Source organism: Collinsella aerofaciens (assembly GCF_028209395.1).
Classification (GTDB): Bacteria; Actinomycetota; Coriobacteriia; order Coriobacteriales; family Coriobacteriaceae; genus Collinsella; species Collinsella aerofaciens_AZ.
In genome coordinates, this window is sequence record NZ_JAQLDQ010000016.1 from 1 (window position 1) to 48,464 (window position 48,464).

A 48,464-nucleotide genomic window follows, 5' to 3' on the forward strand; every position below is an offset into this window, starting at 1 on the left:
TGTCCATCCTCGCAGTATCCGGTTCTCAAGGTGCACGCCTGGCGGCTGATCCGGTCCGACCGGGCCGCGCGGCAAGGAGATATATTGCCAGACCGGAGGGGCGCCGGGGGCGGGAATCGCGCACTCCATATTTTGTTCACAAATGAATAGGTTCCTCAGTCGCATCACTGAGGTTAAAACTGAAGCATTGGCTTCTGATATTGGCGATGACCAGCTGGTTTATAGGTGTTAAGGCATCGGTCATCTCTGGAGCGCCACTTTACTCCAAAAGCATCAGCTATTTCTTTCCCGTCGGTAAAAGGCAGGTTTTGTTCGCCAAGCGTTCTTATATATAGAGAAGTTCGGGTTCGAACCCGTGGCGCGGCAACAAAAAAGCGACCAGCCGGAGCCGATCGCTTTCTATTCTATGCTGGATCATCCAGAGGGCGCTTCCGAACTCATTTTCTCGCTGCCATTCATGCTTTCGAAGCATCGTTCGACCTCCACAGCCTCATGTTTTGAGGATCTGCCGTGTTTATCACTGTTATTAATGAGTGTGTGGAAGTGATCCTCATACAGATACGTGCGATCCGCCAGAGAACTGAGAAGCATCTCTCTGCAGCCCTCGTTGCCTATCCTCGCATCTCTCAGGTCTTCCGGAAATTCACAAGCAGTCTTAGAGTCAGTTTGTTTCCGTTTTCAGAGACTTGTTTGAGAGTTTTTAAAGACAGTTCAAAACAATAAGTGAGACACCATAAAGCAGAGCAAGATGTGCCGGATAGAAAATGTAGAAGAAATATTTGAGCTTCAGCCCTCGCTTACCATTATAAAGATTGATAAGCAGCAACGAAACGACCGCGGCAGCAACATCAGGATTAAGTACATTAGCTGCAGCAAGCTCGAATCCGCCGCCAACTATATGGCATGACGAAAGGAGCACTGCACATACTGCAGCAAAGAACATCTTGACCTTGCTGTCGTGGAATAAATAGAATGCAGCCACAAGCATAATGCCATACACACCGCCATCTAGTTTAGTGTATTCAGCTGCCAGTGCTGTCAAAACAATCAGAGCAGTTTCTGCGATGTATCTTTTCCGTTTTGAAAGACTTTGTATCTTTTCCAGAACAATCAAAAAGACCAAGGAAAGCAGGAGCTCACACATAACATTTTGTTGCCGAAGGTCAAATAGTTGCCCGGTTTGGACGAAATCGTATATGGGCTCCGCAATGATTGCGAAGACAAGCATATTTCGCAGGTACTTCTTTAAGTCATGAGTATGCAAAAATCCCTCAACTATCAAAAAGCAAAATAAGGGAAATGCAATTCTGCCAAGAACATGAAGCATATCCGAAGCCTCGCTTAGAATCGCCCACTGTTCGTCTGATATCTGACTGTACGATGCGTGAGTCATGATTCCATTGGTCAGGACGATCCTGCTTACATGATCGAGAACCATCGAAATGGCTGCTATTATCTTTAATGTGCTGCCGCTAATTCCGTATCTATTTGTTTTCATTTCGTATTCCTTACTTTGGGTGGGCCGTCAGGGGTTCAGCCTGCTCCGCAGGCGGCCGCTGCGGCGCTTCGCGCCTTGCGCGCTGCGCTGGCAAACGCTCACGCGTTTACTCAGCTCCGCGCCCTTTCGGGTTCGAACCCGCGTCGCGGCAACAAAAAAGCGGCCGGCATCCGCCAGTCGCTTTTCCATTCTATGGTGGGCCGTCAGGGGTTCGAACCCTGGACCTTGGGATTAAAAGTCCCCTGCTCTGCCAGCTGAGCTAACGGCCCGCGGGTGGCATTGTACCACGGTCTGGGACTATTCCCAACTCCATTGGCCGTTCTGGAAAATCACAACTTCACGTCCATCAGGCGTAATGCCCGTAATATCGATGTCGTCCGTGCCAATCATAAAATCGACGTGCGTGCTCGAGACGTTAACGCCATGCTCCAGGAGCTCTTCCTTGGACATGTCATACCCACCCTCGATGCATTCGGGGAAACCGACACCTAGCGCGAGATGGCAGCTAGCGTTCTCGTCATAGAGCGTATCGTAGAACAGTACGCCACTTTCGCGGATCGGCGTGTTCTTGGAGATGAGCGCGACCTCTCCCAGGTGAGCAGCGCCCTCGTCAGTATCGATGATGCTTGCGAGCGTTGCCTTGCCCACACGGGCATCGTAGTCCACTACGCGGCCGCCCTCGAACTTAATCCAAAAATCGTCGACCTTATTGCCATGGTGGATGAGCGGCATGGCCGAGTACACGATACCGTCGGCGCGCATGCGATCGGGCGAAGTGAAGACTTCCTCGGTGGGAATGTTGGGGAAGAAGGGGTGCCCTTCGGGCGTCTTGCCCTTGCCGCCGGCCCACTCGTGACCTTTCGTCATGCCAATCGTCAGATCGGTTCCATTTGCCGCGGCGTAATGCAGGTAGTCGAAACGATTGTCGTTCAGAAAACGCAGGTTCTTTTCGAATGCGGCGTCATGGAGTTCCCAGTCGCTCTCTGGGTCCTGGCCATCGGCGCGCGCGGTGTGCAGAATCGCATTCCACAGCTTATAGATTGCAACCTCATCGGCGTCTCCCGGGAACACCTCGTGCGCCCAAGCCACGACCGGAGCGCCGGCGATGCACCACGGATTGATGTTGTAATCCAGTCCACGGCGGAAAACTTTGCATTGCGTATTCCTCGCCTTGGATGCCGCGGCCGGCTTGGCTGGATCGATGCCCTTGAGGGCCGCAGGATCCGCCCCCTCGATAAAGACAAAGCAGGCACCATCCTGGGCCAGGGAATCCAGCTGCATGCGCTTCCACTCGGGCGTCTGCTCAAAATAGCTTTTATCGACATGCTCGTACGTGAGCCTCGTCACGGCATCATCGGCCCAAATGACCGTCACGTGGCCAGCGCCGGCGGCATAAGCCTCCGCGACCACCACGCGGGCAAAAGGCGCGCACTCGACCGGAGACTGAACGACAACCTCCTGGCCGGGCTTGACGTTTACGCCCTTGCGGACAACCAGACGCGCATAGTTTTTAATCTTGGGCTCCAGGGCCTTCATGCCCTCCAGAGCTTCTTCGACCGTCAGGGCAGCTCGAATCATGTGCCACTCCATCTATCTATAGAACAGTAAAAAGCGCGCCGCAAAAACGACGCGCCTTATATCTTAGCGATAAGTATGCATGCAAACGCTATTTCTTCTTGGAGTCCTTTTTGTCCTCCTCGGCAGCCGCGCGCTCAATAAGAGCGTTGAGCTTGTTCTCGGACATGCCCTCGGCCTGCGTGCGGTACATGTTGCGCAGGGGACGAATACGAACGAAGTCGTAGATAAAGTCACCCAAAATGACGACGTAGGACAAAACGATGCCGACCATCTGGACAGGGCTGGACACCATGCCAGCGGGAGCGAAGTAGAGCGAAGCCCAAATTGCCACGACGAGTACCATGCCGATAGTAAGCACGGCCCACCAGATACGACGGCGCTTGGTGTAGTCCTCATCCTGCTTGAGAAGGATATTCGACACCGTGTAGATGCGGTCCTCCTTGGCGCGCTGCTTAGCCTTGCGGGCGCGCTTCTCCTCTTTAGAGAGGCCCTCGAGGTTCTCGCCCTTCTCGAGCTCTTTGCGGCGTGCCTTAGACGAAGCCGGCACGACGCGGACAGAGCTCGCTGCCTGACGGGCAGGCTTAGCAGATGCGGCGGACTTGCGCGCAACCCCGGTAACCTCGTGGGATTGCGTGCGCTTGTTCGTGGCGCTACGGGTACTCACTTATGCGTTCTCCTTCATGCTTGTGAACTGGGAGCCCGTGATGATCTGGAAGGCCTCGCGATAGCGCTCGGACGTGCCATCGATGACCTCGGCGGGCAGGTGCGGGGTCTCCCCCGTCATATCCCAGTTGGCCTTGAGCCAATTGCGGACGAATTGTTTGTCGTAGCTGGGCTGGATCTTGCCCTCCTCGTAGCTGGCAGCAGGCCAGAAACGGCTGGAATCGGGCGTGAGGCACTCGTCGATTAGCGTGACCTTGCCATCGATGACACCAAACTCGAACTTGGTGTCGGCAATGATGATGCCACGGGTCGCGGCGTACTCGGCAGCGGCCTTGTAGATCTTGAGGGAAAGGTCACGAATCTGCGTGGCGATATCCTCGCCCACGATCTCGCAGCAACGCTCGAACGAGATGTTCTCGTCGTGGTCACCAATCTCGGCCTTCGTGGACGGCGTGAACAGCGGCTCGGGAAGCTTGGAAGCCTCGGTCAGGCCCTCAGGCAGCTGGATGCCGCAGACGGTGCCGTTCTCGTCGTAGGTCTTCTTGCCCGAACCGGTCAGATAGCCGCGGACGATGCACTCGATAGGAATCGTCTGGGCCTTCTTGACCAGCATGGCGCGGCCTGCGAGGTAGTCACGATACTCAGCAAACTCCTCGGGGAAATCCGCCGGGTCGATGGAAACGAGATGGTTGGGGACGATGTCGGCAAACTTATCGAACCAGAATGCCGAGATGCGATTGAGCACCTCTCCCTTAAACGGAATCTCGTCGGGAAGAATGAAGTCGAACGCAGAAATGCGGTCGGTGGCGACCATCAGCAGGTTTTCACCGGCATCGTAAATATCACGAACCTTGCCACGGGAATCCGGACGACGCTCCATCGTTGTCACGTGAGTCACTCCTTACCTAAATACGACAGAAATGCGGGTTCTTTCCCGCATGTTTTCGCAAACTCGGAGCGGCAGGGACGCGGCCCCTCCTTCACCGAATAGCGAAAAGCTAGTGCTCCATTGTAGTAGATGCCGCGTCTGCCGTGTGCTCGCGGGGCAGATGAATTGTAAAAGTCGTACCCTTTCCAAGCTCCGACTCCACGGATATGTAGCCATGGTGACGCTCGACGATCTGCTTGGTCACGGCGAGGCCAACGCCCAGGCCGCCAGCTTCGCGGGCGCGGCTGGCATCGGCGCGCCAAAAACGGCCGAAGATGCGCGACAGATCGTCCTTGGCAATACCGATGCCGGTATCAGAAACGGCAATGCTGACGTGCTTGCGGTCACTGAGCACCGACACAACGACCCAACCGCCCTCGGGGGTGTAGCGCATGGCGTTGCTCATGAGGTTGATAACACATTGCGTGATCATGTCGGGATCGGCCTCGACGACATCGTCGTGACCCTGGGTCTCGTCCGCAAAACGCAGGCGCAGATCGCGGTCGACAAACAGGCGCTCCTGGGCATTGACGATGGAACGCACGAAAGGAACCATGTCCACCGGCTCAAGGTTGAGCGGAGCCGTGCTGTTTTCCATGCGCGATAGATCGAGCATCTGCTGCACCAGACGAGCCAGGCGACGCGTCTCGGAAGCAACGGTCTCCAAATGCTCATCGTCGGTGGGATACACGCCATCCTGCATGGCCTCGACCGTTGCGAGCATGGCCATAAGCGGCGTACGAAGCTCGTGTGCAACGTCTGAGGTCAGGCGCTTCTCGTGTTTCATATCCTTCTCGAGCGAAGTGGCCATCTCATCGAAGGTCTCACCCAGCTGATCGATCTCGTCATCACCGCGCAGTCCCGTGCGAGCCGACAGGTCGCCGTCACGGATTTGCTTTGCGGTACTGGTAATACGATGAATCGGCTTGGTGAGCATGCGCGACACGAGCGATCCGATAACGACCGAAATGCAGATTGCAACAACTGCGGCGAGGGCCATGGCGTTAAAGGTCTTCTCCCTAAACGCAGAGTCCGCCTTGGTGAGCAGAGCGTCGGAGCCGATGGCCCACAGCTTTACCTGTCCGACATGTTCGCCGGAAGACGTTACAATCTCGACGTTAGCAACGCTATCGGAGTCGGTTGGAGCAGACGAGACCGGGCTATGCGATGCTTTTTTACCGCTCGAGCTGCTCGACGCCGATTCGCTCTCGCGCACATCGGCGGTCGCGCTTGCCGAAGGCCATGAGTCGTCATAGACGACAACGCCCTTCTTGTTGACGACCTGCATACTCAGGTCGTCGGATACCAAACTCGATGTCGCGACCGTGCGCAGCTCGCCCGCAGTCCAGTTGCCGTTTTCCTCATACGACGTCGCAAGCTTTTCGGCAGCAGAATTGGCGATCTCGACGATATTGGAGCGCGTGTAATCCGAAAAGACCGTGCCCCACACAACAGAGACCACGCCCACCAGCACCAATACCGTCATGAGCGATGTCAGAGCAAAAGCAAGTGCCATGCGCGAGGGATAGCTCATCGTTGGCCGTGAATCGGAACGAGGCGTGTTCCAACTAGCCTTGGAACCCGCCTCGCTCTCCTGCTTGTGCTTTTGTCCGATTTCAAAGCGCGCAGGTGTCATATGTGATTTCCCTATTTCTCGTCCGACTTATCGGTCTTGGCCGGAGCCTCGAAGCGATAGCCGACACCGTGGACGGTGTAGAGCCACTTGGGCTTCTTGGGATCATCGCCCAGCTTGGCGCGAAGGTTCTTCACGTGGCTATCGATGGTGCGCTCATAGCCCTCAAAGTCGTAGCCGAGCACCTTCTCGACCAGCTCCATGCGGTTGTAGACGCGACCGGGGTGACGGGCAAGCGTGGTGAGCAGCTTAAACTCGGAAGCCGTCAGGTCGACTTCCTTGCCCTCGACCAAAATCTTGTGGCCCGAGATATCGATGACCAGATCGCCGAAGTCGAGTACCTCGACGGCTGGCTCGTCGGCCTGATGGGCACGGCGGAACAAGGCGCGTACGCGCGCGACAAGCTCGCGCGGCGAGAACGGCTTAATCAGATAGTCGTCGGCGCCGAGCTCAAGACCGATAATACGGTCCTCGATCTCGCCCTTGGCAGTCAGCATGATGATGGGGACATCCGAGGTATCGCGAATGGTGCGGCAAACGCGCTCGCCGGGGATCTTGGGGAGCATAAGGTCGAGCACGACCAGGTTAAACTGATGCTTCTCGAACTCCTCGATCGCGGACTGGCCGTCACCGACACCCACAACCCAGTAGCCTTCGCGCTCGAGATAGGCAGCGACGGCGTCACGGATTGCCTTCTCATCCTCGACCAGCAGAATCTTTTTTGCATCTGAAGCCATAACACGGCCCCCCTGTCTCAATCAGCTAAGAACAAGCCCATTTTAACGCACCTGAGCCCGCCGGATGCCACTATGACGCGGCAGCTCGGCGGGCGGTACTCACAATTACAACGCGTTTATTCCCCTGTTGGCGCCTTTTTAACCCCTCTAAGCTTAAAGAGAGAATAGGCGTGCGGTGACCGTCTCGGGTATACCCTGGCTGTTGCGCACCGTGGCGTACGTAAGGAATGAGTCCGATTTTCCCGCCGTAGCTGGATAATCGCCATATTCCAAAGCGCGGTCGGGCGACAACAGCGAGCCATAGGTCTTGGCAGAGGTGTCGATGAGAAAATGCGATGCCTGTACCTTAACGAGATATTTATTCTTCTTGCCGGCAGCACATGCGAGCGGCTCGCGGGACAGAAAGAGGTATGGCCCTCCCTCATTACCGATATACGTGCCCATGTTGCCCAGGCTGCCCACGCCACTATAGGTCGCCTCGATAGAAAACACGAAGGTATCGCCCATATATACGGCCTCGAAAGGCGAGACTGACGAGGGAAGGACTAGCTGGGCACGTTTGGTGTTGTTGCCGTCGGTCAGATCGATTGCCGTTATGCCGTAGTAGACGCCCTCGTCGTTGCGGACACGCGGCGAGATGGTCAAAATGCCGTCGCTCGCACGCGGGGCCGATGCAAAGCGGCCCGTCGATTTCCAAATTGTCTCGGCCTTGGATTCATCAAGCGAGCGACGATAGCAAAACGAATCACTACTCGTTTTATTGCCGCCTGCCGAAGGCATTTTATACCAGATGACTGATGACCCGAACGCCGTGAACAGTGGCGGATCATAGTCCTTGCCACCCCGATCGAGCTCAACCACGTCGCCAGAGAGCGAAGCGCCCGACAGATTTTGAGCGTAGAGCTTCCACGATGAATTGGCAAAGTTCATCTCAACCCACGCAAACACGCCATCGCCGGCGCGGACATCGTAAAACGAATACCCCGCACCTTCGATAGGATCCTCGATGAGCGTCGTGAGCGAGCCGTCGCCCAAGTTGAGCACGCCAAGCGTGTTGGCATGCAGCGCAGACGCCGGGGCCATCATCGCCGCGGCGTAATCGCCGTCGCAGTAGTACAGCAGCGTACCCAAGGGCAATGTCCATGTCGCCATGGGCTCAAGATCGATATCGACGGCCTCATACTCATCCGTAATCGAGACGATCTTTGAGTCGTCTTTGATAACCTGTGGCTCGCCGGCAGCATCGTCGCTGGTACCCGTTTTCTTTGAGCATCCGGCAAGCACCGTGGCAGCGCCCGCGGCAGCCCCTCCGAGCACAAAGCCGCGGCGCGATATTCCGTTCTTGACGTGGTCGGCGATACTCATTAGGCGATCTCGGCGCGAGCGGCCTCGATAGCGCGCGTGAGCTGATCGGCGCAAGAAGTCTTTTTCATACCGCAGGTATTACCAGCGAGAACCTCGATGACGCGATCGGCAGGAGCACCCTCGACCAGCTTAGAGATAGCCTTGAGATTGCCGTTGCAGCCACCGGTAAACTCGACGCCCACCACCTTGTTGCCGTCATCGGACAGGTCAAGGTGGATATTGCGAGTGCATACGCCCTGAGGCTTGTAATCAAAACTAATCATTGCGTTCCCCTCTCGTAAAGCAATTTCAGACGTCTATTATCCCCGTCCGAACCGATAAAGTATCGCGGGCACCGATTCAACATTCCCCAATGCGCAAACCGGCGGTAGCAATACTAGCAATCTGCTTCCCGAGCGTGGACTTTTCGTTTCTCTTGATACATGTTGTGGTCAGCGATGTGGTAAATCTCGGTCAGTGTATAATCGGGCGCCTCTGCCGTCGCGACGCCAAACGACGCACTGACTGTCAGCACCTCATCGCTCGCAGCAGCAAGGCTGAGGCGAAGATCTTGCACTACTTCACATGCGGATTCGCGATCGGTGTGAGGGCAAATCAGCAAGAACTCGTCGCCACCAATGCGCATAGGCACAAATTTCTCGCCCGCCGCCCGCCTCAATACAGACGCCGTACGCCGTAGCAGCTCATCGCCCATTTCGTGACCGTAGAGATCGTTGGTACGCTTGAGGAAATTGCAGTCCATCATGATCACACTCACGGGCAGGGACTCGTTCACCAGGTCGTCGCCAAGGGACTCAAGGTAATTTCTATTGCGAAGTCCCGTCAGCTTGTCCTGGAAAGAAAGCTCCTCGGCGCGCTTTGTCATCGAGATGTTATGCGTTGCCACGACGACCGATTCCAGTCGACCCCGCTCATCGCGGCGCTGTGGAACAACCTGCAGCGAATACCACGTACCTCGGCAGTCTCGTACCTCGGCATCCAAGTACGGCACGCCCTCCATACGATCCCGAAGCGTCTTTATATCTAAGAGCTCCATGACCGCCTCGCGACTTTCGGGACTCACAATGTCTCGGCAAACCGTTGCAAAAAAGTCATATGCCTCGGAGTGCTCGGCAAATATCTTCGCCACCGATGGCGACATGTTAATCCCCTCGATCTCAAGCGTGTCGAGATGCAACAGGAGGGTCGACTCATACGTGGTACTGATGGCATTGATGATGCCGAGCTGCTTGTCCTTTTCGGCCAAATTGCGACGATCGGCGACGATACGCACCAACAGCACTACAACCAAAAACACCAGGAACGCCAGTACGCCGGCAGTGATAAATGAAATCCTGCCCGACATGACCTCAGATTTGGGATAGAGCGCAAACAGGCGATAGTCCTTATACGCCGCACGCACGGCATACCAGGTACTTCCCCGATATTCGACACGTGATAAGCCTTCGTCTTTCCAATCAATTCCGCTATCGGCAAGAAGCCGGGCGAGAGCTATATCGACGGTCGAATCGTTTGAAGAAACGATTTGTGCATCGCGCATCACGAACACCGTTGGGCTCTGATGGAATGTGTTGTTCACGAGCACGTCGGCGATCGTATACGAATAATCATCGGTGGGCTCGGGCGCAAGCGATCGATACCCCAGTGCTACGCCATCACCGTACGGAACAACACTCACGGCAAAGTCAACATCTCGACGCTCTACGACCGTCGAGTAGGACACCTTGGAGCCTCGGTACATCGATGCGACCGACGAACAGGCAAGCTCCTCTCGCCACAGCATCAGCGGATCGCGACCGTCGATATCGTAATGAGCGGTCATATGGCTGTCGGCGTCCATGACCAACATTCCCGAAAGGTGCTCGGTATGGACGTACTCCTCGACGAGGTCATCGTTGACTTCAACGTGATCAGGTGGCAAGAACGTCGCAAACGACTCGAGCGCGGCATCCAAATTGTTCGTCGCCTCGGTTTTTCTTCCCTGTTCATATCGGTCATATTTTTCGCAGGCGTTTTTTAAAAACACCATGGTTTCCTGGCCAAACCCAAGCGTTTTATCGAGACAGCGATGCGTGCCGACCACATACAGCAGACCCAACAAAGCAGCGCTGGCCACAACGCAGATAGCCGCGGTGACTAATGCCTTTCGGCGTAAGCGGCGCTCATCATTTGTCATGATTCCGCTCCTTGCCCGTCCGTCGTCGCCCCCGCCTTGTACTTGCCCACAATGCGCTCAGTCGTGCCATCTCGATCCATCTCGAACAGCACGGTATTGAGGTTTTTGACGTACTCCCCCTCATAGCCGTCCTTAAACGCAACGCCCAGGTCAACCGTCATAACATTGTCGGCGAACACACGATACAGGCCGGGATACTGAGCGCCAAGGCAATCAAGCGACCGAGCGTCCGCCATCCAACAGTCAACATACCCCTTGACGAGGGCGGCTTTGCAAAGTTCGGCAGAGCCATATGATTTGATGTTCACGTCCGGCGAGATTTCCAGATCGCCTGCAAGCAATCGGCGTTCACTCACCGAACCGGCAATCACCGCAACAGTCTTGCTGCCATCGAGATACGCCAAGGACTTGATACCACTCGTTTTCTTGGCGGCAACCGAAACCGTCACGGTTAGATACGGCTCGGTCCAGTAATAATCGTCTTCGCGATAACAGGGCGAATAGTCGCACCACAGACAATCGATATCGCCGTTTTTAAGCAGGCGATCGCGGTCATTCCAAAATATGTCGATGAATTGCGGCCTGAGCCCCGCACGTTTGCAAGCCTCGCGTGCGATATCGATATCGATACCAGCGTAGTCGCCCGTGGTATCGATATACACATAGGGATCGTTATCCGTAACGCCAATTTTGAGTTCCGAGAGATCTTTATCGGATTCACTCGATGGGGTAGAACTGCTTCGAACGGCATACGTCAGGGCGACCGCACAAACGGCAACAAGGAGTATGAGCACGGACGAGACGATAGCGCCTCGTTTGATACGTCTGGGCACACGACTCTTTTCATCGAAACAGCAGATAAGGTTCATTTTATTACCAGGGGGCCAGTGCGGCAGTGAAAAAAAGCGCCTTGCCCAAAACGGGCAAGGCGCCAATGGCTGAAATGCATCCGCAGGCGGTCGAATTAGGTCAACCCTACTCGAAGCTCAGCTGCTCCCGAATGCACCCCCGACCGCTGCCTCGTTCAGGCCGTTGGCGCCGACCGCGTATCTGGCGGTTTCCGGCGCGCCGCACTGCACGCGACACACGGGCTGAAGTCTTTAACGTAAAAGCCCCGTAGGTAAAACGAGTTACCAACGGGGCTTGGACTGAAAGGTCGCGCTTAAACGAGAGGGGCGCCCTAACGCTCGAGACGTTTGCGCATAAGCGCGAAGGCAATCAGCGAAGCGCCGGCAACGGCCATAATAAAGGCGACAGCAAGGGCCTGGTCGCCCGTGTTGGCGAGCGTACCCTTAGTAGTCTTAGCAGACTTTTTGGTTACCTTGGTCGTCGTCTGCTGACCGGGCTGGGACGGCGTCGCGGGCCGCGCGGGCTGAGTCGGCTCCCCCTTGGCCTCCTCGCCCGTCACCACGTACGTCGAGAAGTGGCTCGTGCGGAAGCAGAGGTAGTCGCCCTCGGTCCACGTATCCATAGCCTGAGTAGAACCATCCTCGGCAACGTAGAGCACCTTGAGATTGGTGAGCGCCTTCATGGCAGCAGTCATCTTGACACGGACGATGAAGGACATGCCTTCGTAGTCCTCGATAACCTCGCCGTCCTTGAGAAGCTTGATATCGAGCTTATCGGCAACCTTGGTACTCCCCTGCTCAAGGCCGGAAATTGTAGCATTGGCGGCGTCGGTAAGATTTTTCGGCTCCTCGACCACAAGAGAGATGCTGTTGTTCTGGGCAATGCCGGCAGCGGCATTGTTCTCGGCGCTTACGCTAACGTCCGTTCCGTCGCTACCTGCAACGCCCGCAATGGTCCTCGCCGCCACAGTAACGGTACAGGTCATTGTTTTGTCACCACAGGCAGCGGTGATCGTGGCGGTACCGGCCTTAAGCGGCGTCACGACGCCGTCTTTGACCGTAGCGATCGACGAGTCGCTGGAGGTCCAGCTCACCGTTGTATCGTCTGCATCTGCAGGAGTCACCGTTGCGGAGAGCTTTGCGGAGGCGTCGCCTACGGTAAAGGAAAGGTTCGTCTTGTTGAGCTCAACCTTCTGGGCGGGATTGGTCACGCTCACCGAAACGGTCTGGGAGAGCGACCCCGCGGTGATGGCGAATGAACCGGAACCAGTCTTGAGGGCAGTGACGGTGTAGGAGCCATCGCCGTTGTCGACAACCTTAAATGCCTTCGAGGCACCCGTGTCATCCAGAGCGAGCTTGGTCTCGTCGACCTCACCTGCTAGGGCTCCGGCAAGAGAGGCTTTTACGGTACCTTCTTCACTCTTCGCAAGGTTGAGGGAGGACTGATCGACTGTAAGACTCGTTGCGGGATTAGAGACGGTCACCGCGCAATCCTGAGAATAGGCGCCATCTTCGGTCGAAGCAGTGATGGTTGCGGTGCCCTTGGAAACAGACGTCACTTTGCCGGTTTGATCGACCGTAGCGACGCTCTCGTTACTGGACTTCCAGACAACCGTCTGGTCAGCCTCCGCGGGAACGACCGTTGCCTTAAGCTGCTCGGTTGCAGCGCCCACAAGCGTGACCTTCTGCTTATCGAGTGTGATACCTGTTGCAGGTTGAATAACCGTCACCTTGCACGTGGCGCTATACTCGCCGTCCTCAGTGGTAACGGTGATCGTGGCAGCGCCGGCCTTGACCGGGGTCACGACGCCGTCCGCAACCGTAGCGACCTCCGGGTCACTCGAAGACCAGGACACATTCTTATTCGTTGCATTGTTGGGCTCAACCGTTGCGGTCAACGTCGAGGGCTCACCGCCCACAGCAAGCTTAAGATTCGACGCGCTGAGACTGACGCTCGAGACCCTTACGACCGGAGTGGTTACCGTAATTGCATCCGTGGTTGCAGAGACTCCATCAACCGTTGCCGTGATAGTAGCATTACCGTCACCGACAGCGGTAACAAGACCGTTGCCATCGACGGTAAGGACGCTCTCGTTGGAAGAGGACCAAACAACCTGGCTGGCCTTGTCATCAGGGGAGACCTTTGCCTTCAGCTGCTGAGTCGTGCCTTTATCCATGGAGGTTGAGTAGCTGTCCGCAATGGAAACCGCAGTCTTTGCAGGTTCCTCGCCAGGCTTAACGACATGAACGGTCATCGTGTCACAGAGACGACCACCCAAGTACATTGAAACCGTTGCATCGCCGTAACTATGAGGCACTAAATACCCCAAGTAACTGCCACCATTAAACATCGGTCCTTTTACCTCGAGGACATCGGGATTATCTGAAGTGAAAGAATACTTTGCACCGGCATAGGAGTCCATCAATTCCTCAGCGCTTTTGCTCAGCACGCCCTTTGGATATTCAAACCCCCTGTCACATTCCAGCCAAAGCCAATCTTTGGATATACTATCTGAACTGACCTCACAGGGAAATGTATAATCGCTCGACACAAACTTAGCCTTCGAAAGGCTCACTTCCGCAGGGTCGACAACCTCTATCTCAAAGGGATGGTCATTGCCAAGGCCATCACGAGCATGAGCCTTAACGGTGCCAGGCTTTATTGCCTTAAACGAGTTTTCACCATCGATAAGCTCAACAACATCGCTGCTTTCTAGAGAATAGGTTACAGAGCTAACGAGCGAATCCCAATGTGCACGCTGGCATGCCTTCAGTGCTTCATTTGGGGAAACGTTGAGAATGGCAGACAGATAAGAGCTGTCCCCAACCAGCATCTTTTGTTTTTTGTTCCCACGCTCATTGAATCCAGGCTCCTGATTCTCGGTTACAACATCACATAGCTTCTTCATCTCGGTCTCGCCGTTGCAATAGTCGACAAGAACCTTGGCCTCTTTTGCATCTTTCGCCAACGCCTCGAGTTGCAAAGAAGCGCTTAGCTCAGAAGTTCCATATGAATAATAATTCGAATTCACCCTTGCCTGAACTTTGGAATCCTTTGAGGGATCTTCCTTTATTTCAAAATATGTAGCCGCACGGGTCTCGTCCTTGGGGCGAACGTAAACTGTCCCCTCTAGCAATGCATAGTGCGTGTTCCCGCATTTTTGCGGACAATCATCCGTGTAACCCAGCGTTGCAGTCGTTGTCGTCGCACCGGATTGGTCATAGGATACGAAACTCACCTTAATTGGATTGACATTAGCCACGCTCTTAATCTTAAGAGAACCGTTTAAACTCTCGTCAGCCCTGCTCTTCATGGTTATAGTCGTTGTGCCGACTTTGGTGGGACTAATTGTCAACACCCAATCACGTGATTTATAGCTCACTTTAGCGATATCCTCATCAGACGATGTGATATCGATATCACTGGGGTCAATGGGCGCCCATTCGTGATTTTTATTAAAAAAGGAAAGCCTTCCTTTCACCGTCTGTCCAACAGCGACATCAAATTCTGACCACACATCGCCTGTAGACGAATCGTATGGGAGAAACGATGCACCCATGGAACCATCCTGCGACTCCAGCATGACAGCATCCGCATGCGGGGCGGCCACCGTCAGCCCAAACGTTGCCGCCGTTAAAGCAACGCAGATGCCTGCGGCTATCCTCCAAAACCCTTTTCTCATTCCCCTAAGTCCAATCTCTCGTGAAAAAACGCAGCATTCTCCCACACCTTAAAATTGGCTTAAGGATACCCCCCCCCCAACGAGCACTTGCAAGCTAATGTTTGCCAGAAGGGGCAAATTAACGGCAAGCGACATTTCTGCAATATACCATCATCCGCTGAAGTGTGACTTTCCCGACGCTCCCACGCAAAAGCCCCGTTGATAAACGCGTTACCAACGGGGCTCGGGCTGAAAGGCCGAGCTTCAACGGAGGCCGAAAGTAAACTGATCGGTTTGACTTCGTCCCCAATCGATCAGTTAGAACTCGAGCTGCTCCAGGCGATCGAAGACCGTGTCGATGCGGGTGAGGAAGTCCCACGGATCAAAGATCTCGTCGAGCTTCTCCTGGCTGACGGTGCAGCGCGGATCAGCCTCGAGACGCTCCTTAAAGGTGGGACCGGAGACGCAATCCTGCACCTCGTGCCAGGTAGCCATGGCGTTTTCCTGCACGATCGCATAGGCATCTTCGCGGGTGATGCCCGTATCGACGAGGGCCAGCAGGACCTTGGAGGAGAAGATGAGACCGCGAGTCTTGTTGAGGTTGGCCATCATGCGAGCCGGATACAGCTGCAGGCCGTCGATAACGCGAATGAGACACTGGAACATGTGGTCGAGTGCGATAAAGCTATCGGCCTGGGCGACGCGCTCGGCAGAGGAGTGCGAAATGTCTCGCTCGTGCCACAGGGCGACATTGTCGAAGGCGACCTGGGCATTGGACTTCACGATGCGCGACAGGCCACAGACCTTCTCCATGGTGATCGGGTTGCGCTTGTGCGGCATGGCGGAGCTGCCCTTTTGACCCTTGCGGAACGGCTCCTCGGCCTCAAGCGTATCGGTCTTCTGCAGATTGCGGACCTCGGTAGCGATGCGCTCGCAGGTGGCCGCCGTGGTGGCGAGGACGCCGGCGAGGTAGGCGTGATGGTCGCGGGAGATGACCTGCGTGGACAACGGGTCGTGGACCAGACCCAGGTGCTCGCAGACATATTCCTCGACAAACGGCTCGATGGAGCTGTACGTGCCGACAGCGCCCGAGATGGCACCGAAGGCAACGTTCTTGCGGGCGTCCTCAAGACGATCCAGATCGCGCTTGAGCTCCCAGGCCCAAGAGCCAAACTTCATGCCGAAGGTCATCGGCTCGGCGTGGATGCCATGGGTGCGGCCAGCGCAAAGCGTGTTGCGCTCCTCGAAGGCGCGGCGCTTGCAGATCTCGCCGAGCTTCTTGACGTCCTCGATGATCAGATCGCAGGCCTGGGTGAGCTGGTAGCACAGAGCCGTATCGCCCAGATCGGAGCTGGTCATGCCATAGTGAACCCAGCGGCTGGGCTTGGGGTCGCCCTCGGGAACATCGGCGTCGATGTACTCCTTCATGTTGGTCAGGAAGGCAATAACGTCGTGGCGCGTGACTTCCTCGATCTCGTCGACCTTTGCCTTCTCAAAGTTGGCGTGGTCGCGGATCCACTGGGCTTCGTCTTTAGAAATGCCGATCTTGCCGAGCTCCGCCTGGGCCTCGCAGGCCAGGACCTCGATCTCCTGCCAAATGGCGTACTTGTTCTCGAGGGAGAAGATGTGTCCCATCTCCGGGCGGGTATAGCGATCGATCATAGCGGCTCCTTTTTGGTTATTGGCACGTTGGTCGTAACCCAACCATTGTACCGTGCGCAGGTGCAAGTATGGGCAGCAGGCATGAACCTAACATTTTGGAATTGGAGCGGGCAACGGGACGTCCGCGTATTTGCTTCGCAAATCCGCACCGGCTGCGGTCGATCTCCTCGGATTCACGGAGACGATGGGGAAGACTTTGTTGAATTGGCCGTCCCAAGGTCTCCCGCGCTCGATGAAGCGGGCAACGGGACGTCCGCGTATTTGCTTCGCAAATCCGCACCGGCTGCGGTCGCCTATCGGCGACCTTGCCTGCTCGCTATAAACGCTTCGCGTTTATTTAACGCTCGCACCCTGTCGGGTTCGAGTCCCGGCGCTTTATTGAAAAAGGCACAGTAACGAAACGTTACCGTGCCTGAAATTCGAATGGAGCGGGCAACGGGACTCGAACCCGCGAGTGTCAGCTTGGGAAGCTGATGCCTTACCACTTGGCGATGCCCGCTTGTGTGTTGGCTAGTATAACGCGGTTGTCTTGTTCGATACAAGGGTGGCGATGCTTGTTTTAGCTGTGGAGATTCGTTTGAAAATCGCATCAATTGTGGAGATGAGGACCTTTGGCCTCCTGTTCTCCTTATCTTCTACCTGCGCTTTTGCCTGATTGTTGTATTTGAGCTCAATTTGTCAGGAATTGGGCAAGCTTTTGGTCAGGCTCCGGTACTTACCCGCATGAACCTCGGGGGTAGCCTCATCCTACGCGTCGCAACCTCCCCATGCGGCGCACGAGGGATAAGGAGCAGCCATGTCCAACGCACCCACGCACTCTGTCCACAGCGCAATCGCAACAGGTCCGCTGCTCCTGCTCCTCTTCCTGCTGTTCGGCTGCCTGGCACCGGGAGCCGCATTTGCCGTCGATGGCTACGACCAGCTCGGCTTCCGTACTATTAGCGATGATTGTGGGCCCTTCTTCATCGGCAAGTATGAAGCTCAAGACGCCTCGATTGCCTACTGCATGAACCAGGAACGCCCCGGGCCCACCAAGCCGGGCGGTCCATGGCTCAACTTTGATCAAGGCTGGGTGTGGCTCGACGACGAGTTCGCGGCAATCGTTTGTCACGGATATCCTACCGCCACGTCGTTTGGCGGTTACCATCTTTCACCCGATCGCGCCCGCGCCGCCACCCAGCTTGCCGTATGGATGCTCAACGGCACTACCCATGTCGACGGCACCTACTCCTACACGACCGCTCAGGGCAAAACCAAGAGTGGGCACTTTACCGCCGACAATGAAGTCGTGGCGGCTGCGCGGTGGCTCCACGACAACGCAAAATCAGGAAGCATCAAAGCCGCTCCGCACCGCGCGCGGCGCTATTTAGGAACCGTATCGGGCGGCAGCAAACGTCAAGACATGCTCTATGTACTGCCGGCGGTCTCTGTTTCCTTCCAAAAGCAGTCTGCGAACACCGTTATTACCAGCGGAAACAATACTTATCAGTTTGACGGGGCAACATTCGATGTTTTTGAGAGCGCCAGCGGCGCGCGTGTCGGCACCGTCCAGATGGACAGCAACGGTCGAGCGCAGGCAACACTCCTACCCAACACGGCATACTACCTAGTTGAAATGAAGGCGCCGGCCGGCTATGTCCCCCGCCCCGATCGCGTTGCCTTTACCACGGGGAATGATGGCGGGCAGGTCGCCATCGATGAACAACCCGGCGCCATCACCCTGCATGTCGTAAAACTCGACGCCGCAACGAATGCAGGCCCCCAAGTTGGGGCTTCGCTCGCAGGAGCAGAATTCGTGTGCGTATCGCAATCAACCCCTGGATGGACACAAACTCTCAGGACCGATGAAAGCGGTCGAGCTACCCTCACCGATGTCCCCCTGGGAACCTTTACCATCTATGAATCGAAGGCGCCCGAGGGCTATTTGCCCTCCGGTGACAGTTGGTCTTACACCGTTGGAGCCGACCAACTCGGCGATTCAGGCGTGGTCGAGATCGAATCTCGCGTTTCCGATATCCCCATTGCGTTTGACCTTGAGATTTCAAAATTCAAGGACTACGGCAATAGCGATCAATCCGGCCTGGAGCAGCCGGCAGGAGATGTTGTCTTTGAGGTTGTCAGTAACAGCTCTCAGCAGGTTGTTGGCACACTGACCACAAACATCTATGGCTTTGCCTCCACCAAAGATCAGCCCGAAGCATGGTTTGGCGCAGGCAAGCGACCCGCCGGTGTCCACGGAGCCATCCCATACGACCGCGCCGGCTACACCGTTCGTGAGGTTCCGGAAACCGTCCCAGAGGGTTTTAAACGTGCAGGGGAATGGACCGTCGAGGCCAATCAGATTTCCGACGGCGCCGAGCTTCAATATATCGTGGACAACCACGCTCTGTCGACGCATCTCCAGATTGTAAAACGCGATGCCCAAACAGGCGCCTCTGTTCCCCTAGCCGGATTCACCTTCCAACTCCTCGACAGCAATCACAAACCTGTCTCACAAACATGCTGGTATCCAGCATATAACGTAATGGACACCTTTACGACTGACGCGACCGGCACCGTCACACTGCCCGAATCGCTCATGCCGGGCACCTATTATGTACGCGAAACCTCGGCCAAAGAGCCCTATCTTGTCGGCGGAGAGATCGAGGTAAACATACCCGCCAATATAAACCTAACGCCCGTTGCAATCGTCTCGTATTATAACCACGCCGCGACCGGAAACATCAGGATCGTTAAAACCGATGCCGTAGACGGCAGCAGCCTCGCGGGCGCCACCTTTGAGATCCGTGCCTCAGGTGATATCGTGCGCCCCGACGGTAGCATTGCCGCGCTCGACGGTGAGACTGTCGCTACCGTCACGACGGATGAAACTGGAGAAGCACGCGCGGACGACCTCCCGCTGGGATCTGGCACCGCACGCTACGAGGTTGTCGAGACTCAAGCGCCGACCGGCTTCTTACTCGACCGGACGCACCATATCGTCGACCTTACCTATGCCGACCAGAAAACACCCGTTGTGGAAGCACGGCTTAACGTATCCGACGATTACACCAAGGTTGATATCTCCAAGGTCGATGCAAGCGGAGAGCAGGAAGTGAAAGGCGCACAGCTCACCTTATATGGTCCCGATAAAACCGAAATAGACTCCTGGACCTCATCCGACAAGCCGCACCGCATCGAACATCTTGCACCCGGCACCTACTCGTTGCGCGAAATGATATCTCCGCGGACCTATGACCTTGCCGAGGAGATAACGTTTGAAATAAAGGACACGGGAGAAGTCCAATCCGTCTCGATGAAGGATGCGCCCATCGAGATCAAAGGACAGGTCGACAAGCGTCAGGAGCTTGTCCAACCTATCGAAAAGGGCCTGTTGGCCAACGGCGATGGTAAAAATCGCGCCGCGACGCAAACCAATAGTGATGGGCTTTTCTCCTATACCATCGATGCTCGAAACGATTCCGCTACTTGGGTTGATGAGTTTACGATTACCGATAATCTTGAGTGCGCCAAAGACGGCACGGCGAGATTCGTCTCAATCGAAATCCCCGTCGCCATCGGCGACCTCAACGGTCTGTGCAACGTGTGGTATCGCACAACGCCGTTGGACTCGACAGAAGCCGATGAGCCGGCAAACGCGACGCTTGACGATGGGCACGAAAATCCTTGGCTTGAGTCCGACGAAGTAAAAGAGAGCCTTGGTGAGGACTGTCGCCTCGTCGATTACGACGGCTGGCACCTCTGGAAGGCGGATGTCTCGACCACGGAATCCGCCACACTCGAGGCGAAAGAACTCGACCTTGCATCCAATACCGTCGTGACGGGCATTCGCATTGAATACGGTGCGGTAGCCGCCGACTTTACGACTCGAAGCGATACGGATTCTTGGACCCGTGATGATCTCAAAGATGAGCACGACGACCTTGACGATGCCAAAGCAATCCTTGGCACAGATGCTCGGGGCGCAGTCGTGCACATGCAGGCAACGTCGGCTTACACACCCCAAACTGCACTCACCAACAGCGCACGCGTCGATCTTTGCCGCAACGGCGGCGGCGATAAACTTGAGTCACATGACGAGGACAGTGTCATTCAACGCTGTACCCTACCGCAGGACCTACCGGCAACAGGATCAGCTCCCATCGCCGCTTGCATCACCGCGCTCCTGACCTCGGGTGCCGCAGCCCTATGGTTCGCTCGCCTTAGGTCAATCCCAAAGAAGCGCTAGAGCGATGAAAAAGCGGGCGAGCCAGTCCCCCGGCTCGCCCGCTTTCAATCATTTAAATCGCCGCATCTACTCTGCAGACGAAGATCCACCATCAACGATTGCTTGCTCGGACTCAGGAATCCCATCGGCACCCGTGCTCTGTTCTTGCTCCACCTCTTCGCTGATTGCGGAGGCGGGGGTCGAGCCCTTCGCGCCCACGATGTAGGCAGCTCCAAACCCTAACGCAATGGCAATCAAGGTCAAAATCACGTAGACAGGCCAATGGCGCTTAATATACGAAAACACGTTGACTCCTTAGAGCTCCGTCTACGAACGGCGGATAACCTCGGTCACGACCTCGGATACCGTGGCAATGTTCGTCGGGTTGACATTGTGGGGCAGGTCGTCCTCGGTACGAGCGCAAGCCAGACGCGTGCCGTCCACGCCGGCGATGGTGAGGGCTCGGCGGCTCGCCTCGAGGGCGGCGTAGGCATCGGTCTTGGCATAGGGCATCTCGAGCGCGCCACAATCGACATGGAACGACTTGCACACCTTGCTGACCAGGTTCATGATGCGGCGATCGCCCTTGAGCAGCTGCTGTTCGCCCTCAACCGTCACCACCGAAAGCCTACCGGCGCCGACGGATTCAAGATTGATGAAGAAGACGCCGCGGAGCTTATCGCGATGCGAAGCCAAGAAGGCCTTCATACCGGCGCCATCACAATCCGAGGCGCCCGTTGCCACAAACCAGATATCGTGACCGAGCAGCTCATCGTCGCCCATAGAGGCGACAGCCGAGAGCATATCTTCGGAAGAAGCGCCGTCGGAAGACGTAGCGCCGCCCTTCCAGCCATCGTTATCGTCCTCGAAATTATCCCACGAACCGATGCCGCGACCGGACTTCTTGGCATCGTAATCGTCTTCGACGCCCAGCCAATCACTCATGCTGTCCTGTTCGTTTTTCTTTTTACGACCGAACAGGCCGCCCAGGCCGCGCTTGCGAGACTTGGGCGCCGCCGGGGCGGGAGCCGAAATGGTCTCGATCGGCTGAGCGCCCGACGCAACGGGCCTAGGAGGCGCAACGGGTGCCGATGTTGGTTCGGGACCCTGAGCGGTAGCAAAGGGGTCGTTGACCTGTGCGGAGGGGTCGGGAAGGTCGAACAGCGACGTGCGAGACGCAACGTTTGCCTGCTTCATCGACGGCAGCGACGGATCGGGGACCGAAGCCAGCGGAGACGAGGAAGGTGCAGGCGACGGAGCCGACGCCGGATCGGGAACATTCACCTGCGGACGCGGTGATGCCTGGGAGGAAATCTGGGCCATAAGGGAATCGACCGTTTCGTCCTGGGTGGGAGCAACATCGGCAACCGTGGCACCGGAACCACTCGGGGTCGGCATGGTGAAAATCTGCGTGGAGTAAGGCCTCGACTCATCTGTCTCGGGAGCCTCGGAAACCGCAGGCACTTCCTCCTGCTCGACCTCGGTCGAATCACCTTGATCGGCTGCCGCGTATTGCTCTTCGTCACAGTTGACCTCGACGGGCTCGTGCCCGGCGGCATCTTGGATTTCGGCAGCATCAATAGGCTCGTCATCGTCTGCCGCGTCGCCCTGCTCATCGGAAACAGGAAGGGGCTCGGCAATCGCGGTGCCTTGCTTTTCAAACGTTATCGTGGAATCGAACTGCGCGGCATCAAACGACATGGTGCTATCGACGTGCTGCTGAGCCTCAAAGGACGTTGTAGCTTCGGCGACGTCGACAGGCACGGACTGCATAGCCTCGTTCTGCTCGAACTCTTGCGCCGCGCGCTCACGTGCCGCCTCGGCTGCCTGCTGCTGAGCGATAGCCTCCTGCTCGGCAGCCTCGCGTGCGGCAACGCGCTTCCCCTCGAAATCGTCGACAAATTTCCTGCCCTTTGCAAGCGCACCCTTAAAGAAGTTGGAAGCGCTGGCGCCAATCGAAGAGAACGCGGATGCAATATCGGCATGGGGCGTTGCCGCGGGAATCTCGGCCGAGAAATCAGTATCGCTCTCGTAAGACACGCGCCTCGGCTGTTCAGCGTAATCGTCGTCAGGCTCGTCCCTAACGTCTTGCGCCGGCGCGGCGGGAGCCAAAATGTCCAGTCCTGCCGCGGGATCGATCGCGGACACCGCCTCGGGCTCGGCAACGGCAGCGGCAACCGCGGCAGACTCATCATCCACGGCGACAACGGGCGCAGATGCAGTCACGACGGGGGCAGGCTCGGGCTCAAACGTCGGCTCCTCGCCTTCCTCGTAATCGAGCGTGCAGGACTCGGGAAGCATTCCGAGCGCACGGATGGCATCCGAACCAAAGCGGATGTTGCCGGCGGCATTGCGATAGAGCCTGGGCTCGGGCTCGGCCGCGACAGGCTCCTCCGCCGGCTCGGCAGTGGGAACCTCGTCATTGAACTCTTCGGCCTGGACAGCCTGATTCTGATCCTCGGGCACGATGGCGCCAATCAGCGTCTCGTCGGCAGACGCACCCTCAAAGCCCTCGATCTGCTCGTCGAAAGCCTCGCCCTGTTCGGGCTCGGTCTGAGCGTCGGGAGCAATCGGCTGACCGAACTCGTCCTCGGCGTAGGTAGGCTCTTCATACTCGATGGTGTTGCCGTAGTCGTTTTGCTGTTGGGCCGCGGCATACTCCGCTGCTGCGCGCGCCATCTCCTCGGCACGACGCTTCTGCTCCCCAAAATAGGTATCGAACGGAACATCGTCGGGAAACTCGTTTTCGCCCTGGAAGGGAGCAACGTTGTCCATAACGCCGAGCATAGCGGCGACAGAAGACTTGTTGCACACTGCGCCGGACGTATAGGGAAGCACAAAACGGTTAGAAATGATGTTTGCCGCGTTGGCGAGCGCAACGAGGGAAGCGAGGATCGCGACAATCCACAGCAGAACCTTGAGCGCGCCGGGGAGCGGCAGGATACGCAAGATGGCAACGGCAGCAGGGGCAACCGTGGCAACGGGCAACAGCTTGGCGATGAGCGCACGATACGAAGCATAGGGCTCGCGGGCGAGCAGCTCAGCACGGGGAGAGTCGTAGTGTGCGACAACGACCACCGGGCGGTTGCGCGGAGACGCGAGCGGGCCCGAGGCCTTGTGGTAGGCGATGACATTTTGGCTCACGCCCGTCTTGCCCAGGCGCGAAACCACGGGGTGGCCCGTGCGCTCGAGCACGTAAAGAACGGCGCCGACAATGGCCAGCAAGGTGCCGACCAAGCCGATGCCGCCACCGATGCCCATCAGCAGGGCGCCGGCAAACGCAAGAATACCGGTAACGGCAAATGCCAACCTGCTGGGCGCCGGGGCATTGAACTCCTGAACCTCGGGATCAAAGCCGTGGTTGCGGAAGATCTGAGCGATATCCTCGGCAGCCAAGCGCTCTTCTTCGCTGCATGCCGGCGTGATGCCGGTGTTCTGCAGCAGGTGGTTAATATAGTTCTGGGTGTTCGCCATGTGCGCTCCACATCCATAATCCGACAAATAGGCCCAATGCATGCACATTAGAACCGTATATAGTCGAAAGTATACCCCGAGCGAGCGCAAACGACCGAATTCGGGCCATCTTAACGCCCCGAGCGGACAAGGATATAGCCTAATCTCCATATCGGACTAAAATCATGGCAGCAAACCACCTTCTCATGCGAGGACTCTATGACGGCAAGCGACGCGACCGCGACAATTAAAAAGGGGAATTCGGAGCCCAGTTTCGATAAAACGGCTCAGCGCATCCTCAATCTTTTCTTTGTGCTCAACAGCTCCCCCGAACCGCTGACGACCGAGCAGATCGTCTTGGATTCTGACCTGGGATATGGCTCGGGCAATATCGACTCGGATAAGCGCAAGTTTCGGCGCGATCGTGACAAACTGCTCGAACGCGGCATCTTAATCAAGGAGGTTCGCCCCGCCGGCGCGCAGGAGACCGAGGAAAGCTCATGGACAATCGACCGCGAGCACACGTTTGCGGCAGGCGGCCTCATCACCGCAGACGACGCCGATATCCTGCTCAACGCTATCGACCAGACAATAGCGGCCGGCTCATCCACTTTTGCCGCGCCGCTTGCCGATATTCGTTCCAAGATTGCCTACCTCACCGGCAGGACGACGGCGGACGAAGCACCGATCCGCCGCTCTCCCACCGTCGATGCGGTATGGAGCGCCTTTGCCGAGCGATGCGCGCTGCGATTTTTATATCAGAACGGACGCGGTGAGCAGAAAGAGCGTACCGTCTGCGTCTACGGCATGTTCGAGCGCGAGGGCGTTGCGTACTTCTGCGGCCTCGACAATGCCACCGACGACATCAGGACATTCCGCTGCGACCGTATCGTTCGCGCTTGGCGTCCTTCGAAGGCCTACGCCATCCCTGCAGACTTCAATCTCAACGACTACCTGTTCTTTGAATTCGATTTTGCCGACCGCCCGCCCGTTGCGGCTACGTTCTCGTTCGCCCCGCAGACGCAGATCGATATGATCAACGGCCTCACGCGCGGGCGAGGTGAGCTCGCACACACCGATTCGGGATGGACTTGGACCGTTGACGTGCGCGATCTTGAAGCCGGCGCCTCATTTTGCATGGCCCACGCCATGGACGGCATGAGGCCCATGGCCCCCAAATCGCTCAAGCAGGCGTGGAACCACCTCATTGAAAGGACGGTGCACGAGCATGCCCGTGCGTAAACTCACCAGCGAGCAGAGGCTCTCGCGCGCCATCGACATCATGGAGGCCCTCTACGCCGCCGGCGAGAGCGGCATGACACGAACCGAGATTTGCAGTCGCTTTGACATCACGGGGGCGTCGCTCGACGAGATTCTCGAGATCGTCTCGACGCTCGCGGACCGAGAATCGGGTGCGCGTATCATCTGCGAATGCCACGGCGAGCGCGTGGTCCTCACCGGTGACGCCGGGCGTGTACTACCGCTGCGCCTGAGTGCCGCCGAGGGCGCTGTGCTCAACCACGAACTTGAATCGTTGGGGATCGAGCCCCAGGCGGCGGCTCGAATTCGACATGCTCTTCTACCCGAAGAGCTCGGCTATAACCAGCACGTCTTTGACACCGTCAACCACGGGTCGCACTGGCAGCAGCTGAGCTGCGCCATTCAGGACGGCGTTCGCTGTCGCATCTCGTATCGCTCGATGGACGACGCGCGGCCACGCGAGCGTCTGGTCGACCCCTTGCGCATTACAGCAAACGGCGACCAAACATATCTGATTGCCTGGGACATCGCGGTCGATGAGCAGCGCACCTATCGCATGGATAAAATCGAGGGACTCGCGTTGACGGAAGACTCCGTCGTGCCTCACGCACCGGACGTTGCATCCCTCCACGATTCCCTTGCCCGGACGCAGCGTAGCGCAAAGCTCTTGATGCCATTCGATATGGCGGAGCATCTGGACTGGGCCGGCATCACCCTAATCGAACGCAGCGGGACAGACATGGCAACGGTAACCGTACATTACGGCTCCGAGCGTTGGCTACTGAGCCAGATAATCGCAGCGGGCGGAGCCATCCGCATCTTGGATGACCCCACCCTGTCAAAGCGTCTGTGCGATATGGCAAAAACCCTCGTCTGTCCGCTTTAGCGCCGCCGCTCGTGGCGTGCACGCCACAGCTGTAGATAGTGCCCGATCTGCGCCGATTCGATGCGCTGGTAGGAGCTCGTGGGCAGCGACGTTAAGAACTTCTTGCCATAGCCCTTCGTCACCAGGCGAGGATCCGCCAAGATCAGCACGCCGCTATCGGTCGACGAGCGAATCAAACGCCCCGCGGCCTGCTTAACCTCGAGCACCGCCTCGGGCAGCGAATAGCGCGCCCATGCGCGGTCTTCGCGCAGGTTGCGCTCGCACGAGAGCGGGTCCGTGGGGCTCGAGAACGGCAACTTGGGAATGATGACGCAGCGCAGCGTCTCGCCGCTGGCATCAAACCCCTCCCAGAAGGCCTTGAGAGCGAAGAGCGACGAGGTCGGTTCGTTGATAAACCGGTCGCGTAGGCGACGAGGAGATGAGTTGCGCTGCTGGCAGTTGAGCTCCAAACCCGCACGGGCCATCTTGGGCTCAACGCGGGCGTATAGGTCCTCCATGTCGCGCCGATTGGTGAACAACGTGAGCACCGATCCGCCCATGGCAAGATGGGCGTCGACCAGTACGCGCTCGAGCGCCGTAAGATAGCTCTCACGATCGCGCGGATCGGGGATATCGCCCGCAACGACTACAGCCATGTTCGAATCGAAGTCGTAGCTCGAATCCAAGTGCAGCGATGACGACGTTGAAGCACCGATGCGATCAAGGCCGACCGCATGGTTAAAGTGCTCAAAGCTTTTGGACACCGTCATGGTCGCCGAGGCAAAGATAGCCGTGTGAACCTCGGGCAGCCACTCGGTTGCCAAGGCCTCGCCAATGTCGATGCGCTCTGCGGTCATTGACTCTCCGCCGGCACGCAGCCTGCGATTGACCTGCAGCGAATACACGTAGTGTTCATCGGTACCATCAATGATGAGTTTTAGGTTCTCGGCCAGCTCGTGCAGGCGGCGCGAGATATCACCCAGGTCGACAACAACCTCTGGCTTGTCGGCGGCGACGGCTTGCACCAGCGCGTCGACGCTCTTGTCAGCTTGTTCCAATGCGTCGATGCCAGTGTAGGCCGACTGTAAGAAATCATGCCAGTCGTCAGATTCGCGCAGCTCGGGGCCAATCCATAGATTGGCATTGTCATAGCCCCCACGGACACGGCGACCGAGCTCGCGAACGCCATCGAACACGCCGGCAATCGCCATGCTCGCGCGCGCAACCGTCGACGTCGCCTTGGCAGTAAGGCCCAGATAGAGCGTAGAGCCCTCGGAGGTTGCCAAATCACGGGAAACCTGGCTTAGCGCGCCGGTGCTCGAGCCACCCAGACGCTCAAACAGAACGCGTGATTCGTCCGCCGACACCACACGCGCCCACTGACGGCGCGCCTCGCGCTCGATGGAATGGGCCTCGTCGATTACCCAATGACGAATCGGCGGCAAAATCCTGCCCTCGGCCGCGACGTTGCGGAACAGCAGGGAATGGTTGGTGACCACCACATCGGCATGCGCCGCACGACGGCGAGCGCCGTGGACCAAACATTTATCAGGGAAAAACGGGCAGAGGCGACGAGCACACTCGCGCGAGGCCGTCGTAAAGTCGGGACGGTTGACGCTGCGCCACCGAATGCCGAGCGAGTCGAGGTCGCCATCGGTTGATTGGCAGACGTACGCCATAATGACCGCGACCGCCGTGAGCGTGTCTGCCGGATCGCGCTTGGTGGTAATCTCGACCTGGCCGCGGCTCATGCGCTCAAGCTTGCGCAGGCACGGATAGTGGTCATACCCCTTGAGAGCGCAAAATGACAGACCACCGTCCAGTTGCTCGGCAAGTTTTGGCAGCTCATGGTACATGAGCTGGTCGGCAAGATTGTTCGATTTGGTCGCAATACCAACCGTGATGTTGTTACGGCGTGCTGCCTCGGCAAAAGGCACCAGATAGGCCATCGATTTGCCGACGCCTGTGCCTGCCTCAATTACTCGATGAGTGCCCGTGACCAGCGCATCGCGGACCTCGAGCGCCATCGCGATCTGCTCATCACGCGGCTCGTAGGTGGGATACATGCGATTGACCAGGCCACCTGGTGCATAGTCTGCCTCGATCTCCTCACGACTCGGCATCTTGAGAACCGGCAGCTCATCGGCGTCCACCCGATCGTCGGCGCGATCGGCCTTGAGAACGTCAGCACGAGCGGCGCTGAGAGAGAAGATAGAACCAGGGTTCTGCCCTGCCAAGAATGAGAAGATAGGACGATAGGACCAAGGCACGTCCGGATGCATGTCGGCTAGGCGCGCCATGAGGCCCTGGGGCAAGTCGGTGAGCGCCACGAGCAACACGCGCCATACGCCACACAGGGCGTCGACGTCGGCATTGGCACGGTGTGATACCGAGTCGCAGCCAAACAGATCGGCCATAAAAGACAGCTTGTGCGAGGCCAGGCGCGGAAGCGCGATGCGCGACAGCGCCAGCGAATCGATCCAAATATCGCTCACGTTGACGCCGCCTTTGACAGACTCGATAAACGAGCGGTCGAACGTGGCGTTGTGTGCGATCACCGGGCAGCCACCGACAAAATCGGCGAGAGCGGCGACGGCCTCAACCGCCGACGGGGCATCTGCCACATCGGCATTTGTAATGCTCGTGAGCTCGGTAATCTCGGCGGGAATCAGCTGTTTGGGATGCACGAAGGTATCGAAGCGGTCGATGACCTCGCGGCCCGAAAGACGGGCCGCCGAGATCTCGATCAGCTCGTTGTCCTGCACCGAAAGACCCGTGGTCTCGGTATCGAGGACAATCACATCTTCCTCGATAAGGCCGAAGGACTGCGTTTTGGCGCGGTCGGCAAGCGTGGCATAGGAGTCGATGACAAACTGCGGCGTTCCTGACGAAACCGCGTCCTCGATTAGCATGCAATGCCCGCTCGACGAAGGCCCATACGGATCAGGCTGTCACAGACCTGCGGGAACGTCATGTCGTCGGTGTGGCGGATCTCATCCGGATACAGCGACGTATCGGTCATGCCGGGAATGGTATTGGTCTCGAGGATAACGGGGCCGTCCTCGCTCACAATAAAGTCGCTGCGCGAGATACCCAGGCAACCGAGGGCCTTGTGAGCGGCACAGGCAAGTTCCTGAGCGCGAGCGTAATTCTCGGGTGAAATCTGCGCCGGAATGCGATGGATATCCGTAGGGTCGACATACTTCACGTCCAGATCGTAGAACTCGCAGTCCTCGGGCTTACGAATCTCGACAATCGGCAGGGCGCGTACGTCATCTTCGCCGTATACGCCGACGGTGATCTCGGTACCCTCGATGCACTTCTCGACCAGCACTTTGTCGCCGTACTCAAACGCCTTGGCGATTGCCGCGGGCAGCTCGGAGGGCTCATGGACCAGGGAAATGCCATAGCTGGAACCGTTGACGGCCGGCTTCACAAAGCAGCGTTCGCCACAAACCTCAACGATATGATCGATATCGACTTCATCGCCCACCTCGAGCGCAAGGCCGGGGGCAATAGGAATGCCCGCCTTGGCGTATAGGAGCTTAGAGACCTCCTTGTCGGCACCGCAGGCGCTGGCAAGTACGCCCGAGGCCGTGTAGGGGATACCCAGGGTCTCCATGGCACCCTGCATGGCGCCATCCTCACCGCCGGCGCCGTGCATGGCGATAAATGCCACATCGAATCCGCCGGTCGCCATGGTTACCATAAAGTCATCAGCGGCCGTGTCAAGCAGCTCCACCGAGGTGTAGCCGGCTTCTTTCAGTGCCACCACAACGTTCTTTCCCGAATCGAGCGAGATCTCGCGCTCGGCGGAATGACCGCCCGCCAAGACCGCTACGTGCATGTTCTCTAGGCTTTTACCCGGCATGGGCAGACTCCTCCTCTATAATTTCTGCAGCTGATACCATATTGTAGCGATACCCTCTACGTTTCCCCAAAATCGAAAGGCTTCCATGAATCCCAGGACTAAATCTCAGGACATTCGCGACTTGAGCCAAAACGATATTCGCGAGCTCGTGGCCGAACTTGGCCAGCCCGCCTTCCGCGCGAAGCAGCTCATCGAATGGGTCTTTGAGAAGAACGTTTGTTCGTTTGACGATATGACCAACCTTCCCAAGGCTTTCCGTGAGCAGCTTAAAGAGGCTTTTGCCTTTGATACGCCGACTGAAATCATCAAGCAGGTTTCCAAAGATGGCTCGCGCAAGTATCTGCTCGAGTACCACGATGGCATTTCCGTCGAGACTGTCGGCATGCCCCGCCGTAACAAACTTTCCGTCTGCGTTTCCACCCAGGCAGGCTGCGGCATGGGCTGTGCCTTTTGCGCTACCGGTCTCAACGGCCTCAAGCGCTCTCTGACCGCTCAAGAGATCGTCGACCAGGTGCTTCATGTATCCAACGACTTTGGCGAGCGTGCCACAAGCGTTGTCTTCATGGGCCAGGGCGAGCCGTTTGCCAACTACGACGAGGTTCTCAAGGCACTGCGTATCCTCAACGACCCCGATGGCATCGGTATCGGCGCTCGTCACCTCACCGTCTCTACCAGCGGCGTTATTCCCGGTATTCGCAAATTTGCCGATATCCCCGAGCAGTTCACGCTTGCCGTTTCCCTGCATTCCGCCATCCAGTCGACGCGCAATAAGCTCATGCCCGGTGTTAAGAAATACACGCTGCTTCGCCTTCACGAAGCGCTTCAGCTCTACACCGAGAAGACTGGCCGCCGCCCGACCTATGAGTATGCCATGATCGAAGGCGTCAACGATACGAATCCCGAGATGCAGGCGCTCTGCGACTTCTGCGAGGGAACGCTGTGCCACGTTAATCTAATTCAGCTTAACGACATCGAGGGCAGCCCGCTCAAGCCGTCGCCGATTCATAAGGTTGAGGATCTTCAGCGTCGTCTTGAGTCCCGTGGCATCGAGACCACGATTCGTAACTCCCGTGGTAACGATATTGACGCCGCTTGCGGACAGCTGAAGCAGCGCTTTAAAGTTCAGAAAAACGCATAGGGGAGTCGCACCCCAAAACGTTTCATGTGAAACATCGAACGACCCCGGTTGCAGGATATGCAACCGGGGTCGTTTCATTTATTGACCTTAATTTTGAATCAGCTGCTACTGGTCCCATTTTTACGGCCAAAATAAGGGGTCCTTGTCTCGTGAATCAGACAAGGACCCATCAAAATATGCTAAGTAATTGTTAGGTACCTAATAGCCTACATTTTCCCATTGGTTACTAACCCAACCTTGATTAATCTTAGGATTTTTCGTTACCTGAGCAGTTCGCATGGCAACATCTTCTGTCATAACATCCATTTTCTTCTTGGATGTATCAACGATATCTTGCGCGCCACGAAGCAAACGGCCTCGAAGTTCATCGTCTGTCGCGATCTTATAACCAGCAAAGGCACCAGCCGCGACAGTCGTCGCCAATGCAATCGCAGTAAAAATCTTATTCCTCATCTTGGCCTCCTTGATCAAACTGAATCATTTCACCAAGAATACGAGAGAGCTCTTCCTCGTCTTTAAACTCAATCTCAATCTTATTCTTTCCACGCGAGCTCTTCACACGCACGTTGGTATTAAATACCTGACGAAGTACACGCGCAGCCTTTTTAAAAGACTGAGGCGTTGCAGGCCGCGGCGTCTTAGGTGTCTCTCCGGCAGAAAACAATGGAGCAAGATTTTCTGTCGCTCTCACGGAAAGGCCCTCCGCAACAACCTTCTCTGCAAGTCGAATTCGAGCATCCTCATAGGGAACTGCAAGAATCGCACGTGCGTGACCAGCAGTAAGTTTACCCTCAAAAATCATCTGCTGAACTACTTCGGGGAGATCGAGAAGGCGCAGCGAGTTTGTAATTGCAGAGCGTGACTTGCTTACGGCCTTCGACAATGCCTCCTGGGTCATACCGCTAGCATCGATGAGCTGGCGATAGCCCTTAGCCTCTTCGACGGGATTCAGATCAGAACGCTGAAGGTTTTCGATAAGAGCAAGAGCCAGCATCTCTTCATCATTAACATCTTTAATGATGACAGGCAGTTCCTCAAGACCAGCAAGCTTTGACGCCTGGTAACGACGCTCACCAGCGATGATCTCATAACCGTTTCCATGCTTGCGAACCAAGAGCGGCTGCAAAACGCCATGTTCTTGGATTGACTCGCTCAACTCGCGAAGTTCAGTTTCATTAAAGTGAATTCGCGGTTGATTAGGGTTGGGAACGATATCCTCAATAGGTAGCTTTGTTTCAGATGCGGCATTTGAAGCAGATGCAGCAGAACCACCGGTCTCATACTCAGCCTCTGAGACCAAAGCATTGAGTCCGCGTCCCAATCCACCACGTTTCTTTGCACTAGGCACGCTTGATCACCTCTTTTGCAAGGTTCATATACGCTTTTGCACCCTTGTTTTGAGGTGCATAGGTAATTATCGGTTCTCCAAAAGACGGAGCTTCAGAGATTTTAACCGTACGGGGAATCAGCGTCTTAAACGCCTTATCACCAAAGTACGATTGAACTTCCTCAACAACCTGATTCGACAAAGAAGTACGTGAGTCATACATGGTCATAAGCACGCCATAGGTGTCTAAGCCCTTGTTCAGACGTGATTTGACCATCTTCATTGACTCAAGCAGCTTCGTAACGCCCTCGAGTGCGTAATACTCGCACTGGATTGGAATCAAAACGCTATCTGCTGCGGTCAGGGCATTGATAGTAAGCAGGCCGAGCGAAGGAGGACAGTCAATGAAAATAAAATCGAACTCGTCCTGAATCGGCTCAAGCAAATCTTTGAGGCGGGTTTCACGAGCAATTGCGCTTACAAGCTCAATTTCGGCACCTGCAAGCTGAATCGTAGCTGGAATTACGAATACCTTTTTGCAATTTGTATCAAGAACAAGCGATTCTGCCGGCACATCATTCAACAATGCATCATAGATGCAGTGATCAAGGTCTTCTTTTTCAATTCCAAATCCACTGGTACTGTTTCCTTGCGGATCAAAATCGACAATCAGTGTCTTACGACCCTGCTCACCCAGTGCTGCTGCAAGGTTTACAGCCGTCGTTGACTTACCGACGCCGCCTTTTTGATTGATGATTGCAATGATACGCGTGTCTTTTGCGCTCTTAGAACGCTTAACGTCGCGAAATCCCACGGTCCCTCCTGGTGTGTATTAAAGCTGTCAAACGGAGGATGTTTCACGTGAAACATTCCGATTCGATATCAACCGCCATGTTTCACGTGAAACACTGCAAGTTGTAGTATCCATTATGTTTCACGTGAAACATCTAGGCAAGCGGATTCTTCTTTGCCATGCCATTTGCACGAGGCAATGAAACGGATGCTGGATGACTCTTCTTAAGAACAATGAACTCCCTGTGGCCCAAGCCCTCAGGCAAATCGATTGCGTCATTAAGAAGCAAAGTGAAGCCGCAAATCTTAGCTGCCGACGTACCGGAAACTAGCTCCTCATCCGAAGGATTACCCTTGGTGATAACAAATAGACCTCCATCCTTGAGGAACGGAGCCGCATACTCAACAAGAATCGGTAGAGGGGCAAGTGCGCGGGCGGTTACGACAGAAAACTGCTTCTTATGGCTTCGAGCATATTCTTCAAGGCGATCATGAATCGCATGAGCATGTTTCAACCCAAGAGCATGAACAAAAGAATTGACGGCGTCAACCTTCTTACCAACAGAGTCAATATAAGTAGTTTTACGATGCGTGGCTATGGTTAACGGAATACCAGGGAAGCCCGCACCTGTACCCATATCGAGCAAAGCTCCCTCAGGAGCCTTATTGATATAGGGGAGCAAAACAAGTGAGTCGAGGATATGAAGTACCGCAGCATCTTCTACGTTAAGAATACGGGTGAGATTAGTTGTCTTATTTGTTTCCAGAACCAAATCCAAATGCTGAATACATTTCCTCAGCTCAACATCAGATACGCTCAAGGAATACTCTTTGCAATAGGAAGATAGACGAGTCAACATCTCGTCAGCTTGCTGATCAGTAAGTACTAACAACGAAAGCTCCTTTCTGACAAAAATCAGTGTATCGAGAACTTTTGACAAAAAAAGGGGACGTGGAAACCACGTCCCCTTAGCATAAGCTCGAGTAGATTATCGAGCAACAATCACCACATGGCGATCGGGGTCAGAACCCTCAGAATGAGTATCGACGGCGTCATTGCCACGAAGTGCAATGTGAACCAGTCGGCGCTCGTAGGCATTCATGGGCGGAAGCGAAACACTCTTATGAGTGCGGATGGCACGCTCGGCTGCAGACTGAGCCATGGAGGCAACCTTGTCCTGACGGCGGCTCTTGTATCCCTCGACGTCCACTACAACCGGATACCTAAAGCCAAGCTTGCGGCTCACTAGCAAAGAGAACATAACCTGAAGGGCATCAAGGGTGCGACCATGACGGCCAATGAGAACAGCAAGGTCAAGAGCCGTTACATCCAGAATCAGCTCACCCTCGTCGCCCTCATACTCATCGATAGGAGAGTTGGCGGCATCGAAGTGCGAAAGGATGGAACGCAGGATGGAAATCGCGACATCGGCAATGGTGTCGAGCTCCTCGTCGGTCAGCTCTTCACCGGCCTTGTAGCGCTGTGCAATCTCGGGATAATCGCCCGCGACCTGCGGGGCAACCTCCTCAAGCATATCCTCGATGATCTCTTCAGACATAACGTACTCCAAAAGTTAGGTACCTAAATAAGATTGATATCCCGCTACTTCTTCTTGTGCGGGCGCGGCTTCTTCTCGCGACGAGTGACCTCAACCTGCAGCGGCGCGTTCTTAAGGCGCTCCTCCTCATCGGCCTTCGCCTTGTCGATGACCTTCTGCGTCACAAAAATCTGCTGGATAACCTGCCAAGCAGACGAGACGTCGTAGTACAGCAGAACACCAACGGGAAGGCTCCAGCCCATCCAAAGCATCATGACCGTCATGACAACGGCCATCATACGCATGCTCTGAGCCTGCTGGCCGGTCTGGTTGCGCGACATATAGAGCTGCGGAATCAGGGTCAGGACAGCGAACAGGATCAGGCAGACCAGCGCAGGCAGCGCGACCATAAAGCCATCGGCAAAGGAGGCACTCGGCGTGGTGGTCAGGTCGGGCAGAATATTAAAGAACGAGAACGCGCCGTCGTTAAAGTAGTCCGGCAGGTTACGCAGCAGCGTAAATAGGGCGAACAGGACAGGCATCTGAATCAACAGCGGCAGACAACCAGCCATCGGGTTGAACTTGTTCTCGCTGTAGAACTTCTGCATTTCCTCGGCCTGACGCTGGGGATCGTCGGCATAGCGCTCCTGGATCTCGAGCATCTTGGGCTGCAGCACCTGCATGCGTGCCGTCGACTTAGTCGACTTGAGCATAAGCGGCGTCAGTAGCAGACGGATGATGACCACCAGGATGATGATGGACAGGCCCCAGTCGACCGCAAAGGTCTGGATGAGCTTGAGCAGCTCGAAAAGGATGTTAACGATCCAATCCCACATGTAAGTTTTCCTCCGATAGCGAGTGCCCACTAGGGCACAGGGTCATAACCGCCGACGTGCAGGGGATTGCAGCGAGCGATGCGCCTCACGGCAAGCCAGCAGCCTCTCAAAACACCGTACTTCTCAATCGCCTGGACGGCGTATTGCGAGCACGTTGGGTAATAAATGCAGGCGTCAGGCAATAAGGGCGAAATAACCTGTTGATATATGCGAATAGGAGCGATGGCAACACGTCGCAAAACGTGATTGCTCATCGCTCCTCCCCGGCAACGCCGGCGCGTTTCATAAGCGAACGCAATGCATTGTCCATCTCCTGAGGCGAAGAAACCCTCGTCTTGGGAGTTGCGAACAAGATGATGTCATAACCCGCAACGGGAAATCCACAGCTGCGGGCGGCCTCGCGCATCACACGCTTAGAACGGTTGCGCACGACAGCACAACCGAGCCGTTTAGCACCAACGAAGGCGACCCTTCCGGAGTCGCCTTCGCCAACCGATTCACATATGGTCATTCGAATCAGAGGGTGATTGAAACGACGCCCCTGACTGAACACATGCTCGAAATCTTGCCGAGACTTAATAGTCTTCATGCGAGATGTGTGTATCGCTGCTAGACAGTGAGACGCTTGCGGCCCTTGGCGCGACGACGGGCGAGCACGGCACGACCACCCTTAGTGGCCATACGGGCACGGAAGCCATGGGTCTTGGCACGCTTACGCTTATTAGGCTGATACGTACGCTTCATCTTAAGTTCCTCCTGCTGCATTTCGAGTGTCCGCGGGGGCGCGGACGCAGATATAGACACGTGAGCTTGAAGATTGTAGGGAAATCAATGTTCAAATGTCAAGAAATCAAAGGTAAAAGGTTGCGCAGTTCACACGGTTCCCCCATAAGCCGAGCTCGATTTAGCGGTGCATGGCAACTTTTCACGATATTTCATCGAGTTTTCAACAGGTCATGTTGGCAATGTTGAGAACTTTTCGTCCGTTTTCCAAAGTTTTCAACAGGTTTTGAAAAGTTGTCGAAAGATGAGAAACATTGCACGGTGAGCTACTATTTGTTCGAAACCTTTTGAAAGATTGCGAGCGGCATGTCTGACGACTTTTACACCATGGTCGATTCCGGAGACCCGGCACCCGACAACGAGCACATCACCGGCGTGCGCGAAGAGCGTGAGGAAGGCGAGCAGACGACCACGCAGGCGCCAAAAGTCATGTACGCCGCGCGCATCGCCGTCTATGACGACATGCTGTCGACACCGCGTGTGATCGTCATTGATCCGCAAGATGTCCGCACGTATTTGGAAGAGACGACCAACACCGTCTACCAGTGCATGAAAGAACAAGGTGGCCATATCTCGCTCATGGTCATCCGCGAGATTGTCGAAAACTTTATCCACGCGCACTTTGCCGAGCCCATCATCTCGATTCTGGACGGCGGAGACACCATCCGCTTTGCTGATCAAGGACCCGGCATCGACGACAAGGAGCGCGCTTTCGACTTTGGCGTTACCAGCGCAAACAGCAAGATGAAGCGCTATATCCGTGGAACCGGAGCAGGGTTTCCCATGGTGCAGGAGTATTTGGAAAACGCCGGCGGGGCCGTGTCCATCGAGGACAACATGGGCAACGGCACCGTGGTTACGGTAAGCCTGGATCCTAAACGCGTGCAGGAAATCGAACGCGCCGGCGGGCGCGGTGCTGCCGTGCGGCCCGAGACGGAGCAGCCCGCATATCCCCTGCCGGGAGCTTTTGCGCAGCAGCCCATGGCAACGCAACAGATGCAGCCCCGCGTGGGACAGATGCAGCAGCCCGGAATGCTTCCTACACAAGAGTCCCAGGCGGCGTCGATGTCGATGCCGCCAAACGTGCCAGAGGCCATGCCACTGGCGGATCAGGATGCAGCAACAATGCAGCAGGCGACGGGGGCACCGGGTGGCCAGCAAATGGGATATCAGCCGTACCAACAGGGATATCCATATCAGAAGATGCCGCCACTGGGGTATGGCCAGCAGTTCCCACAGCAGTACCAGCAGGGATATCAGCAGCCGTACCAGCAGATGCCGCAGCAGCAGTACAACCCCTGGGCCCAGCAGATGACTCCGCAGCCTTACCAACAGTGGCCTCAAAGTTTTCAACAGCAAATGTCGCCGATGCAGAGTTCTCAACAACCACCAGCTCAAATGATGTATCCTAATGCAGCAAATCAGTATGCGCAGCCACAACCGGACGTGTTCGTAAGCGATCGCGGCAACGCCGCGCTGGGCTATCTGGCGCAAAATCAAGCGTGCGGTGCAACCGATCTGGCGAGGGCGTTTGGAAACTCGGCCCCCACTTGGTCACGCACGCTCAATGACTTGGCGCAGGCCGGCTTGGTCATCAAGCATGGCCAGAAATACCATCTGACCGAACTCGGCGCCGCTCGCGTGCGAGCTCAGAGCTAAAGAACGGGAGAGACAGTGGACGAGGAAGCAAGCATCATCCTGGGGGATGCCATCGCCTTTTGCCAGCGCGACGGCCAAGATGCACGCCTCATCAACATGCTGGGGCAATCGCGCGCCATAAGCCTGACCGAAGATACGCTCACGATCGAGGCCCCCTCGCGCTTTGCCATCGCGCAGCTCAAAAAGCATCAGCCGACTATTGAGGCCTATCTGGAAGAAATCGCCTTTGCTCCGATCGCGCTCGACATCGTGGCACCGCAAGGCGCAACGGCCGAATCTGCTGCCGCGACGGTGCCCGCCACGGCTCCCGCTGCTTCCCCTGCGGCGCCAGCCTCCGCAGGCGACGTGCCGACAATCGAGCACCAGCACAGCGATGTTTCCCGTGAAACCATGGCACCGTTGCCGACCGCCGCTGCGACGTCAACGAACGCACCCGTCACGCACATGCCCATCGCTCATGACGCAGCGGCGGGCGCGGATTCGGGCATTGCAATCAAGAACACGCTCTCGGCCGATGATTTTCGTCGCATGATGAACCAGATGAAGGGCGGGGCGCCGACTAAGTCCACGCAAGCCGCGACCCCCGCTTCACCCATGCCGGCACCGACCGTGCCGGCCGAGCAGAATACGGATGGAGCCCCACTCGCCGCGAACTCAAAATTTACCTTTGAGAACTTTGTCTACGGCCCCGAGAACAGCCATGCCTATCGCTCGGCACTCAAGTTTGCCGCCCTCGCGGACGAGCGCGGCACGTGCACATCACTGTTCATCTACGGCAAATCGGGCCTGGGCAAGACGCACCTGCTGCTTGCCATCAAAAACGAGCTCGCCGAGAAGTCGCCCGAGATCAAGGTCAAGTATGCCAACTCCCAGGCATATCTGGACGACCTGATGACCGAGTTCGACCGCCAAAAGAAGAGCAACGCCCCTATCATGCAGGCATACCACGGCGTGGACGTGCTCATCATCGATGACATCCAAAACATCATCGGCAAGCGCGCGAGCGTGGACTACTTTTTCCAGCTCATGGACGAGTTCATCCGCAACAACAAGAAGGTCGTCATCGCGGCAGACCGCGCCCCCAAGGACCTGAGCATGGACGAGCGTCTGACCAGCCGCTTCAACGCCGGCATGCTCTGCCTGGTCGCAGAGCCCAGCTACGAGATGAAATACAAGATCTTGCAGCGCTATTACGAGAACACCATCGTCGCCGCTCCCGAGGCAGGCGACGACTCGCTGCTGGCGGCCTATGGGGGCGACAGCGGGCACCTGACCGACGACCACTTTAAACACATGGCCGAGGTCTCGGGCACCAACATCCGCGAACTCGAGAGCTTTTGCGAGCGCTGCGCCGGCGAGGCGGGCGACCGCGAGCGCGAGGGCGGGGAGCTCACCTTTGACGATATCGACGCCATCGCCAGCCAGTACTTCGACACATCGGCCAAAAAGATCAACGTCCAGACGGTTCAGTCCGTCATCGAAGAGCAGTACGGCGTGACGCACGAGGAGCTCATCGGCCCGCGTCGCAACGCCAATATCGCCAAAGCACGCCATATTGCCATCTATCTGGCCATCGAGATGTGCGAGATGACGACCACGGCGGTGGGCGCCGAATTTGGCAACCGCAACCACTCGACCGTCAGCACGAGCTACAAAAAGGTCCAGAAGATGATCCAGGAAGACCGCACCGTCACCGAAGACCTCAAGTCGCTGCGCGATAAAATTACACTGCGCTCGTAGGGAAATAGAGACACCTGTTGAAAACTTGTCGAAACCACGGGCATAAGGTGTCTAAAACCCAACCCGCGGTGATGAAAAGTTTTGCGCAGGTTTTGAACGTGGAAAACCACCCCTGTTGCACACAGGTTGCTGTCGATTCTCTTTCTGGGTCTGACCTGCGTCTTTGGGAGTAATCAACAGTTTCGTCAGTGCTATTACTATTATTAAGATATTTATATCTATAGAAAGGTATTAAAAGATGAAGTTCACCGTCAGCCAGAGCTCGCTTACACAAGCCATCGGCGTCGTTATGAAGGGTGTCGCTTCGGCATCCACCCTCCCCATCCTGTCGGGCGTGCTCGTTAAGGCCCAAGACGGCATCTTGGAATTCCAGACCTCTAACTACACCATCTCGATCCGTCATCGCATCGCGGCGCATGTCGAAGAAGAGGGCGAGATGGTTATTCCCTGTAAGATGCTCTCCAATATCACCAAGACCCTCCCCGATGCCCCGGTCACCTTTGAGCTGTCCGAGCGCCAGGTGCTGATTGGTTGCGAGAAGAGCTCTTTCCGCCTGAACACGCTCGATGCCAATGACTTCCCCGAGTTTCCGGCCTATGCCATCGAGAGTGCCGTGGAGCTGCCGACCGATGTCTTGTCCGAAATGGTCGGCCGCGTGTGGCGCGTCACCTCGACCGACAAGGCTCGCCCCATCCTGGGCGGCGTGCACATGAAGGTCGAGAACAACACCGTACGCCTGGTAGCGACCGATTCCTTCCGCTTGGCCGTGTGCGATACGCAGGTCGAGACCTCGACCCTCGAGGGCTCCTTTGAGCTTAACGTTCCGGCTGACGCCTTTAACGACGCGCTGAACATCATGGCCAGCCAGACGACCATCATGATCGGGGCTACCGACACCCAGGTCGTCTTCGAGGCCGGCAACACCACCTACGTGTCGCGTCGCATCGAGGGCGTGTACCCCAACTACAAGCAGCTCATCCCCGATTCGTGCGTGACGAGCGTTAAGATCGACGTCGCCGCCTTTAACGCCGCCCTCAAGCGCGTGGCCGTTATCGCGAGCGCCAACCCCGCCGTCAAGTTCGAGATCGATGTCGAGAACGGGCAGATGGGCCTGTCCTCCATTTCCAATGACCAGGACCTTGCGCAGGAGACGATCGATGTCGGGGCCGAGGGCGAGTCGGGTACCATCGCCTTCAACTACCACTACATCTTCGGCTGCCTCAATGCCCTGTCCAAGGAGAAGGAGATCACGCTGGAGCTCAAGAGCTACTCGCAGGCGGGCATCTTCAAGTCCTACGACAAGATCAACTACCTGTACCTGGTCATGCCGGTCCGCATATAGCACTGCGCCATGACCATGTTCGCCCGCGATCTTTCCGTCGCACACTACCGCAGCTTCGATAGCTATCACCTTGCCCTGGACGAGGGCGTGACGATACTTGCGGGACCCAACGCGGTGGGAAAGACCAATCTCATAGAGGCGCTGCAGCTGCTGACGAGCGGCGCCTCGTTTAGGCATCCGACCGCAGCCGAGCTCGTCCATGACGGCGTGGGCTCGTGCAAGATCGAGCTGAGGCTCGAGGGCGACGGCCGCGTGCTTGATATGGGATTGAGCGCGGAGGACGGTAAGCGCTCGTTTAGCCGCAACGGCAAGAGATGCTCTGCCGCCGGTGTGCGCGGGGTTCTTCCGAGCGTGCTGTTTTGCCCCGACCATCTGGACATGGTTAAGCGTGGCGCCAGTGTGCGCCGCGCCGCCCTCGATGACTTTGGCATGCAGCTGAGCGCACGCTATGCCGATCTTGCGAGCACCTATGGGCGCTGCGTGACCCAGCGTAACGCCTTGCTCAAGGAGACCTGGTGCTGCCGCGAGATGCTCGGCGCGTGGAACGATTCGATTGCCCGCGCGGGCTCGGCCCTGCTCGTGCACCGGTTGGCTCTGCTCGACCGGCTGGCGGGCCATGTGCACACTGCCTACGGGCAAGTAGCGTCAGGTGAGGCCGCCAACGTGACCTATGCGTCCACGCTGGGGGCTTTGCCCCAGGTCGAGGATCGCGAAGAGCTGAAGGGTTGGGCGTACGAGCGCATGCTGGCCGCCCTTGACGAGCATGCCGACGAGGAAATTCGCCGCGGCGTGACGTTGGTGGGACCGCATCGCGACGAGATTGAGTTTACCGTGGCGGGTCGCTCCGCCCGTTCATTTGCCAGCCAAGGACAGCAGCGCACGCTGGTGCTGTCCTGGAAGGTGGCCGAGGTTGCCGTGGCTCGCGATGTCCTGGGCACCGCCCCACTGCTGCTTTTGGACGACGTGATGAGCGAGCTCGACGGCGAGCGTCGCGGCGCTTTCCTGCGGCTGATTGGCGATGATATCCAGACGGTCATAACTACGACCAACCTGGGGTACTTTACCGATGACCTGCTTGATCGAGCCAAGGTGGTGAGCATGGGTGAGACGTGCTAATTACGAGCGCGAGAGCGAGACAGTCGCCTTCAGCGGGTTTTTGAACGCAGAGCGTCAGCGCATCCTGGCGGCTGCGACCCCTGAGCGCCGTGCGCAGATGGAGGCCGCCGAGGAGTCGCGCACGGTCTATCGCGCATGGAACGCGGTGTGCTCGGGTACGCGCGAGGGGCGGCATGTGACGGGACTGCGCTACCTGCCCGAGTCCAATGAGCTGCTGGTGTATCTCGACTCGCCCTCGTGGACGCAGGAAATGACGCTGTTGCGCGAGATCATCCGCGCGCGCATGGAGCGCGCCGGTGCGCATGTGGACGGCCTGGTGTTCAAAACCACCGCGCCCGGTCACACGCCGCCCGCCGCCAAGGAGCGCCTGCGCCCGGCGACGACCGAGCGACCGCCGGCCCCGCACGCCGACCTAAGTGAGGCCGAGCGTACCGAGATCGAGCGCCAAGTGGCGCCCATCGAAGACCAAAAACTGCGCGAGGCCCTCGAGAATGCCATGAGAGCCAGTGCCGAGTGGGCCAAGGGCGTGCAAAGCAAAAAAGAGCCTTAAATCGCATCTGGTGGCCTTGTAGAGCCAAATACCCTCGTTCCCGAGGGTATTTTTTTACGATAAACTAGTAAGGCTGTACACATTTTCTTGACTGAAGGAGGACGTGTGGCAAACGAAAACGATTACGATGGCGGCGAGATTAAGATCCTCGAAGGTCTCGAGGCCGTTCGTAAGCGCCCGGGCATGTATATCGGCTCGACGAGCGCCAGCGGTCTGCATCACCTGGTGTGGGAGATCGTTGACAACTCCGTCGACGAGGCCATGGCCGGTTTCTGCACCGAGATCCAGGTGACGGTCCACGCCGACAACTCCATCACGGTCGTCGACAACGGGCGCGGCATCCCCGTCGACGAGCACCCTGTTAAAAAGATCCCGACGCTTGAGGTCGTTATGACGATCTTGCACGCCGGCGGTAAGTTCGATAACTCGGCCTATAAGGTCTCGGGCGGCCTGCACGGCGTAGGCATCTCCGTCGTCAACGCGCTGTCCAAACGCGTGGTCGTTCAGGTTCGTCGCGATGGCAACACCTACGAGATGGAGTTCTCGCGCGGCAAGACCGTCAAGAAGATGGAGGTCGTGGGCACCTCGGATTCGACGGGCACCACCGTCACCTTCTGGCCCGACGACGAGATCTTCGAGACCTGCATCTACGATTTCGATACGCTGCACAACCGTCTGCAGGAGACGGCGTTCCTCAATAAGAACCTCAAGATCGTGCTGACCGACGAGCGCGAGGCGACTCCCCACGTGGAGGAGTTTTGCTACGAGGGCGGCATCATCGACTTCGTCAAGTTCCTCAACGAGGGCAAGGACGTCCCTGAGGCCTTTAAGGAGCCCATCTACATCGAGGGCAAATCGGACCCGGACGCGCCTGTGGCCAAGATGGGCGAGGTCGAGGTTTCCCTGCAGTGGAATAGCGGCTACGGCGAGAACGTCATGTCGTTTGCCAACGACATCTACACTCCCGAGGGCGGCATGCACCTTGAGGGCTTCCGCACCGCGCTCACCCGCGTGATCAACGACTACGCGCGCAAACAGAACCTGCTCAAGGAAAAAGACGCCAACCTGACCGGCGACGATGTGCGCGAGGGCCTTTCGGCCGTTATCTCGGTCAAGCTGCCCGATCCGCAGTTTGAGGGCCAGACCAAGGCCAAGCTCGGTAGCTCCTATATGCGCGCGCTGACGCTCAAGATCGTGACCGACGGCCTCGCCGATTACTTGGAGGAGCATCCCAAGCCCGCCCGCGAGATCGTCAAGAAAGCGCAACAGGCCTGCAAGGCGCGCAACGCCGCCCGCAAGGCGCGCGAGGCGACCCGCCGCAAGAGCCTGCTCGAGACGGCGTCCCTGCCCGGTAAGCTCGCTGACTGCTCGGTGCGCGATGCCGAGCTGACCGAGCTCTTCATCGTAGAGGGTGACTCGGCAGGCGGTTCGGCCAAGGACGGCCGTCGCCGAGACATCCAGGCGATTCTGCCCCTGCGCGGCAAGATTCTGAACGTCGAACGCGTTGGTGACCATCGCGCGTTCTCGAGCGACACCATCCAGTCGCTGATTACCGCGATCGGCTGCGGTGTCACGACGAGTGCCGGCGACGGCGGCGACTTCGATATCACCAAGGCGCGCTACCACAAGATCATCATCATGACCGATGCAGACGTCGACGGTGCGCATATCCGCATCCTGCTGCTGACGTTCTTCTACAAGTACATGCGTCCGCTGATCGATGCCGGCTACGTCTATGTTGCCTGCCCGCCTATCTTTGGCATTAAGGTGCGCAACAAGATCCACTACGTGTATCCCAACGGCCGCCAGCCCGAAGACGAGATCCTGCGCGACACCATTCAGAGCCTGGGCCTGAACCCCGACGAGGACGACGAGGACGGCAAGGCCAAGGACGGCAAGATCACCAAGAAGCGCAAGGGCTATACCGTCCAGCGCTACAAGGGTCTGGGCGAGATGGACCCCAAGCAGCTTGCCTCGACGACGATGGACCCCAAGACCCGCATCCTGCAGCGCGTGTCGATCGAGGACGCCGTGGTGGCGGACCGCGCCGTGCGTGAGCTGATGGGTTCCGAGGTCGGCTATCGCCGCGAGTACATCGAGAAGCACGCCCACGACGCACGATTCTTAGACGCCTAATCCCTGCGGCTTTCCCAGCCACCGCACCTTCGCCCTCAATCGTCGGTCGCGTACCCAAGTACGCTTCCCTCCTCTTTCGGGTGAATCTGCGGCACCTGGAAAAGCCGTCTCCGTGGTTGGGAACTAATGGACCACGCAAACCATGAGGAGGTAACGTGGCAGACGATATCAACAATAACGAGGGTATGGGCGAGGCCGGCGATGCCGGCATGCCCGACGATTTGAAGCGCCTGCTCGCCCGTGCTGAGCAGGGCGAGGACGGCGATCCGGACGCCTATAACCCCGATGCCGATGATGATGAGGAAGAGGACGACGACGGTGAGCTCGAGGAGAGCTTTGGCGAAGTCGACCGTGGTGCCTCGGCCGGCGAGGATATCAACGGCGGCCAGCTCCAGATTTCGGAGTTTGGCCGCGAGATGAAGCAGTCATTTATCGAGTATTCGATGTCGGTCATTACGGCGCGCGCCCTGCCGGACGTGCGCGACGGCTTAAAGCCGGTGCACCGCCGCATTCTGTACGCGATGAACGAGAGCGGCATCTACCCCAACCGTCCACACAAGAAGTCGGCCTGGACGGTCGGCGAAGTTATCGGTAAGTACCACCCGCATGGTGACTCCGCGGTCTACGAGGCAATGGTTCGCCTGGCGCAGTGGTTCTCCATGCGCACGCCGCTCATCGACGGCCACGGCAACTTCGGCAACATCGACGGCGACGGCGCGGCGGCCATGCGTTACACCGAGAGCCGCCTGGCAAAGCCCGCCATGGAATTGCTGCGTGACTTGCAGAAGGATACCGTCGACTGGCAGCCCAACTACGACGAATCGCTCGCCGAGCCTCAGGCGCTGCCTGCGCGCTTCCCCAACCTGCTGGTCAACGGCAGCCAGGGCATCGCCGTCGGCATGGCCACCAATATCGCCCCGCATAACCTCACCGAGGCGATCGAGGCAACCTGCTACCTGATCGATAATCCCGACGCCACTGTCGACGAGCTCATGCAGATCATGCCCGGTCCGGACTTCCCCACCGGCGCTATCATCATGGGCAGTGCCGGTATTAAGCAGAGCTACGAGACCGGCCGTGGCTCCATTACCGTGCGCGCCAAGGCTCACGTGGAGTCCACCAAGACCGGCCGCAGCCGCCTGGTCTTTACCGAGATTCCCTACATGGTCAACAAGGGCACCCTGCAGGAGAAGATCGCCCAGCTCGTCAACGACAAGCGCATCGAGGGTATCTCGGATATGCGCGATGAGTCCAACCAGAAGGGTATCCGTCTGGTCATCGAACTCAAGAAGGGCGTCATCCCGCAGGTCGTGCTCAACAACCTGTACAAGTACACCTCGCTGCAGACGACCTTTGGCGCCAACAACCTGGCGCTTGTCAACGGCGTTCCCAAATGCCTGAGTCTGCGCGAGATGCTGCAGCACTACATCGACCACCAGGTCGACGTCGTCACCCGCCGCACCCGCTTCGACCTTAAGAAGGCCCAGGCCCGCGCGCATATCCTTGAGGGCTACCTGATGGCCCTTGACCATATCGACGAGGTCATCAGCATCATCCGCTCCTCGCAGACCGACTCCGAGGCCAGCAGCCGCCTGATCGAGCGCTTTGGCTTTACGCCCGAGCAGACCACGGCCATCCTCGAGATGAAGCTGCGCCGCCTGACCGGCCTGGAGCGCGACAAGATCCAGGAAGAGCTGGACGGCCTGCGCCGCGCCATCGCCTACTACGAGGACCTGCTGGCGCACGAGGAGAAGATCCTGGGCGTCATTAAGGAAGAGATGCGCGAGATCTCCAAGAAGTTCGGCGATAAGCGCCGCACCGAGATCAGCCATGTCGAGAAGGACCTGGACGTCGAGGACCTCATTGCCGATGAGGACATGGTCGTGACCATCACCCACACCGGCTATGTCAAGCGCATCCCGGTGGCCGCCTACCGCGCCCAGAAGCGCGGCGGCAAGGGCGTGTCGGGCGTCAACCTCAAAGAGGACGACGTCATCGACGAGATGTTCATCGCGTCCACGCACGAGTACGTGCTGTTCTTCTCGAGCAAGGGTAAGGTCTATCGCCTGAAGGTGCACGAGCTGCCGGTGGGTACGCGCCAGACGCGCGGTACCGCAATCGTCAACCTGCTGCCCTTCGAGGAGGGCGAGAAGATCGCGAGCGTCATCAGCTGCCGCGAGTTCCCTGCCGACGAGTACCTGATGTTTGCCACCAAGAGCGGCATGGTCAAGAAGACCGTAATGAGCGCATATGACCGCAGCCGCCGCGACGGCCTGATCGCTATCAACCTGCGTGACGACGACGCGCTGCTGAACGTGCGCCGCGTGCGCGAGGGCGACAAGATTATCCTGGCCACCACCGCGGGCAAGGCGATCATGTTCTCCGAGGAACAGGTGCGCGCCACCGGCCGCGATACCAGCGGCGTTCGCGGTATCGGTATGAAGGACGGCGTGAGCGTTCTGGGCATGGAAGTCACTAACGGCAACGGCGATCTGTTCGTCATCACCGAGCGCGGCTACGGCAAGCGCACGCCGGTCGCGGACTACCCGGAGCAGAATCGCGGCGGCCAGGGCGTCTACACCATCCAAATGACCGAGCGTAAGGGTAACCTCGCGGCCATGAAGACGGTGGGCCCGCAGCACGAGCTGTTCATCGTGACGGAGGGCGCGACGGTCATTCGCGTCAAGACCGACGAGATCAGCCAGACCGGCCGCGCCACCCAGGGCGTCAAGATGATGACCGTCGACGACAACGACCGCATCTGCGCCGTAGCCCGCATGACGGCCGCCAAGGAGAAGCCCGAAGGCGAAGCCACAGAAGACGGCTCTGCCCCCGAAGAAACCCCTGTCGATCTAGGCGACGGCAACGACATGCCAGAGGATCTCCTAGACGAGTAAGAGGAACTAGCTGGTAGAAAATATCAGACCCCATATATCGGCGGTCGGCGCACCTGCGCGCCGACCGCTTTTTTGAAAACCTTGGGACCCCATGGTCGCTGGGCTGGCGAGATGGTTTTGGTTTGTCGCGAGTTCCGCACGCAAAGAAGGCCACTTAATGTGGCCTTCGTCTTGCGCAGGACTGTCCGAGCAGCAAACCAAAAC

The 48,464-nt window shown here is 57.3% G+C and carries 36 protein-coding genes and 2 tRNA genes; 11 read left to right on the plus strand and 27 right to left on the minus strand.

Going from position 1 to position 48,464, the window contains the following annotated elements:
- Window positions 1-700: 700 nt before the first annotated feature.
- From PMW67_RS06955 to PMW67_RS07020, 14 genes are all read right to left on the minus strand, one after another.
- A complete protein-coding gene (locus PMW67_RS06955; protein WP_271739264.1) occupies window positions 701-1,498 on the minus strand; it encodes a TraX family protein in 798 nt (265 codons plus the stop codon).
- Window positions 1,499-1,691: 193 nt separating this feature from the next.
- Window positions 1,692-1,767 (minus strand) — tRNA-Lys (locus PMW67_RS06960).
- 28 nt (window positions 1,768-1,795) lie between these two features.
- Entirely contained in the window at window positions 1,796-3,076 is a 1,281-nt protein-coding gene (locus PMW67_RS06965; RefSeq protein WP_118270876.1) for an aminopeptidase, read from the minus strand.
- 88 nt (window positions 3,077-3,164) lie between these two features.
- Window positions 3,165-3,740 carry an ABC-2 transporter permease gene (locus PMW67_RS06970; protein ID WP_117774211.1) on the minus strand — a complete coding sequence of 192 codons (576 nt, stop codon included), beginning with the start codon at window positions 3,738-3,740 and terminating at the stop codon, window positions 3,165-3,167.
- Complete coding sequence (locus PMW67_RS06975) at window positions 3,741-4,619, minus strand: phosphoribosylaminoimidazolesuccinocarboxamide synthase (protein ID WP_035136481.1); 879 nt, start codon at window positions 4,617-4,619, stop codon at window positions 3,741-3,743.
- A gap of 118 nt (window positions 4,620-4,737) precedes the next feature.
- Window positions 4,738-6,303 (minus strand): sensor histidine kinase, encoded by a 1,566-nt coding sequence (locus tag PMW67_RS06980; RefSeq protein ID WP_117877336.1) that lies wholly within the window; start codon window positions 6,301-6,303, stop codon window positions 4,738-4,740.
- Between the two features lie 11 nt (window positions 6,304-6,314).
- Entirely contained in the window at window positions 6,315-7,037 is a 723-nt protein-coding gene (locus tag PMW67_RS06985) for a response regulator transcription factor (protein WP_271739267.1), read from the minus strand.
- A gap of 153 nt (window positions 7,038-7,190) precedes the next feature.
- Complete coding sequence (locus PMW67_RS06990; protein WP_117806576.1) at window positions 7,191-8,402, minus strand: twin-arginine translocation signal domain-containing protein; 1,212 nt, start codon at window positions 8,400-8,402, stop codon at window positions 7,191-7,193.
- Entirely contained in the window at window positions 8,402-8,665 is a 264-nt protein-coding gene (locus PMW67_RS06995) for a TIGR03905 family TSCPD domain-containing protein (RefSeq protein ID WP_117735816.1), read from the minus strand. Before PMW67_RS06995 ends, PMW67_RS06990 begins: the two co-directional genes overlap by 1 nt.
- Window positions 8,666-8,778: 113 nt before the next feature.
- Window positions 8,779-10,578 carry a GGDEF domain-containing protein gene (locus PMW67_RS07000; protein WP_271739268.1) on the minus strand — a complete coding sequence of 600 codons (1,800 nt, stop codon included), beginning with the start codon at window positions 10,576-10,578 and terminating at the stop codon, window positions 8,779-8,781.
- Window positions 10,575-11,411 carry a substrate-binding periplasmic protein gene (locus tag PMW67_RS07005; protein ID WP_271739269.1) on the minus strand — a complete coding sequence of 279 codons (837 nt, stop codon included), beginning with the start codon at window positions 11,409-11,411 and terminating at the stop codon, window positions 10,575-10,577. Before PMW67_RS07005 ends, PMW67_RS07000 begins: the two co-directional genes overlap by 4 nt.
- 347 nt (window positions 11,412-11,758) lie before the next feature.
- On the minus strand, window positions 11,759-15,109 hold the full coding sequence (locus PMW67_RS09735) for an Ig-like domain-containing protein (protein WP_334204047.1): 3,351 nt from the start codon (window positions 15,107-15,109) through the stop codon (window positions 11,759-11,761).
- A 297-nt stretch (window positions 15,110-15,406) separates the two neighbouring features.
- Window positions 15,407-16,750: an adenylosuccinate lyase gene (gene purB / locus PMW67_RS07015; protein ID WP_117840643.1), complete on the minus strand. Its 1,344-nt coding sequence runs from the start codon at window positions 16,748-16,750 to the stop codon at window positions 15,407-15,409.
- 424 nt (window positions 16,751-17,174) lie between these two features.
- Window positions 17,175-17,249, minus strand: a tRNA-Gly gene (locus PMW67_RS07020).
- A gap of 297 nt (window positions 17,250-17,546) precedes the next feature.
- Between PMW67_RS07020 and PMW67_RS07025 the strand changes: the two genes are divergently transcribed.
- Window positions 17,547-20,978 (plus strand): SpaA isopeptide-forming pilin-related protein, encoded by a 3,432-nt coding sequence (locus PMW67_RS07025; protein WP_271739272.1) that lies wholly within the window; start codon window positions 17,547-17,549, stop codon window positions 20,976-20,978.
- A gap of 66 nt (window positions 20,979-21,044) precedes the next feature.
- Here PMW67_RS07025 and PMW67_RS07030 read toward each other — a convergent pair whose 3' ends face one another.
- Window positions 21,045-21,263 carry a hypothetical protein gene (locus tag PMW67_RS07030; protein ID WP_022094153.1) on the minus strand — a complete coding sequence of 73 codons (219 nt, stop codon included), beginning with the start codon at window positions 21,261-21,263 and terminating at the stop codon, window positions 21,045-21,047.
- A gap of 21 nt (window positions 21,264-21,284) precedes the next feature.
- Entirely contained in the window at window positions 21,285-24,431 is a 3,147-nt protein-coding gene (locus PMW67_RS07035; protein ID WP_271739274.1) for a hypothetical protein, read from the minus strand.
- A 198-nt stretch (window positions 24,432-24,629) separates the two neighbouring features.
- On the opposite strand from PMW67_RS07035, the gene PMW67_RS07040 reads away from it, so the two are divergent.
- A complete protein-coding gene (locus PMW67_RS07040; protein WP_271739275.1) occupies window positions 24,630-25,652 on the plus strand; it encodes a helix-turn-helix transcriptional regulator in 1,023 nt (340 codons plus the stop codon).
- Window positions 25,639-26,556 (plus strand): helix-turn-helix transcriptional regulator, encoded by a 918-nt coding sequence (locus tag PMW67_RS07045; protein WP_271739276.1) that lies wholly within the window; start codon window positions 25,639-25,641, stop codon window positions 26,554-26,556. Before PMW67_RS07040 ends, PMW67_RS07045 begins: the two co-directional genes overlap by 14 nt.
- Here PMW67_RS07045 and PMW67_RS07050 read toward each other — a convergent pair.
- A complete protein-coding gene (locus PMW67_RS07050; protein WP_271739277.1) occupies window positions 26,553-29,447 on the minus strand; it encodes a helicase C-terminal domain-containing protein in 2,895 nt (964 codons plus the stop codon). The genes PMW67_RS07045 and PMW67_RS07050 overlap by 4 nt on opposite strands.
- Window positions 29,441-30,406 (minus strand): D-alanine--D-alanine ligase family protein, encoded by a 966-nt coding sequence (locus PMW67_RS07055; RefSeq protein ID WP_117637917.1) that lies wholly within the window; start codon window positions 30,404-30,406, stop codon window positions 29,441-29,443. Before PMW67_RS07055 ends, PMW67_RS07050 begins: the two co-directional genes overlap by 7 nt.
- Before the next feature lie 85 nt (window positions 30,407-30,491).
- Between PMW67_RS07055 and rlmN the strand changes: the two genes are divergently transcribed.
- Window positions 30,492-31,544, plus strand: coding sequence for a dual-specificity RNA methyltransferase RlmN (rlmN, locus tag PMW67_RS07060; RefSeq protein ID WP_271739279.1), 1,053 nt, complete (start codon window positions 30,492-30,494; stop codon window positions 31,542-31,544).
- A 198-nt stretch (window positions 31,545-31,742) separates the two neighbouring features.
- On the opposite strand, the gene PMW67_RS07065 is transcribed toward rlmN, so the two are convergent.
- The 9 genes from PMW67_RS07065 to rpmH all read right to left on the minus strand — a co-directional run bounded on the left by PMW67_RS07065 (window position 31,743) and on the right by rpmH (window position 36,781).
- On the minus strand, window positions 31,743-31,997 hold the full coding sequence (locus PMW67_RS07065) for a hypothetical protein (protein ID WP_099432405.1): 255 nt from the start codon (window positions 31,995-31,997) through the stop codon (window positions 31,743-31,745).
- The gene (locus PMW67_RS07070) at window positions 31,987-32,892 is read right to left on the minus strand and encodes a ParB/RepB/Spo0J family partition protein (RefSeq protein WP_199408188.1); all 906 of its coding nucleotides are present in this window, start codon (window positions 32,890-32,892) and stop codon (window positions 31,987-31,989) included. The genes PMW67_RS07065 and PMW67_RS07070 overlap by 11 nt, the downstream gene beginning before the upstream one ends.
- On the minus strand, window positions 32,885-33,685 hold the full coding sequence (locus PMW67_RS07075; RefSeq protein ID WP_117843533.1) for a ParA family protein: 801 nt from the start codon (window positions 33,683-33,685) through the stop codon (window positions 32,885-32,887). Before PMW67_RS07075 ends, PMW67_RS07070 begins: the two co-directional genes overlap by 8 nt.
- Window positions 33,686-33,818: 133 nt before the next feature.
- Window positions 33,819-34,484 (minus strand): 16S rRNA (guanine(527)-N(7))-methyltransferase RsmG, encoded by a 666-nt coding sequence (gene rsmG, locus PMW67_RS07080; RefSeq protein WP_271739281.1) that lies wholly within the window; start codon window positions 34,482-34,484, stop codon window positions 33,819-33,821.
- Window positions 34,485-34,652: 168 nt separating this feature from the next.
- On the minus strand, window positions 34,653-35,222 hold the full coding sequence (locus PMW67_RS07085; RefSeq protein ID WP_271739283.1) for a Jag family protein: 570 nt from the start codon (window positions 35,220-35,222) through the stop codon (window positions 34,653-34,655).
- A 44-nt stretch (window positions 35,223-35,266) separates the two neighbouring features.
- The gene (locus tag PMW67_RS07090; protein ID WP_117564014.1) at window positions 35,267-36,037 is read right to left on the minus strand and encodes a YidC/Oxa1 family membrane protein insertase; all 771 of its coding nucleotides are present in this window, start codon (window positions 36,035-36,037) and stop codon (window positions 35,267-35,269) included.
- Window positions 36,038-36,066: 29 nt separating this feature from the next.
- Complete coding sequence (gene yidD, locus PMW67_RS07095; protein WP_022093804.1) at window positions 36,067-36,291, minus strand: membrane protein insertion efficiency factor YidD; 225 nt, start codon at window positions 36,289-36,291, stop codon at window positions 36,067-36,069.
- The gene (rnpA, locus tag PMW67_RS07100) at window positions 36,288-36,626 is read right to left on the minus strand and encodes a ribonuclease P protein component (protein ID WP_082435526.1); all 339 of its coding nucleotides are present in this window, start codon (window positions 36,624-36,626) and stop codon (window positions 36,288-36,290) included. Before rnpA ends, yidD begins: the two co-directional genes overlap by 4 nt.
- 20 nt (window positions 36,627-36,646) lie before the next feature.
- Window positions 36,647-36,781, minus strand: a complete 135-nt coding sequence (gene rpmH, locus PMW67_RS07105) for a 50S ribosomal protein L34 (protein ID WP_019127408.1) — start codon at window positions 36,779-36,781, stop codon at window positions 36,647-36,649.
- A gap of 345 nt (window positions 36,782-37,126) precedes the next feature.
- Here rpmH and PMW67_RS07110 point away from each other — a divergent pair, with 345 nt between their 5' ends.
- From PMW67_RS07110 to gyrA, 7 genes are all read left to right on the plus strand, one after another.
- Complete coding sequence (locus tag PMW67_RS07110) at window positions 37,127-38,479, plus strand: ATP-binding protein (RefSeq protein ID WP_271739284.1); 1,353 nt, start codon at window positions 37,127-37,129, stop codon at window positions 38,477-38,479.
- Between the two features lie 15 nt (window positions 38,480-38,494).
- Complete coding sequence (locus PMW67_RS07115) at window positions 38,495-40,219, plus strand: DnaA ATPase domain-containing protein (RefSeq protein ID WP_118450326.1); 1,725 nt, start codon at window positions 38,495-38,497, stop codon at window positions 40,217-40,219.
- Between the two features lie 238 nt (window positions 40,220-40,457).
- Entirely contained in the window at window positions 40,458-41,561 is a 1,104-nt protein-coding gene (dnaN, locus tag PMW67_RS07120) for a DNA polymerase III subunit beta (RefSeq protein WP_271739286.1), read from the plus strand.
- Between the two features lie 9 nt (window positions 41,562-41,570).
- Entirely contained in the window at window positions 41,571-42,677 is a 1,107-nt protein-coding gene (gene recF, locus PMW67_RS07125) for a DNA replication/repair protein RecF (RefSeq protein WP_271739287.1), read from the plus strand.
- A complete protein-coding gene (locus PMW67_RS07130) occupies window positions 42,664-43,227 on the plus strand; it encodes a DciA family protein (protein WP_271739288.1) in 564 nt (187 codons plus the stop codon). Before recF ends, PMW67_RS07130 begins: the two co-directional genes overlap by 14 nt.
- A 105-nt stretch (window positions 43,228-43,332) precedes the next feature.
- Window positions 43,333-45,363, plus strand: coding sequence for a DNA topoisomerase (ATP-hydrolyzing) subunit B (gene gyrB / locus PMW67_RS07135; RefSeq protein WP_118450329.1), 2,031 nt, complete (start codon window positions 43,333-43,335; stop codon window positions 45,361-45,363).
- Window positions 45,364-45,548: 185 nt separating this feature from the next.
- Complete coding sequence (gene gyrA, locus PMW67_RS07140) at window positions 45,549-48,260, plus strand: DNA gyrase subunit A (RefSeq protein WP_271739289.1); 2,712 nt, start codon at window positions 45,549-45,551, stop codon at window positions 48,258-48,260.
- Window positions 48,261-48,464: the final 204 nt, after the last annotated feature.

Bases quoted from the DNA above. Each gene is read 5' to 3' on its own strand.
- gyrA (WP_271739289.1), top strand. From the start codon at position 45,549: ATGGGCGAGGCCGGCGATGCCGGCATGCCCGACGATTTGAAGCGCCTG.
- PMW67_RS07045 (WP_271739276.1), top strand. From the start codon at position 25,639: ATGCCCGTGCGTAAACTCACCAGCGAGCAGAGGCTCTCGCGCGCCATC.
- PMW67_RS06985 (WP_271739267.1), bottom strand. From the start codon at position 7,037: ATGGCTTCAGATGCAAAAAAGATTCTGCTGGTCGAGGATGAGAAGGCA.
- PMW67_RS06975 (WP_035136481.1), bottom strand. From the start codon at position 4,619: ATGGAGCGTCGTCCGGATTCCCGTGGCAAGGTTCGTGATATTTACGAT.
- rlmN (WP_271739279.1), top strand. From the start codon at position 30,492: ATGAATCCCAGGACTAAATCTCAGGACATTCGCGACTTGAGCCAAAAC.
- PMW67_RS06995 (WP_117735816.1), bottom strand. From the start codon at position 8,665: ATGATTAGTTTTGATTACAAGCCTCAGGGCGTATGCACTCGCAATATC.
- PMW67_RS07055 (WP_117637917.1), bottom strand. From the start codon at position 30,406: ATGCCGGGTAAAAGCCTAGAGAACATGCACGTAGCGGTCTTGGCGGGC.
- purB (WP_117840643.1), bottom strand. From the start codon at position 16,750: ATGATCGATCGCTATACCCGCCCGGAGATGGGACACATCTTCTCCCTC.
- PMW67_RS09735 (WP_334204047.1), bottom strand. From the start codon at position 15,109: ATGAGAAAAGGGTTTTGGAGGATAGCCGCAGGCATCTGCGTTGCTTTA.
- dnaN (WP_271739286.1), top strand. From the start codon at position 40,458: ATGAAGTTCACCGTCAGCCAGAGCTCGCTTACACAAGCCATCGGCGTC.
- rpmH (WP_019127408.1), bottom strand. From the start codon at position 36,781: ATGAAGCGTACGTATCAGCCTAATAAGCGTAAGCGTGCCAAGACCCAT.
- PMW67_RS06955 (WP_271739264.1), bottom strand. From the start codon at position 1,498: ATGAAAACAAATAGATACGGAATTAGCGGCAGCACATTAAAGATAATA.
- PMW67_RS07035 (WP_271739274.1), bottom strand. From the start codon at position 24,431: ATGGCGAACACCCAGAACTATATTAACCACCTGCTGCAGAACACCGGC.
- rnpA (WP_082435526.1), bottom strand. From the start codon at position 36,626: ATGAAGACTATTAAGTCTCGGCAAGATTTCGAGCATGTGTTCAGTCAG.
- PMW67_RS07110 (WP_271739284.1), top strand. From the start codon at position 37,127: ATGTCTGACGACTTTTACACCATGGTCGATTCCGGAGACCCGGCACCC.
- PMW67_RS07085 (WP_271739283.1), bottom strand. From the start codon at position 35,222: ATGTCTGAAGAGATCATCGAGGATATGCTTGAGGAGGTTGCCCCGCAG.
- yidD (WP_022093804.1), bottom strand. From the start codon at position 36,291: ATGAGCAATCACGTTTTGCGACGTGTTGCCATCGCTCCTATTCGCATA.
- PMW67_RS06990 (WP_117806576.1), bottom strand. From the start codon at position 8,402: ATGAGTATCGCCGACCACGTCAAGAACGGAATATCGCGCCGCGGCTTT.
- PMW67_RS07040 (WP_271739275.1), top strand. From the start codon at position 24,630: ATGACGGCAAGCGACGCGACCGCGACAATTAAAAAGGGGAATTCGGAG.
- PMW67_RS07090 (WP_117564014.1), bottom strand. From the start codon at position 36,037: ATGTGGGATTGGATCGTTAACATCCTTTTCGAGCTGCTCAAGCTCATC.
- PMW67_RS07000 (WP_271739268.1), bottom strand. From the start codon at position 10,578: ATGACAAATGATGAGCGCCGCTTACGCCGAAAGGCATTAGTCACCGCG.
- PMW67_RS07065 (WP_099432405.1), bottom strand. From the start codon at position 31,997: ATGAGGAATAAGATTTTTACTGCGATTGCATTGGCGACGACTGTCGCG.
- recF (WP_271739287.1), top strand. From the start codon at position 41,571: ATGACCATGTTCGCCCGCGATCTTTCCGTCGCACACTACCGCAGCTTC.
- PMW67_RS06980 (WP_117877336.1), bottom strand. From the start codon at position 6,303: ATGACACCTGCGCGCTTTGAAATCGGACAAAAGCACAAGCAGGAGAGC.
- PMW67_RS07025 (WP_271739272.1), top strand. From the start codon at position 17,547: ATGTCCAACGCACCCACGCACTCTGTCCACAGCGCAATCGCAACAGGT.
- PMW67_RS06965 (WP_118270876.1), bottom strand. From the start codon at position 3,076: ATGATTCGAGCTGCCCTGACGGTCGAAGAAGCTCTGGAGGGCATGAAG.
- PMW67_RS07050 (WP_271739277.1), bottom strand. From the start codon at position 29,447: ATGCTAATCGAGGACGCGGTTTCGTCAGGAACGCCGCAGTTTGTCATC.